Genomic DNA, 53,783 nt, shown 5'->3' on the forward strand with positions numbered 1-53,783 from the left:
CCTACGGCACCGGCAATTTCATGCTGCTGAACACCGGGACGACACCGGTGCTCAGCAAGCACGGCTTGCTGACCACCGTCTGCTACCAGCTCGGCGACCAGGAGGCCGTGTACGCGCTGGAGGGCTCCATCGCGGTGACCGGCTCACTGGTGCAATGGTTTCGGGACAACCTCGGCATCATCTCGTCCGCGGACGAGATCGAGCCGCTGGCCCGCAGCGTCGAGGACAACGGCGGCGCCTACATCGTGCCCGCCTTCTCCGGCCTCTTCGCGCCCCGCTGGCGGCCGGATGCGCGCGGGGTGATCGCCGGGCTCACCCGGTTCGTCAACAAGGCGCACCTGGCGCGAGCGGTGTTGGAGTCCACCGCCTTTCAGACCCGCGAGGTGGTCGATGCGATGCGCGCCGACGCCGAATCCGAGCACCTCGACCTCGAGCTGACCACCCTGAAGGTGGACGGCGGCATGGTCGGCAACGACCTGCTCATGCAGTTCCAGTCCGACATCCTCGACGTGCCCGTGGTGCGGCCGGTGGTCAACGAGACCACCGCGCTCGGCGCAGCCTACGCGGCGGGTCTCGCGGTCGACTACTGGTCGGGCACCGACGACATCAGGGAGAACTGGGCGGCCGACAAGACCTGGCAGCCAACGATGTCCGAGGACGACCGCGCCGAACACCTGAAGGCATGGAACAAGGCCGTCGAACGCACCTACGACTGGGCCGACTGACCTGCTCGCAGGGTATGACCCATTCGCCAGGCCCTGGTGTCGAAGTCCCCTGAGGCGCCGGCTGAGCCGTCGACACTGGGCCTAGCCTGCGGCGTCTGCCAGCCTGTCCACCGCAACGGTCAGGGTGTCGGCGTCGGAGGTCGTGAAGCACAGGCGCATCGAGTTCCGGTAGCCGCCGTCGACGGCGAACGCCGAGCCTGGCACGTAGGCGACGCCCGCGTCGAGCGCCCGGGGTAGCAGCAGTTCGGTGTCGGTGCCGTCGGTGAAATCGGCCCAGACGAACATGCCGCCGGTGGCGTCGGTGCAGTGCAGCCGGTCGCCGAAGCGGGTACGCAGCGCGTGCACAAGGGCTTTGGCGCGTTCGCCGTATGCGTGCCGGACGGTGTCGATGTGGCCGGTCAGCCAGGCTTCATCGGTGAGCAACTCGGTCGCGATCTGCTGGGTGAGCGCCGAACCACACAGGTCGGCACCCTGTTTCAGCAATTCCACGGCGCGGCAGACCGGATCCGGCGCGACCATCCAGCCGACCCGCAACGTCGGCGAGATGATCTTCGAGGCGCTGGAGAGCCGGATCACGTTGGGCGCGTACGCCGCCACCGGTTCGGGGGTGGGCCGATCGAACCACAGCTCACCGTACGGATCGTCCTCGATCACCCAGAACCCGTTGGCGACAGCGAGTTCGGCGAGCTCCCTGCGGCGCGCCCGACTCTGCGTCACGCCGCCCGGGTTGTGGAAGTTGCTCACCGTGTGTACGAAGGCAGGCCGCTCACCCCGCGCGAGCAGTTCCTTCAACACATCGATGCGCATGCCTTCGCCGTCGAGCGGCACCGCGACGATCCGCGCACCGGCGGCCCGGAAGACTTGCAGCGCACCGACATACGCCGGGTCCTCCACCACGACCAGCGCGCCTGGATCCAACAGCACCTCGGCGAGCAGCGACAACGCCTGCTGCGAGCCGTGTGTCACGAACACCTCGGCGACCTCGACCGGCCGCCCGAGCCGCGCCGACTCGCGCTCCGCGAGCACCGCACGCAGCGGCGCCCAGCCCGGCGACTCGGTGTACTGCAGGCACCCGGTCCCCCGCAACGCGTTGTCGGCCGCGATCGCCAACCGCTCGCGCGGCATCAGCTCGGCATCCGGCAACCCACCGGCGAGCCCGATCACCTCGGGCCGCGCGGTGAGTTTCAGCAGGTCACGTATCGCCGAGCTACGCAGGCCGCCGAGCTTGCCCGCGAGCGGCGGAAGGGTCGCCGACATACCTCAACTGTGACACACCGCTACCAAGATATGAAACTAGTTTCCCATTATTTGAGACGAGTATCGATCGAGTACAGCAGATACTTGCCGTCGCGCACCACCGTGGTGATGGTCTGCGGGTAGAGCCGCTCCGTCCCGTCCGGCTTGAACTCCTGCAGGTCGACCTCGTACGTCCCCGATGCGGTCTCGGCGATCCGCAGGCAGTGCTTGGTGCCGACGGGGATCTCGGCGTTGATGGCTTCCTGGATGTTCGCCGCTGGCGACACGTTGATCGTGTCGTCTGCGACGAACTTCCTGGCCCGCTCGCCACTGCGCTCCACGTAGAAGGCGTACTGGAACCCGAGAATCGCGCCTGCACCGCTAGCGGTGTCGCCAGGGCCGTTGCCGACGGTCACGTTGCCGTCCTTGCTCGCCGGACAGCTGCCCGCCCTGGTGGACACGGGCGGCGGCGCCGCGGAGTCGCCAGTGTTGTTGCTGGACACCATGATCACGGTCACCGTCAGCCCGATGAGGATGGCGACCGCAACGAGACCCGCGAGCCAGTTCCTGCCCTTGTGCGAGCTGGACTTCCGTGGCGGCGGCGTCGTCGGAGAGGTCGGCGCCAGCCGCTGCGCGATCGGATCGTCCGCCCAGGACAGGCCTGGCGCGGCCAGCGGCGGCGGCTTCGGCACGCTGCCCGTATCGGTCGGACGCGTCCACCAGGTGTCCTTGTCGGCGTCGGCCTGCGCCGGCTCGGCAGCCGGAACCCGTTGCTGCGGAGGCGGTCCCGGCCGCTGCGCGGGCGGCGGCGTCGGATAGACCGTCGAATCGGGTGCGCGATACTGCGCGGCCTGCGGCGGCTCCGGTTCGGCCGCGGGCCGCCACACCAACTCGGGATGGTCCGCGGTCTGCTCGGGCACCGGCCAGCGCGGACCGGTGTCACCCATCGGCGGACCGAATTCCGAGACAGGCGGACCGAATTCCGAGACGGGAGGACCGAATTCGCCCACCGGCGGACCGAAGTCCGACGCGGGCCGCTCGTCGGATTCGTTCTCCCTCGGATCACCGTCGGAGGTCACACCCACTCCTTTCCCCAGGACACACGTGTGGGGCGGTCGCGAACGACCGCCCCACCCGTCGAATCACATCGTGTCAGTACTGGAGTGAACCACCCCACTGGGTGGTGACGCCACCCACTTCGACAGTCTGCGGAGCCAAATCGCCCGGCTGCAGCGGAAGTTTAACCTGCGCGGCCGCTTCCAGTGCTGCGGCACCACCCGGCTGCTCCTTGATCCAGTTCTCGACAGCCGCTTTCGCCAGGTTGGCCTGGGTGGTGTCGAAGACCGAGATCGTCTTGTTGTCGGCAAGGCCGACGCCGCCGGTGTAGGTGGTCACCTTGACGGTGTTGGCGTCGACGTACTCGACCGAAACACCGGCCTCACCGGCACCGGCCGGGGTGCGGTATCCGATGGTGCCGACATAGCCCGACTCGTTGTTGAAGTGGTGCGTGTTGGCCGCGTAGCCGGGCAGCAGGTTGCCGCCGTCGACGTTCGCACCGATCTCCTGGTGCGGACCGCTCATCTCGACGACCGGGGCAGGCGGCGCCGCCTCCAGTCGAGGCGCCTGCCAGCGCGGCTGCTGCTGCGGCTGCGCCAGCGTCTCCGGCTGCCGCGCCTGGGCGTTCTCGTCGCCGGGCTTGGCCTGCGTACCCGGCGCCTGCTGGGTACCCGGCTGCACGGGCTTCTGCTGGTCCTGCGGGGTATCCGGCGTGATCGCAGGCTGCGCGGGCTGGTCCGGCTTGCTTCCCGGCACCGGCAGCGGCGCGACACGCGGGGTGGTGACACCCGGCTGCGACGGCTGGGCCAGCTTGGGGTCCTTCGGCGGATTCGGCATGGCCGGATCCGGAGTGTTGACGCCAGGCTGGCTCGGCGGTGGATTGGTCACGCCAGGCTGGCTCGGCGGCGGGTTGGTGACGCCCGGCTGGCTCGGCTTGTTCGGATCCGGCTTGGTGGTCTCCGGACTCGACGGCGTCTCCGCCCCGGGCTGCACCGGAGCAGGGGCCGGCGGCGCGGTCGTTGGTGGGGTGGTCGGCTGATCGTTCGGCGCTGCCCCCGCAGGCGCCGCGAAAAGAGTGGCCACGGCGGCCGCGGTAGCCAGTGGCAACGAGGTGCTTGCCATCGCTCGCTGCGCCCGACTCGGCTTACGATGTTTCACTTGTCGCATTCCCTTTCCCGTGTTCGACCTGGTTCGGCCGCACACAGTTGTCTCTGACGAGACGCCCGGTCACCGAACGACGCGTAGGCCGTCCGACGTTTCGACTGGGAAAAGCTCCATCCCCCCGAACACCGAACCCCGCGACCGCCCGCCGATCGCATCTCTGCGGGAAGTGAACCATATGTGAACCTGATGGGCAATGCGTGTTGAACACTTCGGCAGTAACGGCAGTGCACCGCAGGACGATTCAATCCAGATCGTCGTGCCGCATCAGCTGACGCGCGGCTTCGGTCACCGAACCGGTCAATGACGGGTACACCGAGAAAGTCTGCGCCAGGTCGTTGACGGTCAAATTGTTTTGCACGGCAAGGGCGATCGGCAAAATGAGCTCCGACGCGATCGGGGCGACCACCACACCGCCGATGACCACACCGGTGGCCGGGCGGCAGAAGATCTTCACGAAACCCCTACGCAGGCCGAGCATCTTGGCCCTCGGGTTGGTGTTCAACGGCAACATCACCGTGCGGGCCGGGGTCTGGCCGTTATCGATCGCGGTCTGGCTGACACCGACCGTGGCGATCTCCGGCCTGGTGAACACCGCGGACGCCACCGTCTTCAACCGGATCGGGCTGACGCCCTCGCCGAGCGCGTGATACATCGCGATGCGGCCCTGCATCGCGGCCACCGAGGCAAGCGGAAGCAGGCCGGTGCAGTCACCCGCCGCATAAATGCCGGGCACCGAGGTACGCGACACCCGGTCCACCCGCAGATAGCCGCCGCGGTCGAGCTCGATGCCGACCCGATCCAGGCCGAGGCCCTCGGTATTCGGCGTCGAGCCGACCGTCATCAGCGCGTGCGACCCGGAGACGGTCCTGCCGTCGGACAGCTTGACCACGACACCCTCGGCGGTGCGCTCCACCGCATCGGCGCGGGCGTGCTTCACCAACTCGACACCGCGCTCGGCGAGGGCATCCTCCAGCACGAGCGCCGCGTCGGCATCCTCGCCCGGCAGCACGCGGTCGCGGCTGGAGACGAGCTTCACCTGCACACCCATTTCGGTGTAGGCCGAGACGAACTCGGCGCCGGTGACGCCGGAACCGACCACCACCAAGGTCTCCGGCAGGTCCTCCAGGTCATAGAGCTGACGCCAGTTGAGGATCCGCTCACCATCGGGCTCCGCGCCGGGCAACACGCGCGGGCTCGCCCCAGTGGCGATCAACACAACCTCGGCCTCGATGGTCGTCTCGGTGCCGTCGGCCAGCGTCGCATGCACCCGATGCGCGGCGAGGCCGGTGGCGTCGTCGGTCAGCTCCGCACGACCGGCGAGCACCGTCACGCCGACGGTCTGCAGCTTGGACCGGATATCGGAAGACTGGGCCAGCGCCAACGCCTTCACACGACCATTCACCTCGGACAGCTGCACGGTCGCCTGGTTCGGGTCGAGCGTGATGCCGAGATCGCGGGCCCGGCGCAGGTCGGTGCGCACGCCGGTGGAGGCGATGAACGTTTTCGAGGGAACACAATCCCAGAGCACACATGCCCCGCCGATGCCGTCGCTATCGATCAGCGTCACCGACGCACCATGCTGGGCCGCCACCAGCGCCGCTTCGTAACCGGCCGGTCCGCCACCGATGATCGCTATGCGGGTCATTGATACCTCCGCTTCTGGTTGCGCACCGGGATCTCCGGTACCTGTCAACGTTATCGGGCGGCGCAGGCCCACCCGTCGCCCGGCCACCACCCCCCACGGAATCGCTAACGCGATGCGGGTCCACATAGTCGCCGCGCCCGGAACGCGCCACAGGATTGCCGCATCTGGTCGGGATAGAGTCGATCCCCGGATGTTATTGGCTACCCTTTGCTGGTGCCGATCTACGCCGCCTACGGGTCCAACATGGACTCAACCCAGATGCTCGAGCGCTGTCCGCACTCGCCCATGTCCGGAACGGGCTGGTTGGAGGGCTGGCGGCTCACCTTCGCTGGTGACGACATCGGGTGGGAAGGGCCGCTCGCGACGGTCGTCGAAGAACCAGGCGAACGAGTTTTCGTCGTGCTGTACGACGTATCCCCGGAAGACGAGCAGCGGCTCGACCGATGGGAAGGCTCGGACTTCGGTATCCACAAGAAGATCCGGCTCCGCGTGACTCGCAGCGAAAGCGGCGCCGAACCGACACTGTCCTGGCTGTACGTGCTCGACGCATACGAAGGCGGCCTTCCGTCGGCGCGCTACATCGGCGTCATCGCCGACGCGGCCGAAAAGGCCGGTGCGCCAGAGGACTACGTCCACTCACTGCGAACCCGCAACAGCCGCAACGTCGGCCCCGGCAACTTCGGGTAATTTTTGGCCGCGTGACCGAGGCGTGGTTGCCTCTTAAAACTCGCTCCATGGTGGATACGACGGTGGGCACCGATCTTTTGATCGGTGCCCACTTGTATGTCTCGGTCTTGGAAGAGGATTCAGCTTTGTTCGGCGCTCAGCACGATGTTGCTCAGCACCCGCACGCCCACCGCAAGCGCACGCTCGTCGATGTCGAAGGTGGGCTGATGCAGATCGAGCTGCTCGCCGTGCCCGGACCAGACGCCGAGGCGCGCCATCGCGCCTGGCACCTCCTCCAGATACCACGAGAAGTCTTCGCCGCCACCGGATTGCATGGTGTCGGCCAGTGCGTCCGGGCCGATCCGGCGGATCGCGTCCTCGAACATCCTGGTGGACTGCTCGTCGTTGACCACCGGCGGCACGCCGCGGCGGTAGTTGAGCTGGTAGCGCACGCCGGTCGGGGCCAGCAGGCCGTCGACGATCTCCCGCACCATCGGCTCCAGCAGCGACCAGGTCGCGTGATCGCCGGTGCGGACCGTGCCGGTGAGCATGCCGGTCTGCGGAATCGCGTTGGGCGCCTTGCCAGCGCTGACCGCGCCCCACACCATGACTGTGCTGGTCCGCGGGTCGATGCGGCGACTGAGCAGGCCGGGCAGCCCGGTGATCACGGTGCCGATCGCGTAGACCAGATCACTGGTCAGATGCGGCCGCGAGGTGTGCCCGCCCGGTGAATCCAGCACCAGTTCGATCGTGTCGGCCGCCGAGGTGATCGCGCCGACGCGGATGCCGACCCGGCCGACCTCGAGGCGTGGGTCGCAGTGCAGCGCGAAGATCCGCTCCACACCCTCCATCGCGCCGGTGGCGACCACGTCGATCGCACCGCCCGGCATGACCTCCTCGGCAGGCTGGAACACCAGCCGCACGCCGACCGGCAGGTCGGGCACCTCGGACAACGCGAGCGCGGTGCCGAGCAGAATCGTGGTGTGCGCATCGTGGCCGCAGGCGTGCGAGACGCCGGGCACGGTGGAGGCGAAGCTGAGGCCGGTGAACTCCTGCAGCGGCAGCGCGTCCATGTCCGCACGCAAGCCGATCCGCGGCCCGTCGGGGCCGATGTCGACGATCATCCCGGTGCCGCCGGGCAGCGGCTGCGGGGTGAGACCCGCCTTGATCAACCAGGACGAGACGAACTCGGTGGTGGCGAACTCGGTACGGGAAAGTTCCGGGTTGGCGTGGATGTGCCTGCGCCACTGGACCAGGTCGACCATGTGCTCGGCCAGCCAGCCCTCGACCGCTGCATACCCCGTCACCGTGGTGTCCGGCATCACGATGCTCCCAGCAGTGTCCGTGACTGCACACGCTCCCGCTTGGCCAATCACACGTCCCGCCGAACGGCCGGTCGTACTCACCGCAGTTCCTCCTGTCGTTGAACGAGCCGTTGCAACAACCTGTCTCTGTGTTCTCCATCGCCGGCGGCGGTGATCGCGGTACGCGCCAGTGCGAGCGCACCATCGATGACCGCGCGATCCGCCGAGGCGTTGACAACCGCCGCGGCGAAATCTGGTTGGTGCGTCACCGCACCGCCGGCATCAATGCCGATAACCGGGTGTATGCCCGGAATGACGTTGGTGACGTTTCCCATGTCTGTGCTTCCGAGCGGTCGCGCGGCCTCGAGCTCGGGTGCGATCGGCACTCGGCCCAATCTGGTTATCTGCTCGCGGTAGGCAAACAGTAACGCCGGATCGGGCGTCAGCTCGGTATATGTCGGTGCGACAGTCCGAATTTCCTGGGTGCAGCCGGTCGCGAGGGCACCCGCCTCGAAACAAGCCGACGCTCGTCGCATCAGATCGTCGAGAGATGCGGAGTCGACTGCGCGTAGGTAATACAGCAGTTCCGCACGTCCGGGCACGATGTTGGGGGCTACGCCACCATGGCCGACTATACCGTGAAGTTGCTGGCCAGGCTGAAGATGCTGGCGCAGCAATCCAAGAGCAACCTGCGCGACGGTGATCGCGTCGCCCGCGTTGCGTCCCAACTCCGGGGCGGCACTGGCGTGCGCCTCGCGGCCGTGGAACGTGATGGCCAGGTCCGCCATCGCCAGCGAGGTCGCGCCGACGATGTCGAACGGGCCCGGATGCACCATCATCGCCATCGCGACGTCGTCGAACACGCCGTGCTCCAGCATCAGCACCTTGCCGCCGCCGCTTTCCTCGGCGGGCGTGCCGAGCACGAGCACGGTCAGCCCGAGCGCGTCGGCGACCTCGGCGAGGCCGAGCGCGGCGCCGACCGCCGAGGCCGCGATGATGTTGTGCCCGCAGGCATGTCCCATCCCGGGCAGCGCGTCGTATTCCGCGCAGATGCCGACGGTGAGCGGGCCGCTGCCGTACTGGGCGCGGAACGCGGTCGGCAACTCGGCGACGCCGGTCTCGATCTCGAAACCACGCTCGGCCAGCGGCCGGATGGTCTTGGCGACGCTGCGGGTCTCCTCGAACGCGAGCTCAGGTTCGGCGTGAATCGAATGCGACAGATCGATCAGCGCGTCGCCGACGGCCTTGATCGCCGCGTCCGACTGCTGCATCGCCTCGGCGCGCGCGACCTCGTGGTCGGTGCGCGATTCCTGGTGCCCGCTGCGCGGTGGTGGCATGGAACACAGTGTTGCACTGCGCCGCAAACGCGGCGCGTCCATTACTGCCGTGCGCGGCGCACCGGCCGATCAACCTGCGGCGAAGGCCAGATTGTCCGGTGTCGTCGGCACTGCGAGACCGGCGAGCGCCTTCGCGTGCAGCGCACTCTTGATCACCGGCAGATTCGGCTTGCGGTTGCCCGTCAATGCCGCGGCCCGCGCGACCGCGGTCGCGAGCAACGACTCGGCCTCGGCCTTGCCGTCGACGATGCCTGCGGCGATCGCCTCGTCGGCCGGATACCGGTGGCCGGTCGTCATCGCCTGCACACAGACCTGGTTGGACAGGCGCTCGGTGAGCAGCGCGTTCATGCCGACGGTGAACGGCATGCCGAGGTGCACCTCGGGCAGGCAGTAGAAGCCGCGGTCGGCGCGCATCACCCGGAAGTCGTGCGAGGTGGCGAGCATCGCGCCCGCGCCGAACGCGTGGCCGTTGATCGCGGCGACCGTCGGCATCGGGAACTGCAGCAGCCGGGTGTAGAGCGAATGCACGCGATCCAGGTAGCTGTGCGTCTTGTCCAGGTTGCCGAACAGCCAATCGGTGTCGAGACCGTTGCTGTAGAACTTGCCGGTCGCCACCGTCACCAGCGCGGCGGGTCCCTCGGAGCTCTCGACTTTGTCCAGCACACCGTGGAACTCGTCGATCCAGTCCGGGTGGAAGCGGTTCTCGCTGTCGGTCTGCCCGTCGTTCCCGAGGTAGACGACGAACACTTCCCCTTCACGTTCCAGATACGGCATGTGTGCAGCGTATCGGGCCCATCCCGGTTTCACTACCAGCGGGTAGGTACCTGCCCGCGGCACGCCACGAACAGCGAGTTCACCCCCCATCTCGGCCGCCACGGAGCGAGTTCTGCGAGCGACCCGTTCGCGGCCGTCTCGCGTCTCAGCTGTCGAAGCGCATGCGCCGTAGGCGCGAGTCTCGACAGCTGAGACGCGAGACTAAGGGGCCGCGAACAACGCCGCGGCCACGCGGCCAAATACACTGCGATCATGCTTGCCGCACAGGCCGCCGAGGCTATTGCCGAACGTACTGGAGTGCCGCGTCATCGAGTCGCGGTCGTGTTGGGATCCGGCTGGCAGGAAGCCGCCGCCGAGATCGGCGAGCCGGTCGCTTCGGTGCCGATGCCTGAGCTGCCCGGGTTCGGTAAGCCGAGCGCGCAGGGACATGGGGGCATGGTCCATTCGGTCACCGTCGGCGCGACGCCGACGCTGCTGTTGATGGGGCGTCAACACCTGTACGAGGGCTATCAGCCTGCCGATGTGGTGCACCCGGTGAGCGCGGCGATCGCCGCTGGCGCGGAGATCGTGCTGCTGACCAATGCCGCGGGCGGCATCCGCGATGGTTTGAGTGTCGGCGAGCCGGTGCTGATCAACGATCACCTGAATCTCACCGGCCGCACCCCGCTCACCGGTGCAAACTTCGTCGACCTCGTCGACGCATGGGATCCCGAATTGCGAGCGCTGGCAAAGGAAGTCGATCCCACGCTGACCGAGGGGGTGTACGCGGGCCTGACCGGGCCGCAGTACGAGACCCCTGCCGAGATCCGGATGCTGCGCACCATGGGCGCCGACCTGGTCGGCATGTCGACGGTGCTCGAGGCGATCGCCTGTCGCGCGCTCGGCGCACGGGTGCTCGGCATCTCGCTGGTCACCAACCTGGCCGCGGGTGTCACCGGCGGTCATCTCTCACATGCCGAGGTGCTCGCCGAAGGTCACGCCGCCGCACCGCGATTGGGCAAGCTGCTGCGCGGCGTGCTGGAACGGGTGTAGATGCTGCGCTTCGGCACCGCCGGACTGCGTGGACCGCTGCAAGACGGTCCGGACGGCATGAACGTGACAACGGTGAGCAGAGCAACCGCAGGCATCGTCGAATGGTTGCGCGGCCGATGCCTCGGCGGCGGCGCCGTGATCGTCGGGCGCGACGCGCGGCACGGGTCCGCCGAATTCGCCACGGCGACGGCGGAAATCTTTGCCGCGGCGGGCTTTCCGGTGACGTTGCTGCCGCGGCCGCTGCCGACACCCGTGGTCGCCTATGCGGTCCGTGCGCTCGGCGCCGTCGCGGGCGTGCAGATCACCGCGTCGCACAATCCGGCAGGCGACAACGGATACAAGGTCTATCTCGACGGTGGTTCGCAGCTGCTCGCGCCTGCCGACACCGAGATCGAGCGATGCATCGACGCCGTCACCGAACCGGTGGACCGCGTCCCGGTCGCGCCTGCCGATGACGAAATCGTCGACAGCTACCTGAGCCGGGTGGCCGCGCTGCCGTCGACGATCGGTGGTCCCGGTGCGCGTTCGGCCCTGCGGATCGCGCTCACGCCGTTGCACGGTGTCGGCGGCGACCTGGTGGTTCGCGCGCTCGCCGCGGCGGGGTTCACCGACGTGCACGTGGTGGACGAGCAGTTCGAGCCGGACCCCGACTTCCCCACCGTCGCCTTCCCGAACCCGGAGGAGCCTGGCGCCACCGATCTGCTGCTCGCCCTGGCCGCGCGGGTCGGCGCCGACGTGGCGCTCGCGCTCGACCCCGACGCCGACCGCTGCGCCGTCGGAGTTCCATTGCCGGACAACAGCTGGCGGATGCTGCGCGGCGACGAGACCGGCGTGCTGCTCGGCGATTGCGTGCTGCGCACCGCACCGCCGGACGCGCTGGTGGCGACCACGATCGTCTCGTCGCGACTGCTGTCCGAGCTCGCGCAGGCCCGCGGCGCGCGTTACGCGGAGACCCTCACCGGCTTCAAATGGCTGGCCCGCGCAGGCGACGGCCTGGTGTACGCCTACGAGGAGGCGATCGGCCACTGCGTCGACCCGGCCGCCGTCCGCGACAAGGATGGCATCTCGGCCGCCGTGCTCACCGCGGATCTGGTCGCGCGCCTGAAGTCGGCGGGCCGCACGCTGACCGACGTGCTCGACGACTACGCGGTCGAGTTCGGCTTGCACACCACCGATCAGGTGTCGCTGCGGCTGGCCTCCGCGGCCGCTGCCGCGGACATGGTCGCCCGGCTGCGCACCGATCCGCCGCGCCTGATCGCTGGCGAACCGGTCGAGTACACCGATCAGCTCCAGGTCCGTGGCCGCATGCGCACCGACGCCCTGATCTTCGAGGGGCCTGCCACCCGCCTGGTGGTCCGGCCGTCCGGCACCGAGCCCAAACTCAAGTGCTATCTCGAGGTCGTCACACCCGTCGCTGATCCCGCCGCACTGCCCGCGGCCAGAGCGGCTGCGGGAGAACGTCTTTCCGAACTGCGCAAGTTCTGCCTGGAGCTGTGATCAACCAGTCATCATCAGATGATGACAGCGATGCACTGCACCCACTGTGGCGGACAGGGCCTGGAGCCGGGCTTCATCGAGGATTCGGGCGACAGTTCGCGTGGCCACGCGCGCTGGGTCGAGGGCCCGCTGGAAATCGGCTTCTGGGGCGCGAAACGCGCGGGCCGCGCGCACTGGCTGGTCGATGCCTTTCGCTGCAAGGACTGCGCCCACCTCCAGTTGTTCACCAGGCCGCAGGAAGAATAGGCGTCGCGTAGCGACTCGATGGGGGGTGGTGGTCGGGCGACGGGTGGGCGAGACCGGTTCAGCGCGGGCCGAACTGGCGATCGCCCGCGTCGCCGAGCCCAGGGACGATGTAGGCATTCTCGTTGAGGCCCGCGTCGATGGCGGCGGTGACCAGGCGCACCGGGTGACCGGACGCGGCAAGCGCCTCCACTCCCTGCGGCGCCGCGACGACGCAGACGGCGGTGATGTCGGTGGCGCCGCGGGCGGCGAGCAGGTCGAGGGTGTGGCGCATCGAGCCGCCGGTGGCGAGCATCGGGTCGAGGACGTAGACGGGGAGGTCGGCCAGGCTGTCGGGCAGCGACTCCATGTACGGGACCGGCTGGTGGGTGTCCTCGTCGCGGGCGATGCCGACGAACCCGACCCTGGCGTCGGGGATCAACTGAGCTGCCGCGTCGACCATGCCGAGGCCTGCCCGCAGCACCGGAACGAGCAGCGGTGGCTGCGCGAGCCGGAAGCCCTCGGTGACCTCGACCGGAGTGGTGACCTCGAACCGCGACACCGGCGCCTCGCGCAGTGCCTCGTAGATGAGGATGCCGGTGAGGTCGCGCAGCGCGGTGCGGAAGGCGGAGTTGTCCGTCCGTTCGTCTCGCATCGTGGTCAACAGGGCGGCGGCGAGCGGATGGTCCACGGTGTGAGTACGCATGAGGGAACGATAAAGTCATCGTGGGTCCGCCGCCGACGCTGCGTCGCGAAAGTTTTTTCGCCTCGGTGGGAACCGAAGGGGAAGCACGCGCGTCGAACCAAGTGGATGACGTACTCTGCCTGGGAACAACAGATCAGATGGGGGAAGCTCTGATGCGGAAGATGTCTGCGGACACCGAGGGCATCGCAGCCTATGGCGCGACCGCCCATACGATGGCCGGCGAGTTGGCCGCGGCCGGGGTGAGCGCCGCGGCCGCCGAGCCCGCGCTGCTCGGACCGATCATGGGGCTGATCGGTGGAGATTTCATGGCCGCCTATGCCGCGGCGCACGCTGGGCAGGTGGCCGCCATCGGGCAGCTGTCCGCCGTGCTGACCAGCATGGGTGGCGCCGCGACCGGCGCGGCGACGGTGCTCAGCGAGACGGACTTGAACAACGCGGGATCGCTGCACGGCGCGGTCACCGAAGTGAACGGGTGAGCCGGTGATTGATCTCGACGCGCTGGCCAAGCCGATATTCGACCTGCTCTCCAGCTTCGGCTCGGGGGTGCTGCCCACCGGCGGCCCGTCCGATGCGTTGCGCAGCACCTCCAGCGCGGTCGACCAGATCCACCAGCTCGGTCGCGACAGCATCAACAGTATGAACACGGCATGGGACGGCCAGGCCGCCGATGCCGCGACCGCGAAGGCGCTGCGGGTGCAGACCTCCGCCGCCACCATTTCCGACCGCGGCAACGACATGGCAACCGTGGTGAACCAGGCTGCCGCCGAGATCGAGACGGGCCAGAAGGAGCTCACCGGCATCGCGCAGTCGTTCGTGAACACCGCGGCGAGCGCGGGTCCCGCGCTGGCCACGCCCGCGGGCATGACGATGATCGTCGGCTCCGCGATCGACCACCTCGGTCAGGCGCTCAACGTGGTCGGCCGGGTGCGCAACGAACTCACCACGCAGACCTCGTCCATGACCGAGCTCACCCCGGCGCCGTCCACCCCCTCGCTTTCCGGCGTGCCGACCACGACGACCGCCGGTGCGCAGCAGCTGATGTCGACGGCGAGCAGCGCACTCAGCGGGGCAGGGTCGATGGCGAGCAGCCTGATGAGCACGGCGATGAGCACCGCGATGCCGTCGACGACGAACACCAGCACCGGCACCCAGGGCACGCAGGGCACCCAGAAGTCGCCGACCGGGTCGTCGAGCATGTCCGCCGACGGCAAGGGCGTGAAGATCACGCTGCCCGACGGCAGCCAGGTCGAGGCGCCGAACGAGAAGGCCGCCACCGCGGTCAAGTCGGCGATCAGCGCGGTCGGCACCCCGTACGTCTGGGGCGGCAATACGCCGGGCGCCGGACTGGACTGCAGCGGCCTGACCAAGTACGCGTACGGCGAAGCGGGCGTGGACATTCCCCGCCTCGCCGCCGATCAGGCCACCGGCTCGCCGGTCTCCCCCGGCGATCTGATGCCCGGCGACCTGGCCATCTGGGACGGCCACGTCGCCATGGTGATCGGCAACGGACAGTTCGTCGAGGCAGGCGACCCTGTTCAGATCAGCTCAATTCGAACGGAGAACTCAGGGATGGGCTTCTACGGCTTCTACAGGCCGACAGCATGACTCAACCGCAGCAGCCGGGAGTGCCCAACGTCACGGTGGCGGGCAGCACCAACCGATCGGGCACCATCTCGGTGCGGGCCACCGATCAGGGCATGCCGGTGGAGATCAAGTTCGAACGCAGCGAATACCGTTACGGCGCACAGACTCTCGCCAACGAAATCCTGCGGCTCACCAAGCGTTCCACCGTCGCGGCGAAGGCGAGGCGGCGGGAGCTGCTCGCCGAGGCAGGCATGCCCGCCGACATCCTCGACCGGCTCGGCCTGCCGACTCGGCAGGCGGCGGTGGACGAGCTGGACCGGATCGATGACGCCGACACGGGTCCGACGACCTGGATGAGGCCGGTATGACAACGCACGGCGAGCAAACAACGAGCACAGCGGTCGGCGAGGCGGAGCTATGAGTGCGGAGATGGACGCGCTGGTCGCCAACGCGACCCAGAAACTGGAAGCGCTCGAGGCCGCGCTCTACGGCCTCAAGCAGGTGCGCGGGCGCCACACCACCGAGGACGGCGGCGTCACCGTCGAGGTCGACAGCGACGGCGCGCTCGTCGCGTTGACCCTCGCGGAGTCGGTCACCTCGCTGCCACCCGCCGAGGTCGGACAGCTGATCGTCTGGGCATGCAAGCAGGCCGCGGAGGACGCGAGCAACCAGCGCTCGAAGGTCGTTGCGACACTGAACGAGTCATTTGTTCCCGCGCCGAACGAGGCGAAAGGAACTCTTGGGGGCGGGCCGGATAGTGCCTGACACGGAAGGTCGATAGGCTTCCGCTCATGGCTTCTGGAGACATCGTCCCGATCGAGCTCGGCCTGACCGACGGCGATCTCGTCACCCTGTGGGCACCGCGCTGGCGAGACGGTGACGACGAGTGGGAGGCGTTCCTCGGACACGAGGACTCCCTCTACGGTTTCGAGACCGTTGCGGAGCTGGCCGCGTTCATCCGGACCAACTCCGACAACGACCTCGTCGACCATCCGGCATGGAAGGTGGTCGCCGGGCTCTCGGCGGTGGAACTGGAGCCGGAGGAGAACTTCTCCTTCGATCTGGTCGCCGTGCCCGAGCTGGCCGCAGGCGAGCCCGACGTGGACGCCATCGCCGAGCTGGAAGACACGCTCAGCATGGTTCGCAACATCGGCGAGGTGTGCGAGCTGGAGACCGTGACCAAGTTCTTCGGCTCGCATCCGGTGCTCGGCGCGCTGCCCGGCGGGATCAACGCGTTCATCGGCCGGGACGGCGAAGACCTGTGGGACCAGATCGGCGCCGCGATCGCCAAGGGCTGGGACGACGTGCTCGACGCGATCGACTCGGTCGTGCAGACCCCCGATGTCGACGCGGAAGCCGTCGCCGTCGCCGAGGCCGAACTGCTGGCCGCCGAGGAGAACGTGGTCGACGCCGACGACGCGGCCGATAGCGAAGAGGACGAGGAGTTCGAGCCCGTCGACCTCGACGCGGACGACGAGGACGAAGAAGAGGACGAGTCGTTCTGGAACGAGGTCGGCATCGACCCGGTCAAGATCGTCACCGCGGACGGCACCTACTTCACGCTGCGCTGCTACCTCGACGACGAACCGATCTTCCTCGGCGCCAACAACACCATCTCGGTCTTCGGCTCCGAGCGTGCCCTCGCCCGCTACCTGGCCGACGACCACGAGCACGAGCTGTCCAGGGTGAGCACCTTCGCCGAGGTGCAGACGGCCGCGGTGGACGGATCGCTCGAGATCGAGGTCACCGACGAGAACGTCTACGTGCTGCCCGGCCTCGCCGACGACCTGGCCGAAGGCCCGGAAGCCGTCGACATCGAACAGCTCGACCTGGCGATCGAACTGTTCACCGATGCCTCCGACTATGCGGGCGACGAGACCGTGGAACAGGCGCTGGCCAAGTCCAATCCGCTCGGCTGGTACGTCTCGTACCTGCTGAACCCGGACCCGACCCGGATGGCCCCCAACCCGCCGTACACCGCCGAGGCGCAGTCCTGGCGGGACCTGGAGCGCAACTTCGAAGCCAGGCTCGACCAGAAGTAGTTGGTCAGTTGAGGCGGATCCAGATTTGTTCGGCACGGCCGAGTAGGCGGCCGTCCGAGCCGTAGACGGCGGTGGAGGCGAACGACTTTCGGCCTTGTTCGCCGTGGTTCTCGCCGACGACGACGCACTGTTCGCCGACCTCGGGGAGATCGGCGACGGCGGCGGTCATCGAACCGAGGAGGGCGGGGCGGTCGAACATGCCCGGCAGTGACCAGCCGCCGGGGCAGTCCATCGCGGCCCAGAGGACGGCGGGACCGAGCGGGAGCGAGGCATCGGGGGTCCACGGTGCCGCCACGCGGCGCTCGCCGACAGTGCCCGCTTCGATGCGCAGGCCGTCCTGGCGGGCGCTGCCGCAGACGAAGCAGGACGCGAACATTTCGTTGCTCTGGTAGGAGCTCGCGGCGGCCGCCGCGGTCGCGTACGGCACGGATTGCGGTGCGTCCCTGTCGAATTCGCCGAGGCGGGATTCGGCGACCAAGGTGTCGCCGTCGTAGAGCCGACCGTCGCGCACCTCGAGCGGTGTGTCCAGCGGAATCGGGCTGCGCAGCATCACCGTGACCGCGGCGTCCGCGTGTTGCTCGGCGAGCAGTCCGCCCACATAGCCACCGTTGCCCGAATCGGGCGGGCCGTTGAACCGGGCGGGGATTTGCAAGGTCGCCATGTCAGCCACGCTAGCGAACCGGGTGACCGTCGCCCGCCGACTGTCACCCGGTTCACACCAACCCTGTTGCTGTCGTCGACTACCCCAGCAGCACCGCGTAGCCGGGCTTGATGATGTCGTCGATGATGCGCAGCCGCTCGGGGAACGGGATGAACGCCGACTTCATCGCATTGATGGTGAACCGCTCCAGATCGCTCCAGCCGTACCCGAACGTGTCGGCCAGCTTGAGCATCTCCTGGCTCATGGTGGTGTCGCTCATCAGCCGGTTGTCGGTGTTGACCGTGACACGGAAACGCAGCCGGGCCAGCAGATCGAACGGGTGCTTGTCCAGCGAGGGCACCGCGCCGGTCTGCACATTCGAGGACGGACAGAGCTCGAGCGGGATACGCATGTCGCGCACGTAGTTGGCGACGAGCCCGAGCCGGGCATCCTCGATCGCGCCGGGCACGCTGATGTCGTCGGTGATGCGCACGCCGTGCCCGAGCCGATCGCAGCCGCAGAACGCCAGCGCCTCGTGGATCGACGGCAGGCCGAACGCCTCACCCGCGTGAATGGTGAAGTGCGCGCTGTTGGCTCGCATGTACTCGAACGCGTCAAGGTGCCTGCTGGGCGGGTACCCGGCCTCGGCGCCCGCGATATCGAAGCCGCCGACGCCGCGATCGCGCCAACGCACGGTGAGCTCGGCGATCTCGCGCGAGCGTGCCGCGTGCCGCATCGCGGTGAGCAGGCAGGTCACCACGATCGGGCGCCCGGCCGCCGCCGAGGCCGCCTCGCCTTCCCGGAACCCGGCCAGGGTGTGCTCGACGACCTCGTCGAGGGTCAGGCCGCGTTCCAGGTGCTGTTCGGGGGCGAAGCGCACCTCGGCGTACACCACACCGTCGGCGGACAGGTCCTCCGCGCATTCGCGGGCCACCCGGCGCAGCCCCTCCGGGGTCTGCATGACGGCGACGGTGTGCGCGAAAGTTTCCAGATACAGTTCCAGCGATCCGCTGTCGGCCGCGTCACGGAACCAGGCGGCCAGCGCCGCCTCGTCCGTGGCGGGTAGGTCCGTATAGCCGCACTCGGCGGCGAGCTCCAGCACCGTCGCGGGCCGTAGACCACCGTCGAGGTGATCGTGCAGCAGCGCTTTTGGCGCCTGTCGGATCGAGGCAAGGGTCAATGCGGTCGGTCCAGTCATGTAACGACGGTAGCCGCACCGGGCCGCAACGGCATCCGACTGAGGTGAGTGGCAACCATCTCGTTGCCGGCGCACTGCGATCCAGACCACCGCCGGACACCCCATACCCGGTACGGGCACTTCGCCGACCCGGCGGATACGCACAGGTCAGCGCGTCGTCGCCGAATCAGCTTGACCTCAACCATTGTTCATGTTCCACGCTGATCACCATGAGCACCATCGACATCGACACCCAGACCCGCGCCGCCGACCTCGCGGCGTTCCAGCAGATCATCGACACCGTCGAGCACGCCCAGAACAACGAGCTGATCGACGAGTTCCTCGCACTGTTCCGTGCCGACGCCATCTGGACCACCGGCGGCGGCAAACGCCTGTTCGGCCGCGACGCGATCGCCGAGTTCACCAGGCAGGTGCTGCCCGGCGGAATGCAGGGCCTCTCAGTGACTTTCGAGCTGGAGTACGTGCTGTACCTGCGTCCCGATGTAGCAGCGGTCAAGGTGCGCCAGATCTACCACACCCCCGACGGCAACGACATCGGCACACCGATGTGGGTCATGACGAAGGAAGACGGAACCTGGAAGTTGGCCGCCGCCCAGAACACCGGCGCACCCGCCGACGAAATCGCGGACGACGCAGGCCGGCCCATCTTCGGCGACGCACACTGACCGTCGAACACCGGTCAGCATTCGAAACCACTGCCGGACAATGCCGTTCAGGCGCTGATTCGCCCGAGCAGGAGCGGCGCCGAGGGCTTGCCGTCCGGCTCGCCGACGGCGATGGCGTCGTCCAGCGCAGCCTTGGCGCCGGCGAAGGCATTCGGCGTATCGGTGTGCAACGTGAGCAGCGGCTGCCCTTCGGACACGAAATCACCCGGCTTGACGTGCATTTCGATCCCGGCACCGGCCTGCACCGGATCGCCCTGCCTGGCTCGGCCCGCACCGAGACGCCATGCGGCGATGCCGACGCCCATGGCGTCGAGCCGGGTCAGCACGCCCGCCCGGTCGGCGCGCACCACCTCGGTGTGCTTCGCCGTCGGCAGGGCCGCGTCCGGGTCGCCGCCCTGCGCACGGACCATGGCGCGCCAGTGGTCCATGGCCCGGCCGTCGGCAAGCACATCGGCCGGATCGACGTCTATGCCTGCGAGAGCGACCATTTCGCGGGCGAGAGTGACGGTCAGCTCGACGATGTCGGCGGGCCCGCCGCCCGCGAGTACCTCGACCGACTCGGCCACCTCGAGCGCGTTGCCCGCGGTGCGGCCGAGCGGTGTGTCCATCGCAGTCAGCAGCGCCACCGTCCGCACCCCGGCGTCGGTGCCCAATTCGACCATGGCGGTGGCCAATTCACGCGCGCCGTCGAGCGTCTTCAGGAAGGCCCCCGCCCCGACCTTCACATCGAGCACCAGCGCGGCGGTACCTTCGGCGATCTTCTTGCTCATGATCGAACTGGCGATCAGCGGGATGGATTCGACCGTGCCGGTGACGTCGCGCAGCGCGTAGAGGCGCTTGTCGGCCGGGGCAAGATCGGCGCCCGCCGCGCACACCACCGCGCCGACCGCGGGATCGGCGAGCAGCTCACGCATCCGGGGCACCGAGACATCGGCCTGCCAGCCGGGGATGGCCTCCAGCTTGTCCAGGGTGCCGCCGGTGTGCCCGAGGCCGCGCCCGGACAGCTGCGGGACCGCCGCACCACACGCGGCGACCAGCGGCGCCAGCGGCAGCGTGATCTTGTCCCCCACCCCGCCTGTCGAATGCTTGTCCACGGTCGGCCGCGGCAGATCGGTGAAGTCCATCCGGCGACCAGACGCGATCATCGCGGCGGTCCATCGCGCCGTCTCCCTGCGCGTCATCCCGCGCCACACGATCGCCATCGCCAGCGCCGACATCTGCTCGTCGGCCACCACCCCGTGCGTGAATCCGTCGACCACCCAGTCGATCTGCGCGTCCGACAGCTCCCCGCCGTCCCGCTTGGTCGTGATGATCGAAACCGCGTCCAATGCCGTCACACCGGCCAGTCTGACACGAGACGCGCGCACGCCCTGGTTCTTGTCGGCGGGCTTCGATAGCCTCTGCGCATCACCGAGGCCGAGAGCGATACAGCGATGGCAGCCGAAGGGGCGTTCCGACCGCGTCGATCAAACCTGTCCGGCGTCCAGGTCATCGGGGCCGAAGGCGTCGGGCAGTAGGGAGCTCAGCGGGATGGGCCCGCCTTTGTGGTCGATCAGAAGGTCGGGCCCGCCGTGTTCGTAGAGGAGTTGGCGGCATCGTCCGCAGGGCATCAGGATTTCGCCGCGGGAATCGCAGACCGCAACGGCGAGCAACCGTCCGCCTCCCGACGAATGCAAGTTACCGACGAGTACACATTCGGCACACAGGCCCAAACCATATGAGACATTTTCCACATTGCAGCCGCGCACAATTCGACCGTCGGCACTGAGAGCCGCCGCGCCGACCGGAAACCGCGAGTACGGCGCATAGGCATGATGCATGACTTGAATAGCGTTGTCACGCAGGGATTTCCAGTCGATTTCCGACATGGGGAACCTCTTCTCGACCGTCCCGAACCTGGCCGTACGAGGCCAACGGTTGAACCCTTCCAGCACCAAGAAAGGCAAACCTAACCCGCCCGACTGTAGCGCAACGCACGGCACGCCGAATTAGTTCCGGCAAACCTCGAGGATTAGAGTCCAACTTAGATCGGTTCAGGGTCCCGGCGGCGGGCCAGCGCCCCTAACAAGGCGCAACCACCTGGGCATTTGCCCCCAACGCAGCCAGCTTCGGATCTGTGAACCGGGTCCATCAACGACGTTGGAGGCACCGCACTCTATGACCACGATAGAAGCTCCGGCCAAGCCGAAGCGGAAGACGCTGTACCGAGGCGACCCGGGCATGTGGTCCTGGGCGCTGCACCGGATCACCGGTGTCACGATCTTCTTCTTCCTTTTCGTGCACGTCTTGGATACCGCGCTGGTCCGGGTCAGCCCCGACACCTACAACCGGGCGATCGAGACCTACAAGACCCCCATCGTCGCCCTGATGGAAATGGGCCTTGTCGTCTGCGTGCTGTTCCACGCGCTCAACGGCGTCCGCGTGATCCTGGTGGATTTCTGGGCAAAGGGCCCGAAGTACCAGCGCACGATGCTGTGGGTCATCCTCGCGATCGTCTTCGTGCTCGCGGCACCGGCGATCGGCCGCATGTTCTTCTACCTCTTTACGGAGCACTGAGATGAGCGCACCCGTTCTGGGCAAGTCTTATGACCGGCCGGCCAGCCTCGACTCGCCGCGCTCGCCGCGCGCCCGCTCGAACAACAACTTCGAGAAGTACGCCTGGCTGTTCATGCGCTTCTCCGGCCTGCTGCTCATCGTGCTCGTCCTCGGCCACATGTCGATCATGCTGCTGCTCGACGGCGGCGTGAAGCGGCTCAACTTCGGCTTCGTCGCAGGTCGCTGGGCCAGCCCGTTCTGGCAGCTCTGGGACCTGACCATGCTCTGGCTGGCCCAGCTGCACGGCGGCAACGGCCTGCGCACGGTGATCGCGGACTACTCGCGCAAGGATTCGACGCGGTTCTGGCTGAACACGTTGCTGGCGATCTCGATGATCCTGATCCTCGCCGTCGGCACGTACGTCATCTTCACCTTCGACCCCAACATCAGTTAGGAACAGGCCACCTCCGATGAGTGACTCGCGGATTCAGGAGCATCGCTACGACGTCGTGATCGTCGGTGCCGGTGGCGCAGGCATGCGCGCGGCGATCGAGGCAGGGCCCCGGGCGCGCACCGCAGTGCTGACCAAGCTGTACCCGACCCGCAGCCACACCGGCGCGGCACAGGGTGGCATGTGCGCCGCGCTGGCGAACGTCGAAGAAGACAACTGGGAATGGCACACCTTCGACACCGTTAAAGGTGGCGACTACCTGGTCGACCAGGATGCCGCGGAGATCATGGCCAAGGAGGCCATCGACGCGGTGATGGACCTGGAGAAGATGGGTCTGCCGTTCAACAGGACGCCGGAAGGCAAGATCGACCAGCGCCGGTTCGGCGGGCACACCCGCGACCACGGCAAGGCCCCGGTCCGCCGCGCGTGTTACGCCGCCGACCGCACCGGTCACATGATCCTGCAGACGCTCTACCAGAACTGCGTCAAGCACGACGTGGAGTTCTACAACGAGTTCTACGTGCTCGACCTGGTGATGAGCGAGACCGACCGTGGCCAGGTTGCGACCGGTGTCGTCGCCTACGAGCTGGCCACCGGCGACATCCACGTCTTCCACGCCAAGTCGATCATCTTCGCGACCGGCGGCTCGGGCCGGATGTACAAGACCACCTCGAATGCGCACACGCTGACCGGCGACGGCATGGCGATCGTGTTCCGCAAGGGTCTGCCGCTGGAGGACATGGAGTTCCACCAGTTCCATCCGACAGGTCTGGCCGGGCTCGGCATCCTCATCTCGGAGGCCGTGCGCGGCGAGGGCGGCATCCTGCGCAACGCCAGCGGCGAACGGTTCATGGAGCGCTACGCCCCCACCATCAAGGACCTCGCGCCGCGTGACATCGTCGCCCGCTCGATGGTGCTCGAGGTGCTGGAAGGCCGTGGCGCCGGGCCGAACAAGGACTACGTCTACATCGACGTGACCCACCTCGGCGAAGACGTGCTCGAGGAGAAACTGCCCGACATCACCGAATTCGCCCGCACCTACCTCGGTGTCGACCCGGTGACCGAGCTGGTGCCGGTCATGCCGACCTGTCACTACGTGATGGGTGGCATCCCGACCAAGATCCGCGGCGAGGTGCTGCGCAACAACACCGACGTGGTGCCCGGCCTGTACGCCGCAGGCGAATGCGCGTGCGTGTCGGTGCACGGCTCCAACCGCCTCGGCACCAACTCGCTGCTCGACATCAACGTGTTCGGCCGCCGCTCCGGTATCGCCGCCGCCGAATACGCGCAGCGCACCGAGTTCGTGGAGATGCCGGAGCACCCGGCGCGGATGGTGCAGGACTGGCTCGCGCTGATCCTGTCCGATCACGGCAACGAACGCGTCGCCGACATCCGGACCGAGCTGCAGTACACGATGGATATGAACGCCGCCGTGTTCCGCACCGAGGACACCCTGAAGCAGGCCCTCACCGACATCCACGTGCTCAAGGAGCGCTACACGCGGATCACGGTGCAGGACAAGGGCAAGCGCTACAACAGCGACCTGCTCGAAGCAGTAGAGCTCGGCTTCCTGCTCGAGCTCGCCGAGGTCACCGTCGTCGGGGCGCTCAACCGGAAGGAGTCGCGTGGCGGCCACGCGCGCGAGGACTACCCGGACCGCGACGACGTGAACTTCATGCGCCACACGATGGCATACAAGGCCGGGCCGGAACTTCTCTCCGACATCCGCCTCGACTTCAAGCCGGTGGTGCAGACCCGTTACGAGCCGATGGAGCGTAAGTACTGATGACTGCCGTACTCGAGACACCCCCGGCCAAGGCCGCCCCTGTTCCCGAGGGGTCGGTGATGGTCACCGTCAAGGTCGCCCGGTTCAATCCGGAGGACGACAAGGGTGCGCACTGGGAGTCGTTCCAGGTGCCGGTCCTGACGACCGACCGCTTCCTGAACGTGCTGATCTACATCAAGTCCTACCTGGACGGCACGCTCACCTTCCGTCGTTCCTGCGCGCACGGCGTGTGCGGGTCCGACGCGATGCGGATCAACGGGGTGAACCGGTTGGCCTGCAAGGTGCTGATGAAGGACATGCTGCCCAAGGGCGACAAGGCACTGACGATCACCGTCGAACCGATCCGCGGCCTGCCCGTGGAGAAGGACCTCGTGGTGAACATGGAGCCGTTCTTCGACGCGTTCCGCGCGGTGAAGCCGTACCTGATGACCTCGGGGAACGAGCCGACCCGCGAACGGATCCAGAGCCAGGCCGACCGCGCGCGCTTCGATGACACCACCAAGTGCATCCTCTGCGCCTGCTGCACCACCTCCTGCCCCGTGTACTGGAGCGACGGCAGCTACTTCGGCCCCGCCGCCATCGTCAACGCGCACCGCTTCATCTTCGACAGCCGCGACGAAGGCGCCCGTGAGCGTCTCGACATCCTCAACGATGTCGAAGGTGTCTGGCGCTGCCGCACCACCTTCAACTGCACCGACGCGTGCCCCCGCGGCATCGAAGTCACCAAGGCCATCCAGGAAGTCAAGCGCGCCTTGCTCTTCGCCCGCTAGTCACCCGACTGGACCGAGGCCGCCTCCATCGAAAGATGGGGGCGGCCTTGGTGTTTCAGGCGGCGTAGCCGGTGGCCTTGGTTACTTCGATGCGGACTGCGACGCGGGTTTGGTCTGGGGTGGGCTCGTCGTGGTCTTTGCCGTCGTATTTCCAGGACAGCTGGTGGCCGACCCGGAGATTCGTGTCGTGGGTGATGGTGGCGGTGCCGCGCAGCTCGACGTAGTTCTCGCCGTCGGCGAAGTCGATGACGGTCACGCTGACCCGGGGATCGCGCACCATGTTTCGGTGCTTGAGCCTGCCCTCGAGGGTGGAGAACAGCAGGTCGTTGCCGTCGCGGCCGACCCACATCGCCGAAGTCTGCGGACTGCCATCGGCGTTCAGCGTGGCGAGCACCGCGTAGTTCTTGCCGTCGAGCAGGGCGATGGTGGCGTCGCTGAGTGTGATTCCCATGCCCGCGACACTAGTGAACGCGGTCGGCGGCTAGTTGTCGTAGGAGGCGACGCCGACCGGTCCGGAGCCGAGGCAGACGACGAGGCCCTCGGTGTAGGAGGCGATGCGCAGTGCAGAGCCGCTGCCGACCAAACGGACGAACACGGTGTTCAAGCCTTGCCGCACCGGCACAACCACGAATCTGCCGTGTTCGAAGGCGACGAGGATCCGGCCGTCCCGACTGGCGAGGTAGTTGAGCTGTGCCGTCCATTCGTGCTCGAGCATCGGGCCGTCGAGGAGCAGCGAAACCGGATCACCACCCTGGATTCGATAGCCGCAGTGCGGGTCCGGAGCGGGGATGATGCGCCGGTTCCACCAGACCTGTGCCTCGACGATCCGGCCGGTGTCGGTGATCATCCGCAGGTGCGGCGTCGCATCGGTGAAGGTGCCGGGCGCGGCGATGGGCGAGAGCACCTGACCGGCCAGATTCTGCGGGTAGGCAAGGGGATTCAGGACGTTCCACGGGACCTCCTGCTCGAGCAGTGGCACGCCGTCCCAGCCGTCGAGGGCCGACTTCACGTTCGTCACATACGTTTTGGTCGGACTGGGCCGCCACGAGCCGACGAACGTATAGGTAGAGCACAGGCTGCTCACCACGAATACCACCAGCAGCGGAATCGCCATGCGCGGACCGGGCATTCGCGCGGAGTGACGCGGACTTCCCTGCAGCACCAGCGCGCCCGCCGCGGACAACGTCACCCCCAGATCAGCGAAGTACCGCAAGGACTGCATGAGCTCCGCCGCGGTGTTCGGCCCACCGCGGACCAGCGCCACCGGAATCTGCATCACGACCACAGCGGCTGCGGCAAGCGCCCATACCACCCAGACCCGACGCCGCTGACGAATCGACAGTGCCGCAAACACAATCAACACGATCCACGCCACGACCACCGCTGAGCTCGGCGGATCGGCCCATGGCGCCGCAGGCAACCAGCGCTCCCACCGCCACGGCCCGCCGACCAACGCGGGCACCACCCCGAGCGAGGTCGCGTTGGGCAGCAGATCGCGCACGTCCTGCGGGCTGTGATGGAGGCCGGAGACGCCGATCACCGCGAGATACCCGGCCAGCCAGCACAGCAGTGCCACCACCGAGCCGACCCACAGCCGTCCACCGCGCCGAATCACCGTGCGCACGGCGGATTCTCGCCCGTCGACATAGTTGGCGAGCACCGCGACGGCGAACGCGACGAACGGGATGATCACCGACTTCTCGAAGAACAGCAGCGCCACCACGAGCACGGCAATCCCGGACCAGGCGTGCCGCCGCCGACCGGTGCGCACCAGCAGCACCGCGTCCCCGATCACCCAGGCGAGCGCGAATTGCAGTGGCAGCGCGTTCAATGCGGCCGACCACCAGGCGAACGCAGGCAACGTCACCGGCGAGAACAGGAAGAACGTGAAGGGGACGAGCAACGCCCACCGCGCCCCCGTCAGCACGACCAGCATGCGCAGCACCGACAACGCGACCGCGAGCTGCAGGACGAGCAACGAGATCACCGGGCCGATCCATGCCAGCGGCGACACCGCGTTCACCACCCATGCGGTGGCGAAGGCGAGCGGCATGAAATGCCCATCGTGGTTGTGCAACAACAGCTCTGCCGACAGCAACGGATATCGGCCTGCGCGGCCGACCAGGATCAGGTCATCCCAGTAGAAATAACCACTGCCCGCCACCCAGCCACGAAGCACCAGCTGCAGCGCGATCAGGCCCGTCGCGACGACGACTGGTCGTGGCCATCGCGGCAGCGTTGCCGTCGACGCAGGCCGCGGAGGCGCGGCCCGCGACGGCGCTACCGCGGCGGTGTCCATGCCGACCCACCCTAGTGCGGACCCGCGACGCGCTACCGCAACGCGAGCGGCACAGCACCTTCGGACTGCCGAATACGGCCGCCCCTGCACGTGCCGCGGCGGCATACGTATACCGCCGCCGAAAGTACTGATAGGCGACTGATTCAGCACCCCCATGCCGACCCATAACGTAGTTCTTGTCCAGCAGGACACAAAGAAACCGCAGATCAGCAGCCCTGGAGGCCACCATGAACACTCTCGTCGCGCAGTACCTGGAAGCCTGGAACACCACCGACGCCGCCGCCCGCAAGGCCGCCATCGCCCGCGTCTTCACCGAGTCGGTCGGCTATGTCGACCCGCTGGTCGCGGTCACCGGCCACGACGAGCTCGACGCGGCCATCGCCGGCGTGCATGCCCAGTTCCCCGGCTGGACCTTCACCCTCGCAGGCCCGGTCGATGCCCACCACGATCAGGTGCGCTTCACCTGGAACCTCGGCCCGGTCGACGGACCGGCCGTGGTCGTCGGCTTCGACGTCGCGGTGGTCGAAAACGGCCGCATCGCCAAGGTTCTCGGCTTCCTCGACAAGGTCCCCGACGCGGCCTGACCCCGCCGTCCCCTGAATCCCGTTCCACCAGAAGGAAGTACCGCACCATGAGCACCACGGCCCCTGCCTACCTCGATACCCTCCGCGCCCCAGGACCCGCCTTGCTGCGCATGTCGCTGCGGATCGACGCGGTGGTCACCGGCGTCAACGGCCTCGCCTACCTCGCACTCTCCGGCCCGCTGGAATCGCTGCTCGGCCTCGACAGCCGCATCGGCATTCCGATCGGCGTCTTCCTCACCCTCTACGGCCTCGGCGTCGCCTTCATCAGCGCACCGGCGACCATCAACACCGCCATGGTCCGCGTTGTCATCGCAGGTAACGCGGCATGGTCGGTGGTCAGCCTCGCCGCACTGGTCGAGGGCGCACTCGACCTGAACCTGGTCGGCGGCATCTGGACGGTCATGCAGGCGGCGACCGTCGGCGGCTTCGCGGCGCTGCAGTACCTTGGCTTGCGCCGCGCCCGGTGACCCGAAAAACGCGGTATCGGCCTCCGGCCGGTGCCGCGTTCGTCGTTGTCCGGCGGTCGGTATCGGCCGCGAAACCGCAGCAGCAACTGCACGGGTGCTATTCGATTACCAATCAATCTTTCTGAGTCTCCGCAGGCAATACGACACCGAACTCCAAAAAGGAAAACTCCCCGCGATATTCAATCGCGAAGTCGCAAGTCGCAAATAGTAGTGCGAGCGTTATTCACGAAATCAGCAATTTCGGCGGCGCTGCCAAAAAGTTGCTTGTAAGTTGACCATCGACAGCGTCACCAGGTTGCCACACCAATCGTCAGCCGACCAACGACGATCCGTCGTGCGGCGGCTCGGGAGGAAGGCGCTCCGCATGTACGTGCTCCGAACGGCCATCGCGGCCACCGTACTGATCTGTCCCGCCCTGGCCGCCGCAGCGACGCCGGGCCTCCCGGCGAACGACGTGCTCGACCGTGCTGCGGTCACCGACCCTGCGACACCGGTCTCTGCTATCGCGAATTCCCATGGCGCAGCGAATAATTCCAGCCGCGCCGTACTGCATACACTGCTGTCCCCCACTGCGGGCATCACCGCGACGCCCATCGGCGCACTCGGCACCGGCAGCGCGGCAGCAGGCATCAGCCTTGCAGCCCTGCTCAGCACCGGCCTCGTGGCACTGGGCACCGGCAGCGTCGCCGCGGCTCCTTTCGCCGCAATGGCGGGTACCGGCAGCGCGGCAGCGGGTACCGGCAGCGCAGCCCTGGCTCCGCTCGGCGTGGTCCTCGGCGTCGGCGCGGCACTGGCAGGCACCGGCAGCGCGGCCGCTGGCACCTTCGCGACGGTGTTCACCGGCGGCCTCGGCGCACCGCTCGGCGCGCTGGGCGCGGGCAGTGCGGCGGCAGGCACCGGCAGCGCGAGCCTCGCGAACGCGGGAGCAGCGGTCGCCCCCTTCGCCGCCATGGCAGGCACCGGCAGCGCAATGCTCGGCACCGGAAGTGTCGCCGCCGCCCCCTTCGGTGTCGCACTCGGCGCAGCCGTCGCCGCCGGAATCGTCACCGGCAGCGCCACCATGGGCTCACTCAGCGCCGCCTCCCCGGTGGCAGCCGACAAGGCAACCACCGACAACACCGAACCCGAATACCGCCCGCTACGCCTCGGTCCCGCAACCTGACCGCCGGAGCAGCGAGTTCGCCGGTCGAGACCGCGCCGTCATCCCCGGCCGATACCCTGACGTATGGGTCTGTCGCGTCGACAACTACTGCGGGTCGGGGGTGCGGGGTCGGCTGCCGTGCTGGCCGGGGCCGCGACGGCGAGCAGTGGACTGTTTCGAGTGCCGCGGTGGAACGATTATCCGTTCAGTTTGGGCGTCGCCTCGGGCGATCCGACCGCGGACGGGGTGGTGTTGTGGACGCGGTTGGCGCCTGATCCGTTCGCGCCGGACGGGCTCGGCGGGATGCCGTTGCGGCCGGTGAGCGTGGAATACGAAGTCGCACACGACGAAAGCTTCCGCCACGTGGTTGCGCGCGGCACGGCCGTCGCGACGCGCGAGCTGGCGCACAGCGTGCACCCGGAGGTCGCCGGGTTGGCGCCGGATCGGTGGTACTTCTATCGCTTTCGTGCCGGCGCCGCGCTGTCCCCGATCGGGCGGACCCGCACCGCGCCCGCGGTCGGCAGCCCCACCGCGCGCCTGCGTTTCGCGTTCGCCTCGTGCCAGTCCTGGAGTTCCGGGTACTTCACCGCCTACGAGCACATGAGCGCCGAGGACCTGGACCTCGTCGTGCATCTCGGCGACTACATCTACGAACGTGGCTGGACGCGGGGACGGCAGGGCATGACCCAGGAGCCGTACCTCCAGGACGAGGCCGTCGACTTGGCAGGCTATCGGCTGCGGTACGCGCAGGCCAAGGCCGAGGAGCCGTTGCGCGCCGCGCACGCCGCGTTTCCGTGGCTGGTCACCATGGACGATCACGAGGTCGACAACAACTGGGCGGGCGACTCGCCTGGGCTCGGTTTCGATATCTCCCGCATTCCCGCGCTATTCCGCCGTCGCAGGGCCGCCGCGTTCCAGGCCATGTACGAGCATCAACCGCTGCGGATCGCGCAAATGCCGTCCGGGCCTGCCATGCACCTGCACCGCCGCTACGGGTTCGGCGACCTCGCCGAGATCACCATGCTCGACACCAGGCAGTATCGCGACAAACAGGCCTGCGGCGACGGCAACACGGTCATCGACTGCGCCGACCGGTTCGCCGCCGACCGCACGATACTCGGTGCCGCGCAACGCGATTGGCTGCTCGACGGGTTCGCGACATCCGCCGCCCGCTGGCAGATCCTCGGCAACCAGGTTTCGATGGCCCAGTCCGATCAGGACGCAGGCCAGGTCACTGCCGTCGGCACCGACGGCTGGGACGGCTACGTCGCCGACCGCAACGCGGTGCTCGGCGCCGCCGCCGAGCGCGGCGTGCCCAATCTCGTTGTCATCACCGGAGATCGGCACCAGAATCAGGCCGCCGACCTGCGCCGCGACTATACCGATCCCGAATCACCGGTGGTGGCCTCGGAATTCATCGGAACATCGATTACGAGCGCGGGCGACGGCGCCGATCTGACCGATGCGGGCCGGAATCTGCTCGCCGCCAACCCGGATCTCAAATTCGTCAACGCGCAGCGCGGCTATGTCCGGGTCGACCTCGATCATCGGCTGTGGCGCAGCGACTTCCGCGTGGTGCCGTATGTGCGACGAACCGGCGCGCCCATCCACACCCGAGCCAGCTTCGTGGTGCAGGACGGAGTTCCCGGTGTCACGCAGGCCACGCGACCGGACGCTCCGGCGCCATCGCCGCACGAACCGGACGCGAGCTCGACCAACAGGCCGCCGCGATAACACCGTTATGCAGGCCGCCGGGCAAAGGCGCAGACGGCCTGCATCGTTCCAGTTCGGCCTACCGAACGGGCACCGGTTCTGCGACCGTGACCGGCTTGCGCTCCTCTACCGCGTCGGTCTCGTGGAAGGTCGCCTCGATGGTCGCCCGCTCCCGCCAGAGATTGATCAGCGCAAGGGCGAAGATCGTCGTTCCGATCACGTTGGCAAGGAAGTGCCACCAGACGCGATATGTCCACAGACCGGGTCCCGGGTCGAGCAGACCGAACCAGGTGGATAACCCGATCGCCTTGTACCCCAGCAACACCGAGACCGTCAGCGCGACGTGTTCGAGGCCGTGGATGCCTTGCATCACGACGCCCATGCGCGCCCACTTGCGCGCCTGGCTCTCGATGGCCCGGTGAGTGATCAGCGCGACGCCGACCAATCCGGCAAGGAAGTGGAAGTTGCCGACCAGGTGCAGAATCTCCATGCCCAGCGTCTTGTTGGACGGATCCACCGCGCCGAACCCGTTGGCGAGACCGGTGCCCCACGGCGTCATCCAGGCCGGGGAGTTGTTGTGCCCGATCCAGTAGCCCGCCTGGAGCACATGCTCTTGGAAATGGCCGATCTGCGCGATCACCCCCAATGCGATGACACCGAGACTCGTCTTGTACATCCATGGCCGTACTTGTTTGCGGAGACCGACGATCAATACCGCTACCGCGGCCCACATGACCACCATCCACGCAACCATCAGGACCGCTCCGGCGATCTCCCAACCGGCCGCGCCCGCACCGTGATGCATATTTTCCATGTCGAACCGCCTGTTACTACTCCCGCGGAGAATGGGAGTGCGGCAATTTTATTTTACGATCACCAATCGTGGTGGGCCAAACGGATATCCGACGAAATAACAGCGTAATCCCACGATATAACAATGTAATTCGTTGTTGGATATCACTATCGCGCGGCAGTTGCCGGAGCACTCGCCCATGCCTCGCCCGCAACGACCACATGGTCGAGGAAGCGAAGGCCGACGGTGCGTGCGGCTTCGGCGAGCAGCGTGGTGGCCCGACGGTCGTCGATGCTGGGGGTCGGGTCGCCGGAGGGGTGGTTGTGCACGACGGCGAACGCGCGGCCGTCGTGGCGCAGGACGGTGTTCAGGATTTCCCGGACCGGCACGGCGACCTGGTCGACCGCGCCCTCGGCGACGAATATCTTCTGCCGCAACTGGTTCTGCGCGTCGCACACCAGCACCAGCAGCCGTTCGACCCTGGTGCCCGCGAACAGCGGGCGGGCCGCGGCGGCGACGTCGGCCGCGGCGGCGAGGCGCCGCGGGGTGCCGGTGACACCCCTGGCGCGGGAACCGAGATGGAATGCGGCGATGAGGGCCGCGGCCTTGGCAACGCCGATCCCGGCGCGCCGGGACAACTCCTCCGGCCGCGCAGCCGCCAGGCCTGCCAGCCCGCCGTGCTCGGCGAGCAGTTCCATGGCCAGGTCGAGCGCGCTGGCACCCGGTCTGCCGTGTCGTAACAGCAGGGCGAGCAGTTCGACATCGCTGAGCGCGTGCGGGCCGACCGCAAGCAACCGCTCACGCGGCCGCTGCTCGACGGGCACATCGATAAGGGAGACCGGCATCGTTACACCCCTCGGTCATGGCGACAGTGTCATGGAGTGTGCCAGGCCGCACCGACATGTTGCCCGCGCAGGCGGGGCCGCCCGAGTTGCCCGATCCTGCCGCTGTCGGATCAGCACCCTTCGGGCACACTGAGTGCGTCGACGGACGCCGGTGCAGCCGGCGGGGTGGGTGAATAGAGGGCAACGAATGTGCACACCGCGCAAGGGAATCGCGGCTTCGAGACGGGTCGTGCCGGTTGCCGCGGCCGTCGCCGCACTCGCGCTGCTGCTGACGGCATGTGGCAGCGACAAGGCCGCGGTCGGCCCGCCTGCGCCCACCCTCGATCGCTTCTACAACCAGCAACTCGCATGGGGCTCGTGCGAGAGCTACCAGGGCGGCAAGGAGCTTCCCGCGCACGGCATCGAGTGCGCGCGGGTGCGGGTGCCGATCGACTACGGCAAGCCGGACGGCGCCACCGCCGAGATCGCGATCTCCCGGCTGCGCGCCACCGGAACGCGGGTCGCCGCGCTGCTCACGAACCCGGGCGGCCCAGGCGTGCCGGGTCTGACGATGCCGCTCGGCCTGGCGAAGTCGCCGGTGGCCGAGCGTTTCGATGTGATCGGGATGGACGTGCGCGGGCTCGGCGCCTCGAAACCCCTTGTCCACTGCCGTACGGCCACCGAGTACCAATCGGACCGGCGGGTGCTCAACCGGACCGACCCGCTCGTCGAGATCGACCAGATCGAGGAGGAGAACGAGGAGTACGCCAACTCGTGCGGCAGGCGGACCGGACTCGAATTGCTCGGACATGTCGGCACCGGCGACGTAGCCCGCGACATGGACGTGATCCGCGCCGTGCTCGGTGAGCGGAAGCTGACCTATTTCGGCGGCTCCTACGGCACCCGCCTCGGCTCCACCTATGCGGAGTTGTTTCCGGATCGGGTGCGCGCCATGGTTCTCGACGCGGCCGTCGATCCCACCACGAACATCGGTGACGACGTGATCACCGCGGCAGGTTTCCAGCAGGCATTCGACGCCTATGCTGCCGACTGCGCCAAGGCGCCGGATTGCCCACTCGGCACCGATCCGAGGAAGTCGACCGAAGCCTATCGGGCACTGGTACTCCCGCTGATCAAGCACCCGATCCGTACTCAGGACCGCCGTGAACTCGACTACGGCGCCGCGACGACCGCGACGATTTCGCTGCTCTACCACCCCGATTCCTGGCCGAGCCTCACCAGAGGCCTGGCCGAGCTGGCCAAGGGACGCGGCGAGGCGATGCTCGGCGACGCCGGTTCGTATCAGGAGGTCTCGTCCGAGGACGTGCACCGCGCGGTGCTCTGCCTGGAGGAGGTTCGGGTGACCGACCGGGCGACCGCGGCCGACATCGACCGTCGATCCCGCAGCGCGGCACCGATTTTCGACGACGGCCTGGCCAATGCCGAAGCGCCCCTCGGCACCTGCGCGTTCTGGCCGGTTCCGCCGACGGCCCAACCACACCCGCTCGCCGTGCCAGGCCTGCCGAAGGTGGTGGTTGTCGCGGTGACCGGCGATCCGGCGACGCCATACGCGGGCGGTGTCAAGCTCGCCAAATCCCTTGGCGCCGCATTGATCACCTACGAGGGCACCCAGCACGGCGCGGCGTTGGAGGGGATCGCCTGTGTCGACGAACCCGTGCTGAAGTATCTGACCGACCTGACGCCACCGGCCGACGGCCTGCGCTGCGCGAAGCCCTGAAGCGCTCGATTACCCGTCGACGACAACGACCTCGGGTCCGGGCAGGGTGAACAACGCGGTGGCGGCCAGCTTTTCGAGATGACGCAGCTGACGTTCGTGCACGACGATCCGGCGCAGTGCCTCGTTCACGGTGGCGTTGCTCGTCGAGGTGCCCATGATGGCGGCCGCGGCGGCGAGCAACTTCTGGTCGAGATCGATCCGCACGGATTTCATGCGTCCTCCTTCGTACTTTCGCCATTTTGCGCTGTCCGCCCGCTCATGTCCGGCAAATCGGCGGGAGTCGCCGGGCACGTCACGAGAAATTCACGGCCGCAGTACGTTCGGCCCGCGTCCGGCCCGCGGCAGCGGCGACCGCCCTGCCGCCGCGCACCTTCGGCAGCACATTCGCCGCACCGCGCACCGGCCACTGGTCAGCTCGCCGTCGAAATACGCCGTCCCCTGCCGGTACTTACCCGGGAAAGCGCACCCAGCTAGACAGTTTGCCAAGCTGGGCGTGGGTTTGTTGTCGACAGGCCCGAGCGATGATTGCATCGAGGTATGTTCACCGAAGCTCAGCTGTACTCACCGGTGACCCGGTCCGGCGACGGCGATGTGACCGTCCACCTGAGCGAGGAGCACCCCGGCGTGCACGACCCGGAATACCGGGAACGCCGCAACGCGATCGCCGCGATGGCACTCGACTACGCACCGGGCAAATCCGTTCCGCAGATCGCCTACACCGCCGAGGAACAAGAGGTGTGGCGGATCGCGTCGGCGGAGCTCGCGCGCAAGCACCGCACCTACGCCTGCACCGAGGTGCTCGACGCCGCGGCCCGACTCGCGCTGCCCGAGGACCACATCCCGCAATTGGACGAGGTCTCGGCAGCGCTGGTGCCGCTCACCGGATTCCGCTACGCACCGGCGGCGGGATTGGTGCCGCTTCGCGAGTTCTTCGGGTCCTTCGCGGATCGAATCTTCCACTCCACCCAGTACATTCGGCACCACTCCGCGCCGCTGTACACCCCGGAGCCCGACGCCATTCACGAGATCATCGGGCACGCCAATCAGATCGCGAGCCCGCGCTTCGCCGCCATCTACGAGGCGGTCGGTGCGGCCGTCGGCCGGGTGGAGACCGACTCCGCGCTCAAGTTCCTCGCCAACGTCTTCTGGTTCTCGATGGAGTTCGGTGTGGTCAGGGAGCAGGGCGAGGTCCGCTGCTACGGCGCAGGGTTGCTGTCCTCCTACGGTGAGATCGAGGAATTCCGCGGCGCCGACCTGCGTCCCCTCGACGTCGCCGCCATGGGCACCGCCGTCTACGACATCACGCACTACCAGCCGATCCTCTACTGCGCCGAGTCGGTCGCCGAGATCGAGGACGTGGTCGGCGGTTTCTTCGCCACCATGGACGACGACACCCCGGAACGGCTGCGGCACTCCAGCGCGGCAGGCGCCCAGTAGCCTGCGCCGCGGCTCAGCCCCGGTCGACCGGCCGGGGCTCGCCGAGCGGTAGTCCGGCCGCCAGGAAATCCATGATGCGGCTCAGGTTTTCGACGTTGACCGGGGTGACGGTCGAGATGGCCAGCGCGGCTCCGGTCAACGCACCCGCGAACACCCGAACCTCGAAGTCGTCGGGGGTGACGCCGAGACGTTCGGCCATCAAGGCGGCGAACAGATCGATGTTGCGTTCCATTTCGTGGCCGATGGCCGAACGGAGCTCGGGTACGTGGTACAGCAGCGCCTGGCGTTCCTGCTCGAAGGCCGCCTCCTCGGCGGTCAGCTGCCCGAAGACGGTGTTCATCGCATTGCGCACCGCCTGGAACGCGGGCAGCTCGGGCGACTCGGCGCTGAGCGCGTCGATCATCTTCGGATCGAGGTCGTCGGCCAGGACCAGCTGCTCCTTGGTCGGGAAGTAGCGGAAGAAGGTGCTCGGCGAGACGTCGGCCGCCGCCGCGATCTGCTCGATGGTGGTCTCGTTGTACCCCTGCTCACGGAACAACCGGAATGCCTCGAGCCGTATCGTCCGGCGGGTCCGTTCCTTCTTCCGCTCCCGTAGCCCGCGCATCGCGGGCTCTTCTCCGGACAATTCAGCTGACATGTGTCGATTCTGACGCATCGGTGGCGGGGACGACGGCGGGTGCGCCGTCCAGCCGAACCGCGCCCGCCGCGCGGGGTGCCCGGATGAGGGCTCCCGCCAGGACGGCCGCCGTCGCACACAGGCCGGCGCAGACCCAGAGCATGGCACCCATGCCGCCGACGAACGCGGTCTGCACCTGATGCAGCATCGCAGAGTCGCCGAGCTGATGTGCCGCCGCGACACCGGCGTTCACCCCGTCGGAGATTGGGTCGCGGTTCAATGTGCCGAGCTCCGAACGGTATTGGGTGGCGAGCACGGTGCCGAGCACCGCGACGCCGATGGTGCCGCCCGCTTGCCGCAGCGCCTGGATCAACGCGGAACCGGATCCGGACCGCTCCGCGGTGAGTTCGCCCATCGCCAGTCCCATCGCGGTCGGCATCGCCAGGCCCATCCCGGCGCCGAGCAGCGTCGTCCACAGCGCGGTGTAGCCGTAGCCGCTGTCCACCGTGGTCAATGCGCCGAGCGCGAGCGCACCGGCAAGCAGCGCGAATCCGATGGCGAGCATCGCCCTGGTGCCGAGCTTCGGCAACGCCTGGTCGACTACCCGGCTTCCGATGATCAGCCCGCCGATCAGCGGAAGCAGGCGCAGCCCGCTGCCGAGCGCGTCCACACCGAGCACCGCTTGGAAATACTGCGGCACGGTGAAAAACATGCCGAACATCGCGAAGTTGACCACGATGGACAGCGCGGTGCCCCAACGGAATCCGGCGGTCTCGAACAGTCCGAGGTCGACGAGGGGATTCGCGGTCCTTCGCTGCCAGAGCACGAAGGCGCCGAGCAGCAGCGCGCCCGCCGCGACGACGACCCAGGCGAGCCCGTTGCCCCAGCCGTGTTCACCGATCCGGATGAACCCGTAGGTGAGCCCGAGCATGCCGACGGCCGAGAGCGCCACGCCTGGCACGTCGACCCGGAATTGCTGCGCACTCCGGGATTCCGGCACGAGGGCGAGCACGGCGAGCGCACCGATGATCACCATCGGCACATTGATCAGAAACACCGAGCCCCACCAGAAGTTCTGCAGCAGCCAGCCGCCGACGATCGGACCGAGCGGCAGGCCGATCGCGGTCGAGGTGATCCAGATGGTGAGGGCGCGCTGGCGCGCCGCGGGTTCGGGGAACAGCGAAGGCAGCACCGCCATGGACAGCGGCATCATCGCCGCGGCCGCGATGCCGAGCACCACCCGTGCGGCGATGAGCTGTCCGGCCGAGGTGGCGAAGGCGCAGGCCAGCGACGCCGCTCCGAAGAGGAGCAGCGCGGCGAGCAGGAACTTCTTGCGCCCGTACCGGTCGCCGAGCGCGCCGGCGGGCAGCATCATCGCGGCGAGCGCGAGCGTGTAGGCACCGCTGAACCATTGCAGCGCAGCGGTATTCGCGTGCAGATCGACCGCGAGCGTCGGTAGCGCCACGGTGAGCACCGTGACGTCGAGCCCGATGGTCAGCATGGCCACCGCCAGCGCGCCGAGCGCCAGCCAGCGGCGAGTCGAGTCTGTGTTCACAACCCCTCCGAAAATGACAGAAACTACTTTTTGAATGTAACTCTCATTTAGTACCTCATGTCAATACCTGGCCGGGCGCGCATTCGGCCGACTCGCCGTCAGATCGCTAGGCTCGCAAACGATGAAGATCCGGGACTCGCGCCGCCGCGCCACGTTTCGCCTCGGTTCCGCGCTGGCCGTGCTGGCCGTCAGCGCGGGCTTGGCCGCCACTCCGTCGTTCGCCGTTCCGCCGAGCACGCCGCCGACGACGACGCCGTTCACCACCCCGAACACCGACTCCTGCCCGCAGAAGACGCGCCCGCCCGCAGCGATCGACGAGTCCGAGGTTCCGGCACCGGGCCAGCCGACGCCCTCGGCGCTGCCCATTCCGACCCCCGCGATCGGCGGCGCTCGGCTCGCCGAATGCGGCGTCGTGCTGCCCAAGGGCGCCGCGCCGGTGCCACAGGACATTTCGGCGACCGCCTGGCAGGTGTCGGACCTGGACAGCGGCGAGGTGCTCGCGGCCAAGGACCCGCACGGCCGCTATCGGCCTGCCAGCACCATCAAGGTGCTGCTCGCCACCATCGCGCTGCGCACCCTCGATCTGAACAAGGTGATCGTCGGCACCGAGGACGACGCGAATGCCGACGGCACCCGCGTCGGCATCGGTCCCGGCGGCCACTACAGCAACCGCCAGCTGATGCAGGCACTGATCATGGCGTCCGGCAACGACGCGGCGCACGCCATCGCCACCCAGCTCGGCGGCGAGACAGTGACCGTCGCGAAGATGAACGAGCTCGCAAAATCGTTGCGCGCCTTGGACACCCGCACAGCCACCCCGTCCGGCCTGGACGGGCCGGGCATGAGCACCTCGGCCTACGACCTGTCGGTGCTGTTCCGCGAGGCCATGACCATCCCGCTGTTCGCCGAGCTGATCCACACCGAACAGGTGGACTTCCCCGGCTTCCCCGCGAACCCGACGATCCCCGGCGACAAGGATCGCCCCGGCTTCCCCATCGGCAACGACAACCACCTGCTCTACGACTACGAGGGCGCGCTCGGCGGCAAGACGGGCTACACCGACGACGCCAGGCAGACCTTCGTCGCCGCCGCCCAGCGCAACGGCCGCCGCCTCGTCGTCACCCTGCTGCAAGCCGACGTGCGCCCGCTTCGCCCGTCCGACCAGGCCGCCCGCCTCCTCGACTACGGCTTCGCGCTCCCCAAGGGCAGCACCGTCGGCACCCTCCCGACGGCCGACAGCAAAGAGGCCAAAACCGGTGCGGCCCTTGCCTCTCCGCCGCCCAAGGGCGTCGACCAAGCCATGGACCCGGTGACCGCGACCGACCACAGCAACAGCCGGACCGTCTGGATCATCGGCGGCACCATCTTGGTGCTCGCCCTGCTGCTGGGTGCCCGCCGAATCAGTCGGCGGCGGTAGACCGTTCGCCTAACGCAGGTCGGTGGCAGCGGTAAACCGTTGACCTGCGCCGCATTTCGGCGGTGCGTCAGCGGCGGCGGCGCAGGCCGGTGAGCGCAAGGGCGGCGAGGGCACCCGCGCCGAAGAAGGTGGCGCCTGCGCCGACCGAGAGTTCCCGAGGGGTGATGCGGGGCGCGATGACGGCCGCGGGCGGCGGCTCGATGTCGGCGTCGCGCTCGTTGTCGGAGGCGGTGGCCGCCCATGCGGTGGCGAACAGGATGATGCGATAGGTGATGTAGCTGAAGACCATCAGGCCGATGATCGAGCCGAAGGCCGCGCCTGCCGGGCTGGACAGCACGGTTTGCAGATAGATCGACGCGACGAACTTGAACGCCTCGAAGACCACCGCGGCCAGTGCGGCCGCCTTGGCGGCGCTGGCCAGGGTGACCGGTTCGCGCGGCAGGCGCGCGATGATCCAGGCGAAGACGGCCCAGGAGGCGAGGAAGCCCAGCAGGACCGACGCCAGGACCAGCAGCAGGCGCGCGCCAGGCAGATGATGGAGGTGGAGGGCGATCAGCAGCCTGGCGCCGAGCGTGCTGGAGGCCAGCGCGGAAAGCCCAAGGGAGACAAGGAAGGCCAGGCCGAGCCCGAGCAATGCGCCGAGGTCGGACAGCTTGGCCAGAAACCAATTCTGTTCCTTGGTCTTCTGCTCCCACTGCTCGGTCAGCGCGGCGCGCAGGTTCGCCATCCAGCCGAGCCCGGTGTAGACGCCGGCCAGCAGACCGAGGGTGCCGACGGTGCCGCGCGACTCGACCGCCTTGTCGATCAGTTTGTTCAGTTCGGAACCGAGGTCGCCGGGAATGTTGTCGACGATCTTGGTCTGCAGCTCGCCGAGCAGCTCAGGGTTGCTCGACAGCACGAAGCCCGCGATCGCGAACGCGACCATCAACAGCGGAAAAAGCGACAGCACGGTGAAATACGTGATGCCCGCCGCGTAGTAGTCACCGCGCTGCCGTTGATACCGCCCGCCCGCCCGCACCAGATGGTCCAGCCAGGGCCGCTTTTGGATCCGTCGTTCGATCCAGGCCTTGATGTTGTCGATCACCTGCACCAGTTCGCCCCTTCAGGAGTGATCTCGCAGGTGCCGTCCGCTAGCGAGCCAGCAGGCCCACTCGGTCGTATACCTGTGCGAGGGTGTTGCCGGCGATCTCGCGCGCCCGCTCGGCACCGGCGGCGAGGATGCGGTCGAGTTCGCCCTGATCCGACAAATACTCTTGCACCTTCGCCTGCAATGGCGTGACAAATTCGACCAGCGCGTCGGCCACATCGGATTTCAGGTCGCCGTAGCCCTTGCCCGCGTAGTCCTGTTCGAGCGTGACGATCGGAGTGTCGGACAGCGAGCTGAGGATCACCAGCAGGTTGCTGACACCGGGCTTCTGCTCCACGTCGTACCGGATCTCCCGCTCGGTGTCGGTGACCGCGGAGCGGACCTTCTTGGCGGTGACCTTCGGGTCGTCGAGCAGGTTGATCAGGCCGGCATCGCTGGAGGCCGACTTGCTCATCTTCGAGGTCGGATCCTGCAGGTCGTAGATCTTGGCGGTGCCCTTGACGATGTGCGCCTCCGGCACCACGAACGTCTTCTTGAACCGAGTGTTGAAGCGCTGCGCCAGGTTTCGGGTCAGCTCCAGGTGCTGGCGCTGATCCTCGCCGACCGGAACCTGATGCGCGCGGTAGAGCAGGATGTCCGAGGCCATCAGCACGGGATAGGTGAACAACCCGACGGACGCGTTGTCCGAGCCCTGTTTGACCGACTTGTCCTTGAACTGGGTCATCCGGCTGGCCTCACCGAAACCGGTGATGCAGCTGAGCACCCAGGCCAGCTCGGCGTGCTCGGGCACCTGGCTCTGCACGAACAGCGTCGACTTCTTGGGGTCGATGCCGATCGCCAGCAGCTGCGCGGCGGCGGCCCTGGTCTTGGCCCGCAGCTCCTTCGGATCCTGCGGCACCGTGATCGCGTGCAGGTTCGGGATGAAGTACAGCGACTCGTAGTCGTCCTGCATGGTCACCCAATATTGCAGCGCCCCAAGGTAATTACCGAGGTGGAACGAGGTGCCGGTGGGCTGGATCCCGGAAAGGACCCGCTGCTTGCGTTCAGCGGCCGGGGTTTGCGCAGGAGCGGACATACCCCGATCTTCCCATGCGGCTCAAGCCGAATTTCGCTCCACCCAGTTCCGTGGGTCGACGCCGGGCATGCTCGGTCGCCCCGTGCCGACCAGCTTGCGTTCACGCTGGGAGACGAGCTTGTAGACCGGCCCGCTCGGCCCGGCCAGCGTGCCGCGCAACACGGGCGGGACCAGCGGCAACGACACGTGTGCGGTGCGCACACCCTGGGCGAGCGCTCGGTAGGCGAGCTGTTCGGCGCGACCCCACGGCATCGCGTACATCTGCCGGATCCGCGGCGGCAAGCTGCCCTGAATCAACAGAAAGACCGCGGAGGTGACCTGCTGCAACGGCACCCGCTGCGGATAGGGCACGCGCTGTCCGGCCAGGTACGAGCCGACCAGCCTGGCTTCCTCGGTGAGGAACAGCTCGTCGGAGGCGAGATAGGCGTCGAAGGACGAACGGAACGCGCGGTAGTTGTCCGGCGCGGCATCGCGCGGCATGCCGAACAGCTCGGCCCAGCGCACGTAGTCCTGGTAGAGACCTTCGCGCTCGCCGTCGGTCATCGTGCGCACCAACAGGTCGTACATCACCTCGGCGGAGTCGAAGGTGAAGGCCATCGTCATGTACATCAGGTGCGGGTCGTGCGCGGAATAGCGGGTGCCCGCCGGGTGGTGTGCGCCTGCCGCTTCGGGCAGCGTGCCGTTGACCCGTGCGTGCTTCTTCGTGGTGAACTCCAGCGCGCGATCGGCCTCCGCCTTGCTGCCGAGGAACACCGCCTCGAAGAGGTGGCCGGTGAGCGAGAGCCGGGTGTACGGGGTCATCCGATGCTCGGTGTTCTCGGCGGTGCCGACGTAGAGCAGCGGGTTGACCGCGCCGACGACCAGGGCGCGCTGACCGTAGGTCAGGCCGACGGCTCGTTTGCTCATCACCCGCCTTGCCATCGAGTGGTCGCTGAAGTAGCCGGGCTCGGACATCACTGCCTCCTCGTCGAGAGCATCTGGCAACAGCATCCGCCAGATTCGACAATCTGGCAATACTCTCTGCCAGAATTGTGCCGTGCCAAGATTGGGACGTGACTTCATCGCGTAGTGGGTCTGCGCAGCGGGCCTACGGTGGGATATCCGCGGACGAGCGCAAAGCGCAGCGGCGTACCGCGCTGCTCGAGGCGGCGCTGGAAATCATCGGCACCCAGGGGCTGGCAAAACTGACCGTCTCGGGTCTGTGCGCGCAAGCCGGGCTCAACGAGCGGTACTACTACGAGAGTTTCGACAGTCGCGATGCCGTGCTGACCGCGCTCGTCGACTCGATCGCCGAGGAACTGGCGGTCAGCATCGTCGCCGCGGTCGCCACCGCACCGAAGGACACCAGGGCTACCGCGCGCGCCGCGATCGCCGCAGGCATCCATCTGCTCACCGACGATCCGCGCAAGGCCAAGGTCACGCTGGTCGCGGGCATGGCGACGCCGGAGTTGCGTGCGCGCACCACCGAGACGGTCCGGGTCTTCGCGCGGATGGTCGCGGCCGAGGGCATCGACTTCTACGGAATCGACGACCCGAATTCGGATCCGGCGATCGACTTCCGGGCCAACTATCTCGTCGGCGGACTGGTGCAGACGCTCACCGCGTGGCTGCAGGGCGAGTTGCCGCTCACCCGTGCCGAGCTGATCGAGCACACCACCGATGTGTTCGTGCTGCTCGGCGAGGACCTCGCGCGCCGGTTGGCCTAGCGCTAAAGATCCAGCGAAACGTCCTGCAGCCCTGTCGCTTCGCCGTGCAGGACAACACGGAACGGAATCCCCTTGCCTGACCAGTAGTCGGCACAGTCACGGATCGCCTCGCCGAACCAGGTCCGTTCCGTGGGCGCCTCTGCCAGCAGATGCACCGAATCACGGATCACCACAACGTATCCCGTCGCATCACCGACGAAATCGTCCAGATCGCGCAGGCATTCGTCGAAGGAATCCTTGTTGTCGCCGAAGTAGTACGGGAATTGCAGCGCGGCGGCGAACTCGTCGAACAGTCGCGCGACCGTCCGCATCTTCGCCCCGCGCAATTCGCGCACCACATACCCCGACGGCGCGCGGTAGCGCACCCCACTCAACTCGGCGGCATCGACCGCGGCCGCGCCGAGCACCGCGGCCGAGACCGTGTGCGCAACGCCGGACTGCGCGGTCGCGGTATCGGGGCGGGCAAGGAACTGCGACAACGAAAGAGTTTCCGACATCAGCGCATCCTCGTGAAGGTCTTGTAGTGGTCACCGGTGTACCAAGCCGAGCGGTCGCTGCCGGTGACGATGCGCTCGGCATCCCGGGATCGGCCACGCTGCTTGGGATTCACGTCCCACTCTTGGTAGCTGACGGGCTTGCCCGCGGCATCGGTGGCAGGCAACGTTCGATCACGATTCATCCAGCGGTCACCACCCTTGGTGCCTGGTGCGTTCGCCGCATCGGGCCAGCGCCCCGCATCGATCTCGAGCAGGGTCGCATAGGCACGGTCGGGAACGCCCGCTACCCGGGTGCTCGCCGGATCGGGCTGCGGCGGTCGTTGCGGCGTGGCCGTGCCGGTGGGGGCCGCGACGGTCGCGGCCGGGACCGAGGAGCCAGGAACGCGCGCGGTGGTGGCGGCCGGGTCGTCGCCACCGCGCACCGCGAGGACCGCGACGACGATCAGCGCGAGCACCACCACGCCGACCGCGGCCAGTGCGCGGATCGTCTTGGGCGACACGTTCACCGGTACCGCACCGTGACCAGGCTTTCCGTCATGACTGACGAATCTACGTCACTCGCTCCGCACCTCGAGCATGGGCGGACAATCGCTCACAGTGTCGAGCCGCGCCAGGCCAGATGGAGTTCGTTCGTGCCGCGCTCGGGCCGGAAAGCGCAGAGCGCTGGACCGCAGCCGGTTTCGAAGGTCGCGACTCGCGTCGGCGGCTGCCAGGTCTGTTCGCCGTCGAACGACGAGTACCAGATCTCGGGGCCACTGGCCGATTTCCAGGCCAGGTGCAGTCGGCCGTCGTGCGCGGCCAGTCCGGGCGCGAGATCGGAGTAGGCGTCGGGCGGATTGGCGCGCGAGGTCCAGGAGATCCCGTTTCCGGAACTCCACAGTCGAATGAACTTGTCGTTGTCCAGGGTGGCCTTCGTGCCACGATGGGCGAGATACAGCGTGTCGCCGAGCACCGCGACCGCAGGACTCTCCGCAGAGCCCATCCCCGGCAGTCCCATGGGCGCGCCCCAACCAGTCTCACCACGCACTGACGCGTAGAGGTTCTGATTGGAGGTGATCAAATGCTCGCTGCCGCGCCAGAAAGCATGCAGCAGACCGCGAAACACGACCAGGCTCGGCGCGCGAGCGGATTCCGCGCCGCCCAAGATCTGCTGGTCCTCCCATTTGTGGCCGTCGGACGAGGTGGACCAGTAGATACTCTGATCGCGCCCCGCCCCCTTCCACGCCACGAACAGCGACTCGCTGCCCGCATGCTCCACCGCCGACAGCGCGGGCCGCTCGGACGTGCCGACATACGGCAGATTCCACGGCGAGGCCCAGCTGTTCCCGTCGCTGGTGCTGGCCAGCCAGATGCTGTCGGTACTGTCCTCCGCCCGCCAAGCCATGTACAGCCCGCGCTGGAACACCGCCAGCGCCGCGGCATCGGGCGACGTAGCCCCGGGAACGGGTGCTTGCTCGACCCAGGCGCCGCCGAGAGCGGCACCGGAGGCCCAGAGTCGAGTATCGGAATGATGACGGGAAACCGGAGATGTCATGGGACTCACCGCGGCCTTCTGCTCTGTGTGGTGGAACGGAGAAGTCGGCGACGCCCTTGTGCGCCCGAAGCCTCTCTAGGCTAGTTCGACCACCACTAGATCACCCGAAAATCATTCGGGTTGAAGAGTTTTCGCACGGGAAACGGCTACCGCGGGACGGCCGCCCTGCTGCCGAAGCGCGTTCGGCTCGGCGAGTTTCACCGGTACTGCACCGTCACCGGCGCGTGGTCGGACCAGCGCTGGTCGTAGGCGGCGGCACGCTCCACAACGGCCTGCTTCGCGCGAGCGGCGAGATCGCCACGGGCCAGCTGATAGTCGATCCGCCAGCCGGTGTCGTTGTCGAAAGCGCGACCGCGATAGGACCACCAGCTGTACGGGCCGTCGACGCCGGGATGCAGTGCACGCACCACATCCACATAACCGGCGGCGAGCAGCTGATCAATCCAGGCGCGCTCGTCCGGCAGGAACCCCGCCGACTTCAGATTGCCCTTCCAGTTCTTCAGATCCCGTTCCGTATGCGCGATGTTCCAGTCGCCGCTCACCACGAAATCGCCGGTGCGTGCGGTGAGGTAGGCGCCGAGTTCGGCCATGAACCGGTACTTTTCGTCCTGTCGCGGTGTCCCTGCGTCGCCGGAGTGCACGTACACGCTGGCCACGGTGAGTTCGCCGAAGTCGGCCTCGAGGTAGCGGCCCGACGCGCCGAACTCGCTGCTGCCGAAGCCGATTCGGACCGCGCTCGGTTCGCGCCGCGACAGGATCGCGACACCGGCCCTGCCCTTGGACTCCGGCTCGGCCTGCGCCAGCCACCAGCCGTCGGCGAGCGCGGGCGCCAGCGCCGCCGCGACCTGCTCCTCGGTGGCCCTGGTCTCCTGGACACACACGATGTCGGCCTCGGTGGCGGCCAGCCAGGCAAGCATGCCTTTACCCGCAGCCGCGCGGACGCCGTTTACGTTCACACTAGATACGGATCGAAAGGAGGGGTTGGCCTCTGACCTGGGGAAATGATGTTCCTGGAGGAGCGTCACCCACTCAAGGTATCCCGTCGGGCACGCCCAGCCTTCGCGACCCACTCTCATGGACCCCGAACGCAAAGAAGCCGCCCCGGTGATCCGGGGCGGCTTCACGGCGGCCATATGAGTGTGGACGCACATCGATCCTACAACGAAGCTATGCGCCCGGCGGGGATCGGTCGTAGCGTGGGAGATATGAGTGTGGACCATGGAGAACGATTGAAGAATGCCCGAAAACGGGTGGGCCTCAAACAGCACGAACTGGCGACAGCATCCGGAGTTTCGCTGTCGCAGATCACGAAAATCGAGCAAGGCGACTACACGCCGCGGCTCGAAACGCTTCGTGCCCTCGCGATCGCGATGAGGATGAACACCAGCGACCTGCAGATCGGCAACGATGCCGAGCAGGCCGACCCCGACACCAGCGACCTGTGGGCACCTGTCCGGCGCGCGCTGCTCGGGCAAGACGTGCCCGACGACGTGCCTGAAGAACCCGCCACCAGCGACGGGGTGCGTACAGCCTTCGACGAAATGCGCCCCCTGATCGATCAGCACCGATACCGGGAGATCTCGGCGATGCTCCCAGCGCTGCTACGCGACGCCGACACTCTCGAAGGACAGCAAGGGCGAAGCGTCCGCGCGCGGGTGCTGACCACCACCGGATGGATGCTCACCCAGAATCGGCAGTTCGAAGCCGCGGCAACGACGTTGAACCGGGCGATCGACGCCTCCGTCGATCGTGGGTCAGCGGTCGCTGCGGTCAATGTGCTGGTGTGGGCTCACCTGAGGCAAGGGCAACTGACCGAGGCCCGCGACTTGGCGGTGAAATGGGCCGACGATATCGAGCCGAGGTTCTCGCGTGCGACGGCCGCGCAGCTCGCCCTGTGGGGCAGGCTCTGGCTGTACGTGGCGAATGCGGCAGTGCGCGACAACTCACCCGGGGAGACTGCGGATGCGTTGTCGTTGGCGAAGGCGGCGGGCGACAGGATCGGGCACGAGATGCTGTATGACCCGAACCCGAACCGCACGTTCGGGCCGGTCACGGTCGCGCAGATCACGGGTGAATGTCACGTGATCGCGGACGATCCGGCGCGTGCGTTGGCGATCGCGGAGGCTGCACCGAAGTTGGTGTTCGCGCCGTCGGCGGCAGGGCGTTTGCGGCATCGATTGGATGTGGCGCACGCCCATGCGCAGTTGCGGCAGTATCCCGAGGCTATGGGCACGCTTCAGGAGCTGCGAGACTTCGCGCCGGAATGGCTTGTGCAGCAACGGTATGCGCGCGACATTCTCGGCAAGATTATCGCAAAGCGTAGGACGTTGACGGCGGAAATGCGGGAATTGGCCGACCAGATTCGTCTGGAGTATTGACCCGCAGGAATCATCCCACGAATGACAGTTCCGGTTGACACGACCCGGAACTGTCATTTTTTTTGAGACCGCATGGTGTGACTCTGGTCTCAGCACCCAGCGTCGGGGCGAGTAGACCCTCCCCCGAAGCACTACCGGACTTGTCTGCCCCGACCTCGCCGGTAGGGGCCGGACCGGTAGGCGAAACCCTCGGCGCCGGGTGCTCTCCAACAACACCTACACAGGGGTATCGCCCAATGCCCGCCTATCAGATCGTTGTCGCACTAGTCCTCGCTGGAGCAGTCCTCACCCTCGCGGTGATCTGCTTCCGCGCCGCACTGGTTCGCGACGAACCCGCCAGCCGCAACGCACGGACTCAGCGGTGAACGCCACCGTATTCAAGCGTGAGCGGTGGCGAGTCCAGCACCTGCATTGCCGCGACGAGTCCGCACCCGGCAGCCTCGACGAGGCCCACTACGTCCTCAGCACTCACGCCGGACACGGACCTGCTTGCCTGCAGTACCTTGCGGCTGCCGCCTACGCCAGCGAGGGCGACGAGTGGTGAACACCGATGTCGGAGACTTCGACGATCCGGTCACCAGCTGGCTGGACCGGCTGGAGGCGACCACTGGTGACGACGGGCATCCACCGCTGTTGCAGTACGACGACGGAACATGGTCCGTCGTCGATGACGACGGCTGGCCCAGTGACCCCGTCGCCCTGGACATGTCGATGCTCCAGAACGTGACCCGTCCCGCACTGCCTGCCGCTGCGATCGACATCGAGCCCGAGTCTGTCGCTGACATCGAAACTCCGGGAGAGGGCCCTCCTCCCGGACGGTGAGGCTGAGCCCTGCACTCGCCTCCCCCGGCGGTCGGCACCCTGGAGGGTGCCTCGGGTGCCGACCGCCCCAACGTCCCCACCAGGAAGCGAAGGATTACGTGACAGACGACGCACGGTTACCGGACTGCCTGGTCGAACCGGGGCCGCTCACTGCCGCCGCGGCGATCCTCGCCATGAGCAGACACCTCAACTGCGGCGGGGCATGCCTGCCTCGGCGCCGGGCTGAGGATGCGATCGGGGCTGAGTACGTCCCCTCGCTTCCGGCGGAGGCACCGGATGACGCGTATCTCGCTGAGCGGCTGCGTGAGGCCACGCGCCTGCTCGCCGAACGCGCCCACAACCGTCCCCTGAAGTAAGGGGATCCACAGAAAATGAAGGAAAGAATATGGCACAAGGCACTGTGAAGTGGTTCAACGGCGAGAAGGGTTTCGGCTTTATCGCCGTGGACGGAGGCGGCCCTGACGTCTTCGTGCATTACTCGGCGATCGGCGGTACCGGGTTCAGGTCCCTCGACGAGGGCCAGAAGGTCGAGTTCGAGATCGGCCAGGGCCAGAAAGGCCCGCAAGCGCAGGACGTGCGATGCCTGTGAGCCTCACTACGGCCGACATATGGCGCAGGTGCACCCAAGCCGCCGCGATCCTCTCACTGACCGTCCTCGGCGTAATCGTGATGATCGCGACCGAAACCTTCGCAGTTGTTGAGGGCAGCAAGACGTTCGCCGTGACCGCGCTGGCAGTCATCGACATCGCCGCGACCGCGGCCGGTATCTACGCCTACGCGATGCTGCGGCGCGAGCAACGCCCCTGAACACTCAGGTCCCCGTGTCCGCCGAACGACGGACACGGCGGACCGAACACCCCAGAAACATCCCCGCCCGCACCAGAACTCGGGCACAGTCGTACGTCTAATCCTCGAAAACCCAGGAAGATCACCATGATTCGCAAACTCTTCGCCGCTACCGCCATCACCGCAGTGACGCTCACCGCTGGTGCGGGTATCGCCTCGGCCGCCACAGAACCGGCACCTATCGCCCCTGTCGCGGCAGGCCAGACCCAGGCCATTCCCGGCGGACAGGCCGGGGCAGTCGTCGGCACCATCGTCGGCATCGGTGTCGGCGCGGTCGCTGGCGGGACGTTCGCCTGTGTTGTCGTGCTGCCCGCATGCCCGATCACCGCCATCGTCGGGGTCATCGCAGGCGGGGCCGCCGGTGGTGTCATCGGCGCCACGGTCGGCGCGGGAGCGGGCAGCGCCATCGGCGCGCAGATCCCCGCCTAACAGTGGTCCACGCACAAAACGCCCCATCCCGCACCAGCCAATCGGCGGTGCGGGATGGGGCGTTGGTGCGTCGACTGCTAAATGCTGCGGGAGAATTAGCCCGGGAGTATTGGGAGTATTGGGCGGGGGCCGAGCACCTCGCCCGGCTGGTGTTACATCAGGCCGAAGAATCCGCCGGTCGGAGGCGGAAGCAGCGCGCCCAGCCAGGCGCCCGTCCCGCCGTTACCGCTGAACGTGCCGGTCAGCGACCCCGACGCACCCGCCGTGGCCTGGTCCTTGGTTGCCACGTCCAGTGCTACACCACCGGAGATGTCTACGCGCTCGGTGAAACCGCTCGGCTGGGTGCAGGTCGCGTCACCATTGAAGTACGAGCCCGACCAAACCCACAGCCGATCAGATCCTGTCGTGGTGTCACTCACTGCCGGGGTAGCCCCGGTGGTCGTGGTGGTTTTGATCGCCGAGTTGGTGACATCGAACGGGTTTCCGGCGGTGATGCAGCCAGCGAATCGGATAGCGACACCCATACGCCAGGCCAGACCAGCGGCGATGACGAACGCATAGTTGCCTGAGTCGGCACCGGTGGCGCGCTTCCAGTAGACCCTCATATCGTGGGCGTGACTGCCTGTCACGACTACAGGACTATCGGGTGCCTCGGTCCACGTACCCGCTCCTGACGGTGGGGTGACTGCCTGCGTCGTTTCGATGTAGAGGAACGCGAGGATCAGCGAGCCCGCGACAACCCCCGACGGGACAGGGATGTTGCAGGTCGTACCCGAGCCACCACCTGAGCTGGTGCCTGCCGCACCGAACGTTGGGAGCGCCACTAGGCCACGCCCACTACCCGCCACTTGGATGTGGCCACGTTCCAGGTGAACGCCACATCGAGCCTGGTGCTGATAACAGTGGTGGTGGGTAGCGCGATCGTGCCCGACGCCTCGAAGCTGGCGCCCCAGGTGATCGCCCTCGCCGTGCCGTTATCGGTCAGTGATATCCACAGGCTGTCGCCACGGACCGGGGTACCGGACAGATTGGTGGTCATCGAGGTGATCGCCGCAGCAAGCGCGGTGAACTCCGCGTAGTCCGTCGTGTCCGTGTTGATCGTCGGCGTTGCGCCCGGCCCCGCCGTGGTCGTAGCGCGACGGGTGATCCGCTTGTTCGACATCGTGTCGGTGGTGGCGCGCCCGACGTAGGTGTCTGTGCCCTGGAACGTGATCGTTGTGGCGTCGGTCCCGGCCAAAGTCAGTGTGTTGGAGACGCTGAGTTTCTTGCCGCTGGTGACAGCGTCAGCGAAATAGGCTGCCTGCCAGCTGGCGGCCGATGTTCCCGTGGTGAGGATGCATGTCAGCACTGCTGACGTGCCGCCCGCCAGGACGACCACAGTGTTGGCGCCCGAGGATTGCACGGTGACGTTGCCGCTGGACAGATTGGTGATCAGCCACTGCTGCCCCAGCACCAGGGTGCTCACCACCGGTAGCGTCACCGTTTGAGTGGTCGAGCCGGTGAAGAACTGCAGGTAGGTGCTGGCCACCGTCAACGTGGTCGTGCCCGCCGCGGTGGCGGTGGTGGTGTAACCCTCGATCAGGTTGACAACGGACACGTTGGCGTTCGCGTCGCGTTGCGCGATCGTGGACGCCGTCGCTGCGGTCGCCATCGCCGCAAGGCCTATGCCTGTCCGTGCTCCGGCGGCATCGTTCGCGCCGGTGCCGCCATTGGCGATCGGCAGAACGCCGGTCGTATCGACAGCGAGGTCTACACCGTTCGCGCCGTCGGCGATTTGCAGCCCGCGAACCGCTGTACGTGCCATCTGCCGTGCCCCTTACTTCTGGTAGGAACACCTGATGCGGTCGCCTGACACCGGCGCGGCGACGAAGGTGATCGTTGCGCTCGATATGGAGTAGTCCTGACCGGACGGTTCCTGGAGCAAGCCGTTGAGGTACACCTCTTCCGTTCCGGAAGTCGGGGTGTTCGCCAAGGTGAATACGGCGTTCGAGCCGTTCACGGTCCCGGACGGCGTTTCGCGGGTGACGAAGTTCGAGGACGCCAGCCCAGTCGCCGACGCGGTGGTACCGGGATCCCATGTGCCTGCCGCGTTGCCCGCCGCGATCAACGTGATCACCGCGGTCGTCAGGGCTGCCACAGTCCGGACGCCGCCGCCTCCGTTGGCGTTGACCTGCAGAGCGCCAGACGACTGGTTGCTGATGATGAAGCTCTGCCCGGTGACCAGCGTGGTGGCATCCGGCAACACCACGGTCTGCGTGGTCGTGCCGGTGAACTGCTGGAACTGCGCCGACGCGACCGTAAGTGTGGTCGTACCAGCAGCGGTCGCGGTGGTGGCTACGCCCGAGGCGGTCGAGTTGTTCTTGAGATTGGCGTTCGAATCTCGCGCGACGACCGTGCTGGCCGTCGCGGTCGCCACCGCGTCGACCGCGATCGGCGCCGCCGTACTCCCCGAGAGGTTGCCGATCACCTTGCCGGTAGCAAGATTCGCCATCTTCGCCAAGCTCACGGCGCCGTTGGCGATGGTGGTGGAGTTGCTGCCCGCCGAAGCTGTCACGTCACCGGTCAGCGCAGCACGTGTGATGGTGTTGCCCGATTGCGTGAGCGACGTACCGTCAGCTGCGAGGCTCGCGCCGCCGGTCTTGGTGAACTGCAACGCTGTCGTACCGACGGTGATCGCAGGGTTGGTGATCAGCGTCCACTGGGTGTCTTCGAGGGTTCCGCCGTCCACCCACACCGTCGCACCGGTGGTGACCTCAGAGTCTCCGTCGCCGTCGAGGGCTCGCGCCACTGTCAGGTTGGTTGTGGCATTGCTGACGACATAAAAGCCGTTGGCTGGCTGGCTAGTGCCGGTGGTGCCGCTGTCGGCGGAACCGGCACCACTGGCGGCTGGCGCGTTCTTGATCAGCAGCCGGTCATTGACCGCCGGAGAGCCACCACCGAAGCTGGTGCCGCTGATTTGCGTGACTGAGCCTGCGGAGATCGTGTAGGTCTCCGATCCCGTCGAGGACCATTGCACTGACGGCTTGCCGTCCTGGTCTCGTATGGCGGCCTGCAGCTGATTCAGGTTGACGGCATGGTCGCCCGCGGTACCGGCGGTCAGGCTGGTCAGCTTGTGGGAGCCCATCGACTGATCGCCGGTGAACGCCCGCGTGCCATCCGCTTTGATGTAACTCGCTGCCAGCTTGGTATCGGCAATGGCCGCGCCCGAAGCAATCTGGGCGTCGCCGATAGTGGCGTCCTTGATCTGGGTGGCGCCATTGATCTGGGTCTGTGCCATTTCTCAGCCTTCCAAGAGGTAATCGACGGTGAGGACGTCGCTCAACAAGGGCGGCGTAGTGAAGGTGATGGCCGAGCCGGTCACGGTGTATCCAGTGCCGAGGACTTCGCGTAATCCGTTGCGGTACACAGTGGTTGAACCGGCCTGCGGTTCGTTGGCAAGAGTGAAGACGGCGTTGATGCCGTTCTGCGTCCCGCTCGGCGTCTCGTTGAAAACGCCAGTGCCCGCGCCGGACGGTCCCGCTGGCCCCTGCGGGCCAGGTGTGGCGACGACAATGACTTGCGCACCGTCAGGATCGGGAGTGACTTCGACTGCGGGAGTTTCAATTTCGAGTTCGACGGCCGCCGGTGAGCTGACCTCGATATCAAGGGTGATCGGCGCCGACATCAAGACTTCCCGTCATGACGTTCGGTCTTGCCGTTGGCGAGGACCACCTCGGTGGTCGGCGTCCCAGGCACTCGGTAGATGCAGCGCCACAACTTTCCCTGCGGGATGGCGTCGGCCACCTCGGAT

The 53,783-nt window shown here is 67.4% G+C and carries 62 protein-coding genes (2 of these 62 running past the window's edge); 31 read left to right on the forward strand and 31 right to left on the reverse strand.

What is annotated here, in order from left to right; translation table 11 throughout:
* On the forward strand, nt 1-725 hold the end of the coding sequence (gene glpK / locus ACGFNJ_RS21320; protein WP_393450692.1) for a glycerol kinase GlpK. The gene continues 775 nt to the left of window position 1, outside the view; only the last 725 of its 1,500 coding nucleotides appear in the window; the start codon falls outside the window, past its left edge; its stop codon occupies nt 723-725.
* An 81-nt stretch (nt 726-806) separates the two neighbouring features.
* Here the strand turns inward: glpK and ACGFNJ_RS21325 are convergent, their stop codons facing one another.
* The 4 genes from ACGFNJ_RS21325 to ACGFNJ_RS21340 form a co-directional block, all read right to left on the reverse strand.
* Nucleotides 807-1,982, reverse strand: a complete 1,176-nt coding sequence (locus ACGFNJ_RS21325; RefSeq protein ID WP_393450695.1) for a PLP-dependent aminotransferase family protein — start codon at nt 1,980-1,982, stop codon at nt 807-809.
* A 47-nt stretch (nt 1,983-2,029) separates the two neighbouring features.
* Complete coding sequence (locus ACGFNJ_RS21330) at nt 2,030-3,040, reverse strand: hypothetical protein (RefSeq protein WP_393450698.1); 1,011 nt, start codon at nt 3,038-3,040, stop codon at nt 2,030-2,032.
* A gap of 73 nt (nt 3,041-3,113) precedes the next feature.
* Entirely contained in the window at nt 3,114-4,139 is a 1,026-nt protein-coding gene (locus ACGFNJ_RS21335) for a hypothetical protein (RefSeq protein ID WP_393450701.1), read from the reverse strand.
* Between the two features lie 283 nt (nt 4,140-4,422).
* On the reverse strand, nt 4,423-5,826 hold the full coding sequence (locus ACGFNJ_RS21340) for an NAD(P)H-quinone dehydrogenase (protein ID WP_393450704.1): 1,404 nt from the start codon (nt 5,824-5,826) through the stop codon (nt 4,423-4,425).
* Between the two features lie 213 nt (nt 5,827-6,039).
* Between ACGFNJ_RS21340 and ACGFNJ_RS21345 the strand changes: the two genes are divergently transcribed.
* Complete coding sequence (locus tag ACGFNJ_RS21345; RefSeq protein ID WP_069166264.1) at nt 6,040-6,513, forward strand: gamma-glutamylcyclotransferase; 474 nt, start codon at nt 6,040-6,042, stop codon at nt 6,511-6,513.
* 119 nt (nt 6,514-6,632) lie between these two features.
* Here the strand turns inward: ACGFNJ_RS21345 and ACGFNJ_RS21350 are convergent, their stop codons facing one another.
* From ACGFNJ_RS21350 to ACGFNJ_RS21360, 3 genes are all read right to left on the reverse strand, one after another.
* Nucleotides 6,633-7,757 (reverse strand): M20 family metallopeptidase, encoded by a 1,125-nt coding sequence (locus ACGFNJ_RS21350; RefSeq protein WP_393452210.1) that lies wholly within the window; start codon nt 7,755-7,757, stop codon nt 6,633-6,635.
* 137 nt (nt 7,758-7,894) lie between these two features.
* Nucleotides 7,895-9,067 carry a M20 family metallopeptidase gene (locus tag ACGFNJ_RS21355; protein ID WP_393452213.1) on the reverse strand — a complete coding sequence of 391 codons (1,173 nt, stop codon included), beginning with the start codon at nt 9,065-9,067 and terminating at the stop codon, nt 7,895-7,897.
* Between the two features lie 135 nt (nt 9,068-9,202).
* Nucleotides 9,203-9,907 carry an enoyl-CoA hydratase-related protein gene (locus ACGFNJ_RS21360; RefSeq protein WP_393450708.1) on the reverse strand — a complete coding sequence of 235 codons (705 nt, stop codon included), beginning with the start codon at nt 9,905-9,907 and terminating at the stop codon, nt 9,203-9,205.
* Between the two features lie 252 nt (nt 9,908-10,159).
* Between ACGFNJ_RS21360 and ACGFNJ_RS21365 the strand changes: the two genes are divergently transcribed.
* From ACGFNJ_RS21365 to ACGFNJ_RS21375, 3 genes are read left to right on the forward strand one after another with little or no spacing between them, the layout of a single operon-like run.
* A complete protein-coding gene (locus ACGFNJ_RS21365) occupies nt 10,160-10,939 on the forward strand; it encodes a purine-nucleoside phosphorylase (protein WP_393450711.1) in 780 nt (259 codons plus the stop codon).
* Nucleotides 10,940-12,436, forward strand: a complete 1,497-nt coding sequence (locus ACGFNJ_RS21370) for a phospho-sugar mutase (RefSeq protein WP_393450715.1) — start codon at nt 10,940-10,942, stop codon at nt 12,434-12,436. It abuts the gene before it with no gap.
* A gap of 21 nt (nt 12,437-12,457) precedes the next feature.
* Nucleotides 12,458-12,682 (forward strand): hypothetical protein, encoded by a 225-nt coding sequence (locus ACGFNJ_RS21375; RefSeq protein WP_069166266.1) that lies wholly within the window; start codon nt 12,458-12,460, stop codon nt 12,680-12,682.
* Between the two features lie 58 nt (nt 12,683-12,740).
* On the opposite strand, the gene upp is transcribed toward ACGFNJ_RS21375, so the two are convergent.
* Nucleotides 12,741-13,364, reverse strand: a complete 624-nt coding sequence (gene upp, locus ACGFNJ_RS21380; RefSeq protein ID WP_393450719.1) for a uracil phosphoribosyltransferase — start codon at nt 13,362-13,364, stop codon at nt 12,741-12,743.
* 161 nt (nt 13,365-13,525) lie between these two features.
* On the opposite strand from upp, the gene ACGFNJ_RS21385 reads away from it, so the two are divergent.
* The 5 genes from ACGFNJ_RS21385 to ACGFNJ_RS21405 are packed head-to-tail and all read left to right on the forward strand — an operon-like array spanning nt 13,526 to nt 16,990.
* Nucleotides 13,526-13,840 (forward strand): type VII secretion target, encoded by a 315-nt coding sequence (locus tag ACGFNJ_RS21385; RefSeq protein WP_393450722.1) that lies wholly within the window; start codon nt 13,526-13,528, stop codon nt 13,838-13,840.
* Between the two features lie 4 nt (nt 13,841-13,844).
* Nucleotides 13,845-14,969, forward strand: coding sequence for a C40 family peptidase (locus tag ACGFNJ_RS21390; protein ID WP_393450725.1), 1,125 nt, complete (start codon nt 13,845-13,847; stop codon nt 14,967-14,969).
* On the forward strand, nt 14,966-15,316 hold the full coding sequence (locus ACGFNJ_RS21395) for a hypothetical protein (protein ID WP_069166246.1): 351 nt from the start codon (nt 14,966-14,968) through the stop codon (nt 15,314-15,316). The genes ACGFNJ_RS21390 and ACGFNJ_RS21395 overlap by 4 nt, the downstream gene beginning before the upstream one ends.
* 49 nt (nt 15,317-15,365) lie before the next feature.
* The gene (locus ACGFNJ_RS21400; RefSeq protein WP_069166247.1) at nt 15,366-15,713 is read left to right on the forward strand and encodes a YbaB/EbfC family nucleoid-associated protein; all 348 of its coding nucleotides are present in this window, start codon (nt 15,366-15,368) and stop codon (nt 15,711-15,713) included.
* 26 nt (nt 15,714-15,739) lie between these two features.
* The gene (locus tag ACGFNJ_RS21405; protein ID WP_393450729.1) at nt 15,740-16,990 is read left to right on the forward strand and encodes a primosomal protein; all 1,251 of its coding nucleotides are present in this window, start codon (nt 15,740-15,742) and stop codon (nt 16,988-16,990) included.
* A 4-nt stretch (nt 16,991-16,994) separates the two neighbouring features.
* Here the strand turns inward: ACGFNJ_RS21405 and ACGFNJ_RS21410 are convergent, their stop codons facing one another.
* Complete coding sequence (locus tag ACGFNJ_RS21410) at nt 16,995-17,651, reverse strand: hypothetical protein (protein WP_393450732.1); 657 nt, start codon at nt 17,649-17,651, stop codon at nt 16,995-16,997.
* A 79-nt stretch (nt 17,652-17,730) separates the two neighbouring features.
* Nucleotides 17,731-18,828 carry an adenosine deaminase gene (locus tag ACGFNJ_RS21415; RefSeq protein WP_393450735.1) on the reverse strand — a complete coding sequence of 366 codons (1,098 nt, stop codon included), beginning with the start codon at nt 18,826-18,828 and terminating at the stop codon, nt 17,731-17,733.
* A gap of 209 nt (nt 18,829-19,037) precedes the next feature.
* Here ACGFNJ_RS21415 and ACGFNJ_RS21420 point away from each other — a divergent pair, with 209 nt between their 5' ends.
* Nucleotides 19,038-19,493 carry an SgcJ/EcaC family oxidoreductase gene (locus ACGFNJ_RS21420; protein WP_393450738.1) on the forward strand — a complete coding sequence of 152 codons (456 nt, stop codon included), beginning with the start codon at nt 19,038-19,040 and terminating at the stop codon, nt 19,491-19,493.
* 47 nt (nt 19,494-19,540) lie between these two features.
* Here the strand turns inward: ACGFNJ_RS21420 and ACGFNJ_RS21425 are convergent, their stop codons facing one another.
* Nucleotides 19,541-20,830 (reverse strand): thymidine phosphorylase, encoded by a 1,290-nt coding sequence (locus tag ACGFNJ_RS21425; RefSeq protein WP_393450741.1) that lies wholly within the window; start codon nt 20,828-20,830, stop codon nt 19,541-19,543.
* 129 nt (nt 20,831-20,959) lie between these two features.
* On the reverse strand, nt 20,960-21,361 hold the full coding sequence (locus ACGFNJ_RS21430; protein ID WP_393450744.1) for a cytidine deaminase: 402 nt from the start codon (nt 21,359-21,361) through the stop codon (nt 20,960-20,962).
* Nucleotides 21,362-21,650: 289 nt separating this feature from the next.
* Here ACGFNJ_RS21430 and sdhC point away from each other — a divergent pair, with 289 nt between their 5' ends.
* From sdhC to ACGFNJ_RS21450, 4 genes are read left to right on the forward strand one after another with little or no spacing between them, the layout of a single operon-like run.
* Nucleotides 21,651-22,049, forward strand: a complete 399-nt coding sequence (gene sdhC / locus ACGFNJ_RS21435; protein WP_393450747.1) for a succinate dehydrogenase, cytochrome b556 subunit — start codon at nt 21,651-21,653, stop codon at nt 22,047-22,049.
* 1 nt (nt 22,050) lies between these two features.
* The gene (locus ACGFNJ_RS21440; RefSeq protein WP_069166253.1) at nt 22,051-22,482 is read left to right on the forward strand and encodes a succinate dehydrogenase hydrophobic membrane anchor subunit; all 432 of its coding nucleotides are present in this window, start codon (nt 22,051-22,053) and stop codon (nt 22,480-22,482) included.
* 31 nt (nt 22,483-22,513) lie between these two features.
* The gene (gene sdhA, locus ACGFNJ_RS21445; RefSeq protein ID WP_393452216.1) at nt 22,514-24,265 is read left to right on the forward strand and encodes a succinate dehydrogenase flavoprotein subunit; all 1,752 of its coding nucleotides are present in this window, start codon (nt 22,514-22,516) and stop codon (nt 24,263-24,265) included.
* On the forward strand, nt 24,265-25,035 hold the full coding sequence (locus ACGFNJ_RS21450) for a succinate dehydrogenase iron-sulfur subunit (RefSeq protein WP_393450750.1): 771 nt from the start codon (nt 24,265-24,267) through the stop codon (nt 25,033-25,035). Before sdhA ends, ACGFNJ_RS21450 begins: the two co-directional genes overlap by 1 nt.
* A 55-nt stretch (nt 25,036-25,090) precedes the next feature.
* On the opposite strand, the gene ACGFNJ_RS21455 is transcribed toward ACGFNJ_RS21450, so the two are convergent.
* The gene (locus ACGFNJ_RS21455) at nt 25,091-25,486 is read right to left on the reverse strand and encodes a PPOX class F420-dependent oxidoreductase (protein WP_393450753.1); all 396 of its coding nucleotides are present in this window, start codon (nt 25,484-25,486) and stop codon (nt 25,091-25,093) included.
* 30 nt (nt 25,487-25,516) lie between these two features.
* The gene (locus ACGFNJ_RS21460) at nt 25,517-27,334 is read right to left on the reverse strand and encodes a hypothetical protein (RefSeq protein WP_393450756.1); all 1,818 of its coding nucleotides are present in this window, start codon (nt 27,332-27,334) and stop codon (nt 25,517-25,519) included.
* Nucleotides 27,335-27,561: 227 nt separating this feature from the next.
* Between ACGFNJ_RS21460 and ACGFNJ_RS21465 the strand changes: the two genes are divergently transcribed.
* The 4 genes from ACGFNJ_RS21465 to ACGFNJ_RS21480 all read left to right on the forward strand — a co-directional run bounded on the left by ACGFNJ_RS21465 (nt 27,562) and on the right by ACGFNJ_RS21480 (nt 31,260).
* Entirely contained in the window at nt 27,562-27,918 is a 357-nt protein-coding gene (locus ACGFNJ_RS21465) for a nuclear transport factor 2 family protein (RefSeq protein ID WP_069166272.1), read from the forward strand.
* A 47-nt stretch (nt 27,919-27,965) separates the two neighbouring features.
* Nucleotides 27,966-28,385 carry a hypothetical protein gene (locus ACGFNJ_RS21470; RefSeq protein WP_393450759.1) on the forward strand — a complete coding sequence of 140 codons (420 nt, stop codon included), beginning with the start codon at nt 27,966-27,968 and terminating at the stop codon, nt 28,383-28,385.
* Between the two features lie 364 nt (nt 28,386-28,749).
* Nucleotides 28,750-29,547 (forward strand): hypothetical protein, encoded by a 798-nt coding sequence (locus ACGFNJ_RS21475; protein ID WP_393450762.1) that lies wholly within the window; start codon nt 28,750-28,752, stop codon nt 29,545-29,547.
* A 63-nt stretch (nt 29,548-29,610) separates the two neighbouring features.
* Nucleotides 29,611-31,260 carry an alkaline phosphatase D family protein gene (locus tag ACGFNJ_RS21480; RefSeq protein WP_393450765.1) on the forward strand — a complete coding sequence of 550 codons (1,650 nt, stop codon included), beginning with the start codon at nt 29,611-29,613 and terminating at the stop codon, nt 31,258-31,260.
* Nucleotides 31,261-31,318: 58 nt separating this feature from the next.
* Here ACGFNJ_RS21480 and ACGFNJ_RS21485 read toward each other — a convergent pair whose 3' ends face one another.
* Nucleotides 31,319-32,053 (reverse strand): DUF6008 family protein, encoded by a 735-nt coding sequence (locus tag ACGFNJ_RS21485; RefSeq protein ID WP_393450768.1) that lies wholly within the window; start codon nt 32,051-32,053, stop codon nt 31,319-31,321.
* Between the two features lie 146 nt (nt 32,054-32,199).
* Nucleotides 32,200-32,877 carry a RadC family protein gene (locus ACGFNJ_RS21490; protein WP_393450771.1) on the reverse strand — a complete coding sequence of 226 codons (678 nt, stop codon included), beginning with the start codon at nt 32,875-32,877 and terminating at the stop codon, nt 32,200-32,202.
* Nucleotides 32,878-33,064: 187 nt separating this feature from the next.
* Here ACGFNJ_RS21490 and ACGFNJ_RS21495 point away from each other — a divergent pair, with 187 nt between their 5' ends.
* Entirely contained in the window at nt 33,065-34,594 is a 1,530-nt protein-coding gene (locus ACGFNJ_RS21495) for an alpha/beta hydrolase (RefSeq protein ID WP_393450774.1), read from the forward strand.
* Between the two features lie 9 nt (nt 34,595-34,603).
* On the opposite strand, the gene ACGFNJ_RS21500 is transcribed toward ACGFNJ_RS21495, so the two are convergent.
* A complete protein-coding gene (locus tag ACGFNJ_RS21500; protein ID WP_393450777.1) occupies nt 34,604-34,807 on the reverse strand; it encodes a type II toxin-antitoxin system VapB family antitoxin in 204 nt (67 codons plus the stop codon).
* 324 nt (nt 34,808-35,131) lie between these two features.
* Here ACGFNJ_RS21500 and ACGFNJ_RS21505 point away from each other — a divergent pair, with 324 nt between their 5' ends.
* Entirely contained in the window at nt 35,132-36,031 is a 900-nt protein-coding gene (locus tag ACGFNJ_RS21505; RefSeq protein ID WP_393450780.1) for a phenylalanine 4-monooxygenase, read from the forward strand.
* A gap of 13 nt (nt 36,032-36,044) precedes the next feature.
* Here the strand turns inward: ACGFNJ_RS21505 and ACGFNJ_RS21510 are convergent, their stop codons facing one another.
* Together ACGFNJ_RS21510 and ACGFNJ_RS21515 are read right to left on the reverse strand one after the other, a co-directional pair.
* Complete coding sequence (locus ACGFNJ_RS21510; RefSeq protein ID WP_393450783.1) at nt 36,045-36,668, reverse strand: TetR family transcriptional regulator; 624 nt, start codon at nt 36,666-36,668, stop codon at nt 36,045-36,047.
* Nucleotides 36,658-38,202 (reverse strand): DHA2 family efflux MFS transporter permease subunit, encoded by a 1,545-nt coding sequence (locus ACGFNJ_RS21515; RefSeq protein ID WP_393450786.1) that lies wholly within the window; start codon nt 38,200-38,202, stop codon nt 36,658-36,660. Before ACGFNJ_RS21515 ends, ACGFNJ_RS21510 begins: the two co-directional genes overlap by 11 nt.
* Before the next feature lie 121 nt (nt 38,203-38,323).
* Between ACGFNJ_RS21515 and ACGFNJ_RS21520 the strand changes: the two genes are divergently transcribed.
* Nucleotides 38,324-39,619: a D-alanyl-D-alanine carboxypeptidase family protein gene (locus ACGFNJ_RS21520; RefSeq protein ID WP_393450789.1), complete on the forward strand. Its 1,296-nt coding sequence runs from the start codon at nt 38,324-38,326 to the stop codon at nt 39,617-39,619.
* 67 nt (nt 39,620-39,686) lie between these two features.
* Here the strand turns inward: ACGFNJ_RS21520 and yhjD are convergent, their stop codons facing one another.
* Genes yhjD through ACGFNJ_RS21535 form a run of 3 tightly spaced genes read right to left on the reverse strand, consistent with a single transcriptional unit; the run spans nt 39,687 to nt 42,771 of the window.
* Nucleotides 39,687-40,709, reverse strand: coding sequence for an inner membrane protein YhjD (gene yhjD / locus ACGFNJ_RS21525; protein ID WP_393450792.1), 1,023 nt, complete (start codon nt 40,707-40,709; stop codon nt 39,687-39,689).
* 40 nt (nt 40,710-40,749) lie between these two features.
* Nucleotides 40,750-41,781: a tryptophan--tRNA ligase gene (gene trpS, locus ACGFNJ_RS21530; RefSeq protein ID WP_393450795.1), complete on the reverse strand. Its 1,032-nt coding sequence runs from the start codon at nt 41,779-41,781 to the stop codon at nt 40,750-40,752.
* A gap of 21 nt (nt 41,782-41,802) precedes the next feature.
* Complete coding sequence (locus ACGFNJ_RS21535) at nt 41,803-42,771, reverse strand: oxygenase MpaB family protein (protein WP_393450798.1); 969 nt, start codon at nt 42,769-42,771, stop codon at nt 41,803-41,805.
* A 62-nt stretch (nt 42,772-42,833) separates the two neighbouring features.
* On the opposite strand from ACGFNJ_RS21535, the gene ACGFNJ_RS21540 reads away from it, so the two are divergent.
* Nucleotides 42,834-43,487: a TetR/AcrR family transcriptional regulator gene (locus ACGFNJ_RS21540; RefSeq protein ID WP_393450801.1), complete on the forward strand. Its 654-nt coding sequence runs from the start codon at nt 42,834-42,836 to the stop codon at nt 43,485-43,487.
* Between the two features lie 2 nt (nt 43,488-43,489).
* Here ACGFNJ_RS21540 and ACGFNJ_RS21545 read toward each other — a convergent pair whose 3' ends face one another.
* From ACGFNJ_RS21545 to ACGFNJ_RS21560, 4 genes are all read right to left on the reverse strand, one after another.
* Complete coding sequence (locus tag ACGFNJ_RS21545; protein WP_393450804.1) at nt 43,490-43,984, reverse strand: barstar family protein; 495 nt, start codon at nt 43,982-43,984, stop codon at nt 43,490-43,492.
* Complete coding sequence (locus tag ACGFNJ_RS21550) at nt 43,984-44,490, reverse strand: ribonuclease domain-containing protein (RefSeq protein WP_393450807.1); 507 nt, start codon at nt 44,488-44,490, stop codon at nt 43,984-43,986. Before ACGFNJ_RS21550 ends, ACGFNJ_RS21545 begins: the two co-directional genes overlap by 1 nt.
* Before the next feature lie 86 nt (nt 44,491-44,576).
* On the reverse strand, nt 44,577-45,518 hold the full coding sequence (locus tag ACGFNJ_RS21555) for a hypothetical protein (protein WP_393450810.1): 942 nt from the start codon (nt 45,516-45,518) through the stop codon (nt 44,577-44,579).
* A 197-nt stretch (nt 45,519-45,715) separates the two neighbouring features.
* Nucleotides 45,716-46,474 carry an exodeoxyribonuclease III gene (locus ACGFNJ_RS21560; protein WP_393450813.1) on the reverse strand — a complete coding sequence of 253 codons (759 nt, stop codon included), beginning with the start codon at nt 46,472-46,474 and terminating at the stop codon, nt 45,716-45,718.
* Between the two features lie 45 nt (nt 46,475-46,519).
* Between ACGFNJ_RS21560 and ACGFNJ_RS21565 the strand changes: the two genes are divergently transcribed.
* From ACGFNJ_RS21565 to ACGFNJ_RS21600, 8 genes are all read left to right on the forward strand, one after another.
* A complete protein-coding gene (locus ACGFNJ_RS21565) occupies nt 46,520-47,896 on the forward strand; it encodes a helix-turn-helix domain-containing protein (protein WP_393450816.1) in 1,377 nt (458 codons plus the stop codon).
* Nucleotides 47,897-48,132: 236 nt separating this feature from the next.
* Nucleotides 48,133-48,261 carry a hypothetical protein gene (locus ACGFNJ_RS21570; protein ID WP_393450819.1) on the forward strand — a complete coding sequence of 43 codons (129 nt, stop codon included), beginning with the start codon at nt 48,133-48,135 and terminating at the stop codon, nt 48,259-48,261.
* Nucleotides 48,258-48,440 (forward strand): hypothetical protein, encoded by a 183-nt coding sequence (locus tag ACGFNJ_RS21575; RefSeq protein ID WP_393450822.1) that lies wholly within the window; start codon nt 48,258-48,260, stop codon nt 48,438-48,440. Before ACGFNJ_RS21570 ends, ACGFNJ_RS21575 begins: the two co-directional genes overlap by 4 nt.
* Nucleotides 48,437-48,718 (forward strand): hypothetical protein, encoded by a 282-nt coding sequence (locus ACGFNJ_RS21580; RefSeq protein ID WP_393450825.1) that lies wholly within the window; start codon nt 48,437-48,439, stop codon nt 48,716-48,718. The genes ACGFNJ_RS21575 and ACGFNJ_RS21580 overlap by 4 nt, the downstream gene beginning before the upstream one ends.
* Nucleotides 48,719-48,816: 98 nt before the next feature.
* On the forward strand, nt 48,817-49,074 hold the full coding sequence (locus ACGFNJ_RS21585) for a hypothetical protein (RefSeq protein ID WP_393450828.1): 258 nt from the start codon (nt 48,817-48,819) through the stop codon (nt 49,072-49,074).
* 29 nt (nt 49,075-49,103) lie between these two features.
* The gene (locus tag ACGFNJ_RS21590) at nt 49,104-49,307 is read left to right on the forward strand and encodes a cold-shock protein (RefSeq protein WP_393450831.1); all 204 of its coding nucleotides are present in this window, start codon (nt 49,104-49,106) and stop codon (nt 49,305-49,307) included.
* Nucleotides 49,298-49,525: a hypothetical protein gene (locus ACGFNJ_RS21595; protein WP_393450834.1), complete on the forward strand. Its 228-nt coding sequence runs from the start codon at nt 49,298-49,300 to the stop codon at nt 49,523-49,525. The genes ACGFNJ_RS21590 and ACGFNJ_RS21595 overlap by 10 nt, the downstream gene beginning before the upstream one ends.
* A gap of 126 nt (nt 49,526-49,651) precedes the next feature.
* Nucleotides 49,652-49,993: a hypothetical protein gene (locus ACGFNJ_RS21600; RefSeq protein ID WP_393450837.1), complete on the forward strand. Its 342-nt coding sequence runs from the start codon at nt 49,652-49,654 to the stop codon at nt 49,991-49,993.
* A gap of 152 nt (nt 49,994-50,145) precedes the next feature.
* On the opposite strand, the gene ACGFNJ_RS21605 is transcribed toward ACGFNJ_RS21600, so the two are convergent.
* From ACGFNJ_RS21605 to ACGFNJ_RS21625, 5 genes are all read right to left on the reverse strand, one after another.
* Nucleotides 50,146-50,598: a hypothetical protein gene (locus ACGFNJ_RS21605; RefSeq protein WP_393450840.1), complete on the reverse strand. Its 453-nt coding sequence runs from the start codon at nt 50,596-50,598 to the stop codon at nt 50,146-50,148.
* A 218-nt stretch (nt 50,599-50,816) separates the two neighbouring features.
* Nucleotides 50,817-51,797, reverse strand: a complete 981-nt coding sequence (locus tag ACGFNJ_RS21610) for a hypothetical protein (protein ID WP_393450843.1) — start codon at nt 51,795-51,797, stop codon at nt 50,817-50,819.
* A 12-nt stretch (nt 51,798-51,809) separates the two neighbouring features.
* Nucleotides 51,810-53,270, reverse strand: coding sequence for a hypothetical protein (locus tag ACGFNJ_RS21615; protein ID WP_393450846.1), 1,461 nt, complete (start codon nt 53,268-53,270; stop codon nt 51,810-51,812).
* 3 nt (nt 53,271-53,273) lie between these two features.
* Nucleotides 53,274-53,657, reverse strand: a complete 384-nt coding sequence (locus tag ACGFNJ_RS21620; protein WP_393450849.1) for a hypothetical protein — start codon at nt 53,655-53,657, stop codon at nt 53,274-53,276.
* A protein-coding gene (locus tag ACGFNJ_RS21625) for a hypothetical protein (RefSeq protein ID WP_393450852.1) crosses the window boundary here: on the reverse strand, nt 53,657-53,783 show its end. The gene runs 173 nt beyond the window's last position; the window shows 127 of its 300 coding nt (coding positions 174-300); its start codon lies off the right edge, out of view — the gene reads right to left on this strand; its stop codon occupies nt 53,657-53,659. The genes ACGFNJ_RS21620 and ACGFNJ_RS21625 overlap by 1 nt, the downstream gene beginning before the upstream one ends.

The organism is Nocardia sp. NPDC049149 (genome assembly GCF_043197455.1).
Taxonomy (GTDB): Bacteria; Actinomycetota; Actinomycetes; order Mycobacteriales; family Mycobacteriaceae; genus Nocardia.

Bases quoted from the DNA above. Each gene is read 5' to 3' on its own strand.
- ACGFNJ_RS21605 (WP_393450840.1), bottom strand. From the start codon at position 50,598: ATGAGGGTCTACTGGAAGCGCGCCACCGGTGCCGACTCAGGCAACTAT.
- ACGFNJ_RS21520 (WP_393450789.1), top strand. From the start codon at position 38,324: ATGAAGATCCGGGACTCGCGCCGCCGCGCCACGTTTCGCCTCGGTTCC.
- ACGFNJ_RS21480 (WP_393450765.1), top strand. From the start codon at position 29,611: ATGGGTCTGTCGCGTCGACAACTACTGCGGGTCGGGGGTGCGGGGTCG.
- ACGFNJ_RS21385 (WP_393450722.1), top strand. From the start codon at position 13,526: ATGTCTGCGGACACCGAGGGCATCGCAGCCTATGGCGCGACCGCCCAT.
- upp (WP_393450719.1), bottom strand. From the start codon at position 13,364: ATGCGTACTCACACCGTGGACCATCCGCTCGCCGCCGCCCTGTTGACC.
- ACGFNJ_RS21360 (WP_393450708.1), bottom strand. From the start codon at position 9,907: ATGCCGTATCTGGAACGTGAAGGGGAAGTGTTCGTCGTCTACCTCGGG.
- ACGFNJ_RS21440 (WP_069166253.1), top strand. From the start codon at position 22,051: ATGAGCGCACCCGTTCTGGGCAAGTCTTATGACCGGCCGGCCAGCCTC.
- ACGFNJ_RS21475 (WP_393450762.1), top strand. From the start codon at position 28,750: ATGTACGTGCTCCGAACGGCCATCGCGGCCACCGTACTGATCTGTCCC.
- ACGFNJ_RS21590 (WP_393450831.1), top strand. From the start codon at position 49,104: ATGGCACAAGGCACTGTGAAGTGGTTCAACGGCGAGAAGGGTTTCGGC.
- ACGFNJ_RS21615 (WP_393450846.1), bottom strand. From the start codon at position 53,270: ATGGCACAGACCCAGATCAATGGCGCCACCCAGATCAAGGACGCCACT.
- ACGFNJ_RS21470 (WP_393450759.1), top strand. From the start codon at position 27,966: ATGAGCACCACGGCCCCTGCCTACCTCGATACCCTCCGCGCCCCAGGA.
- ACGFNJ_RS21415 (WP_393450735.1), bottom strand. From the start codon at position 18,828: ATGACTGGACCGACCGCATTGACCCTTGCCTCGATCCGACAGGCGCCA.
- ACGFNJ_RS21465 (WP_069166272.1), top strand. From the start codon at position 27,562: ATGAACACTCTCGTCGCGCAGTACCTGGAAGCCTGGAACACCACCGAC.
- ACGFNJ_RS21545 (WP_393450804.1), bottom strand. From the start codon at position 43,984: ATGTCGGAAACTCTTTCGTTGTCGCAGTTCCTTGCCCGCCCCGATACC.
- ACGFNJ_RS21490 (WP_393450771.1), bottom strand. From the start codon at position 32,877: ATGCCGGTCTCCCTTATCGATGTGCCCGTCGAGCAGCGGCCGCGTGAG.
- sdhC (WP_393450747.1), top strand. From the start codon at position 21,651: ATGACCACGATAGAAGCTCCGGCCAAGCCGAAGCGGAAGACGCTGTAC.
- ACGFNJ_RS21510 (WP_393450783.1), bottom strand. From the start codon at position 36,668: ATGTCAGCTGAATTGTCCGGAGAAGAGCCCGCGATGCGCGGGCTACGG.
- ACGFNJ_RS21410 (WP_393450732.1), bottom strand. From the start codon at position 17,651: ATGGCGACCTTGCAAATCCCCGCCCGGTTCAACGGCCCGCCCGATTCG.
- ACGFNJ_RS21535 (WP_393450798.1), bottom strand. From the start codon at position 42,771: ATGCTGTTGCCAGATGCTCTCGACGAGGAGGCAGTGATGTCCGAGCCC.
- ACGFNJ_RS21335 (WP_393450701.1), bottom strand. From the start codon at position 4,139: ATGGCAAGCACCTCGTTGCCACTGGCTACCGCGGCCGCCGTGGCCACT.
- ACGFNJ_RS21595 (WP_393450834.1), top strand. From the start codon at position 49,298: ATGCCTGTGAGCCTCACTACGGCCGACATATGGCGCAGGTGCACCCAA.
- ACGFNJ_RS21565 (WP_393450816.1), top strand. From the start codon at position 46,520: ATGATGTTCCTGGAGGAGCGTCACCCACTCAAGGTATCCCGTCGGGCA.
- ACGFNJ_RS21555 (WP_393450810.1), bottom strand. From the start codon at position 45,518: ATGACATCTCCGGTTTCCCGTCATCATTCCGATACTCGACTCTGGGCC.
- ACGFNJ_RS21340 (WP_393450704.1), bottom strand. From the start codon at position 5,826: ATGACCCGCATAGCGATCATCGGTGGCGGACCGGCCGGTTACGAAGCG.
- ACGFNJ_RS21365 (WP_393450711.1), top strand. From the start codon at position 10,160: ATGCTTGCCGCACAGGCCGCCGAGGCTATTGCCGAACGTACTGGAGTG.
- ACGFNJ_RS21355 (WP_393452213.1), bottom strand. From the start codon at position 9,067: ATGCAGCAGTCGGACGCGGCGATCAAGGCCGTCGGCGACGCGCTGATC.
- ACGFNJ_RS21420 (WP_393450738.1), top strand. From the start codon at position 19,038: ATGAGCACCATCGACATCGACACCCAGACCCGCGCCGCCGACCTCGCG.
- ACGFNJ_RS21350 (WP_393452210.1), bottom strand. From the start codon at position 7,757: ATGGTCGACCTGGTCCAGTGGCGCAGGCACATCCACGCCAACCCGGAA.
- ACGFNJ_RS21395 (WP_069166246.1), top strand. From the start codon at position 14,966: ATGACTCAACCGCAGCAGCCGGGAGTGCCCAACGTCACGGTGGCGGGC.
- ACGFNJ_RS21450 (WP_393450750.1), top strand. From the start codon at position 24,265: ATGACTGCCGTACTCGAGACACCCCCGGCCAAGGCCGCCCCTGTTCCC.
- ACGFNJ_RS21485 (WP_393450768.1), bottom strand. From the start codon at position 32,053: ATGGAAAATATGCATCACGGTGCGGGCGCGGCCGGTTGGGAGATCGCC.
- ACGFNJ_RS21430 (WP_393450744.1), bottom strand. From the start codon at position 21,361: ATGTCGGAAATCGACTGGAAATCCCTGCGTGACAACGCTATTCAAGTC.
- ACGFNJ_RS21375 (WP_069166266.1), top strand. From the start codon at position 12,458: ATGACAGCGATGCACTGCACCCACTGTGGCGGACAGGGCCTGGAGCCG.
- ACGFNJ_RS21495 (WP_393450774.1), top strand. From the start codon at position 33,065: ATGTGCACACCGCGCAAGGGAATCGCGGCTTCGAGACGGGTCGTGCCG.
- ACGFNJ_RS21405 (WP_393450729.1), top strand. From the start codon at position 15,740: ATGGCTTCTGGAGACATCGTCCCGATCGAGCTCGGCCTGACCGACGGC.
- ACGFNJ_RS21505 (WP_393450780.1), top strand. From the start codon at position 35,132: ATGTTCACCGAAGCTCAGCTGTACTCACCGGTGACCCGGTCCGGCGAC.
- ACGFNJ_RS21455 (WP_393450753.1), bottom strand. From the start codon at position 25,486: ATGGGAATCACACTCAGCGACGCCACCATCGCCCTGCTCGACGGCAAG.
- ACGFNJ_RS21570 (WP_393450819.1), top strand. From the start codon at position 48,133: ATGCCCGCCTATCAGATCGTTGTCGCACTAGTCCTCGCTGGAGCAGTC.
- ACGFNJ_RS21600 (WP_393450837.1), top strand. From the start codon at position 49,652: ATGATTCGCAAACTCTTCGCCGCTACCGCCATCACCGCAGTGACGCTC.
- ACGFNJ_RS21400 (WP_069166247.1), top strand. From the start codon at position 15,366: ATGAGTGCGGAGATGGACGCGCTGGTCGCCAACGCGACCCAGAAACTG.
- ACGFNJ_RS21460 (WP_393450756.1), bottom strand. From the start codon at position 27,334: ATGGACACCGCCGCGGTAGCGCCGTCGCGGGCCGCGCCTCCGCGGCCT.
- ACGFNJ_RS21620 (WP_393450849.1), bottom strand. From the start codon at position 53,657: ATGTCGGCGCCGATCACCCTTGATATCGAGGTCAGCTCACCGGCGGCC.
- ACGFNJ_RS21500 (WP_393450777.1), bottom strand. From the start codon at position 34,807: ATGAAATCCGTGCGGATCGATCTCGACCAGAAGTTGCTCGCCGCCGCG.
- ACGFNJ_RS21370 (WP_393450715.1), top strand. From the start codon at position 10,940: ATGCTGCGCTTCGGCACCGCCGGACTGCGTGGACCGCTGCAAGACGGT.
- ACGFNJ_RS21325 (WP_393450695.1), bottom strand. From the start codon at position 1,982: ATGTCGGCGACCCTTCCGCCGCTCGCGGGCAAGCTCGGCGGCCTGCGT.
- trpS (WP_393450795.1), bottom strand. From the start codon at position 41,781: ATGTCCGCTCCTGCGCAAACCCCGGCCGCTGAACGCAAGCAGCGGGTC.
- ACGFNJ_RS21610 (WP_393450843.1), bottom strand. From the start codon at position 51,797: ATGGCACGTACAGCGGTTCGCGGGCTGCAAATCGCCGACGGCGCGAAC.